We start from the raw sequence: 51692 nt of genomic DNA on the forward strand, positions 1-51692 counted from the left end.
TTGCAATATAATTTAGTTTTAATTTAGTAAGATATATTATTTTAATATGAAAAAACGTTATGTTGAATACGTTTTCTATTATAGTTTATAAAAGTGATAATTAGATAAATGTGATTTTAATTAGTTTTTAAGGGTTATTTATTTGTTTTTATCTAATTTTTCGAAATAAAAGAATATTCTCAGGGCGATAAATAGTAAAGTTCCATCCGATTGAAAAGGTACTGGGATACTAGCTTTTTTTAAAAGAGTAATTGGTGTTTAAAAAATGGAAAGATATGAAGGGCTTGGCTCATTAGCTAACGTGTGGCTCCTGAAATGGATATTATGAAAAACGATTTTCAATTCTCTATCTTATTATTGAGGTCAAAACGCTTCTTTCATGTGTTTCAATTAAATTACTAAATATTTAGTAAAATAAATCGTTTTCTTTTCTTGCTAGTCACGTTATAATAGATAAAAATGCTCGTAGGAGGTAGAAAATGACCAAGTTAACAGTCGCAATTTATGATAATGAGGGTGTGCCAAGAAAGCATCTTCAAGGAGAAGAGGAGATCGAGAAAGACCTGGTGGAATCTGCGGAAAATTTTGTGCATTTGTCCATGAGAAAATTTGAGTACCAAGAAGGGGATCAGATCGTTGTTGAAACGGAAGAGTCAGGGAGTTATTTATGGGTTAAATTAGATGAAACTTTAGAACCTTCGCTTGTGTATTTACCAGAAAATAAATGGACGTATGAAGTTTCGTTTCAGTCGAATCGTATCAAAGCTAGACCGGAGACTCGTTTTTCTGGAGGACGTCATTACATCAGTGTTCGCTGTGCTTCTGAGGATGAGGTCAAAATGTATCGTAATTTAGCGCTGAATCCGCATGATCAAAAAGAAGAATCTGGGGCTTATCCTCATGCAAGTGCGAATGTGGAAACGAGGAATGATGCAACTTTCTTTGCTTGCAACGCAATCGATGGTGTTTATGCCAATCACTCTCATGGCTCATATCCGTTTCAATCTTGGGGGATCAATCAGCAAGCTGATGCAGCTTTGACGATCGATTTTGGGCGAGATGTCCAGTTGGATAAAGTTGTTTTCACATGGCGTGCAGATTTTCCGCATGATAGTTACTGGACGAATGTAACGATCGAGTTTGACGATGGTACAAGTGAAACATTTGCAACAGAGAAAACTGCTCATCCACAACATTTTTCATTTGCTCAGAAAAAGACCAGAACTGTACGTTTTTGTAAGTTGATCCAAGCAGAAGATCCATCACCGTTTCCGGCACTAACGCAAATTGAATTTTGGGGTAAGAATGATCAGCCAATGAAGGGATAGATAATGAAAAAGCGCTTTTTGATGCAATTATTAGAAGCAAAAAAAGAATATCTTGTGAATCCAACAGTACCTAATTTGCCAGTTTCGGGCTATAGGGATTTCTTACGGACTGGTGAGCGATTGTCTTTTGAGACTGCCTACTTTGCCAGACGTAAACAAGTAAGTGTCTTGACATTGTCCTTATTACAACAAAAAGAAGTAGAAGTTATTGAAAAATTGGAACAAGTCCTATGGGAAATCTGTAACGAATATAGTTGGAGTTTACCCGCTCATTTACCGATCGAGGGCGATCACTTTCGTTTAGATGCCGCCACATGGATCGATTTATTTGCTGCCGAGACGGGGCAAATGCTAGCAGAAATCGTCTGTCTTTTTTCGACAGAATTGTCTGAAACGTTGACTTTTCGAATCAGGACAGAAGTTGCTCAACGTTTATTTGTTCCTTTGATAAAAGAGACATGGTCGTTTGAATCATTGGAAAACAATTGGAGTGCGGTAATCGGTGGTTCGATCGGAATGGCGGCATTGGATTTATTAGAAAGAAATGCTGAGTTACAAAAAGAAATATTAGTGAAGGTTGATCGCTGTATCCAATCTTATCTACGCAGCTTTGGAAATGATGGTGCCTGTGAAGAAGGTATCAGTTACTGGGCTTATGGGTTTGGTTATTATTGCTATTTTGCGGAAAAATATCAACAAGTTTACGAGGATGACCGCTATTTATCAGATGACAAAGTAAAAAGAATCGCGGCTTTTCCTTTTTACGTGATGATCGATGAAAAAGAGGGAGTACCGTTTTCTGATTATCATCCAGCAGAGCTGCCTAGTGGACTATTGAGCTTCTGTCATGAAAGGTTTCGTGTCGAAATTCCAGAAATCAAAGCGATGAATGAGTTGGATTTTGATCATTGCTATCGCTTTGCTCCTTTATTACGTAATTTACTTTGGACAAAGCAGTACAATGGAGATAGTTCAAAAGAAATCTTTCATTTTTTTGATGATGTGGCATGGGGTGTTCTTCAATCTGCAAAAGAAAATTTGGTTTTTGCAGCCAAAGGAGGACGCAATGATGAAAGTCATAATCATCTTGATATCGGTCATTTCATTTTCGGTACAAAAGAAACGTTGTTTTTAACAGATCTTGGAGCGGGTGAGTATACAAAAGATTATTTTGACGAAAAAAAGCGCTATCGTTTTTTAGTTAACAATGCACTTGGACATAGTGTGCCGATCATTGCTGATGCTTACCAGCTTTCGGGTACCGTGTCAGCGGAAAATACGAGTTTTCAACGAACAAGAACTGGCGGTATTTTTAAGACCGAATTAACTCATATTTATCCTCGACAGGCAAGATTGCTTCAGATGGAACGAACGTTAGAAGTAGATCGTACCAAACGACAATTAATGCTAAAGGATGTTTTCGTATCTGACAAAGAAAATCAGGAGGTAGTTGAAAATTTTATAACAATTCATCCAGTTGAAGTTAGAGAAGGAACGGTGTGCATTGTAGGGGAAAAGGAAAAGTGTGAGATGCTTTTTTCAAGACCTGTTCAGTTGATCAGACAGACATATTTCAATCATTACGGTCAAGAAGTAGAAGCTACGTTGATTCAAGCAACTTATCAGTTGGAGCGAGCAGGAACGATCCAAATCGAGTGCACGATTACAAGTAAATGACAACAACCCTATACGGAGGACGTCTAACGAGAAATAAAAAGGCATTCCAGAAGTAGCTTCGTAAGAAATAAGCCAGAAAACCCTATATTCAAACTTGGGGTTTTCTGGCTTATTCTCGGGGATGATCACTGTTCAACGTCTGGTTTCAACAGGACGTGTCGTTGAGCCCCTGACGACTAATTCTGTATCTAAAAGGATGCGTTTTGCGATGCCCGGTGTGTGGATGCGCTCATGTAAGAGATTGATCCCTGTTTCGCCCATTTCTTCTGTATAAGCTCTCACTGTAGAAAGGGGAGGCGTGATATAGCGAGAAATAGATAAATCATTGATGCCCATCACACTGATTTGTTCGGGAACTTGAATGTCGTGCGCATTCAATGTATGGATGATGCCGATAGCAAAAGCATCGTTTGCGGCTAAGATGGCAGTTGGTAAATCGCCTTGCCAATGTGCCAAGGCTTTTTCAGTTAATGCTTCACTTGTTTTAACGTCAAGTGAACTGTTTTCTTTTACAAAAAAATAGTTTTCATCAAACAAATGATGATGTTTCATCATGTCGATATACGTATTTGTTGTTGGTGTTTTGTAGGTTCGAAAACCATAGAGATTATCACTTTCTTCTGCACCGATATAAGCAATCTTTTTATGGCCTAAATCGAGCAGATGATGAAGGGCGACTTCCGTAGCTTGACCGAAGTCAGTATTGACACAATCATAATCGTGAAAAGGAAAATTTGATCCAACGACACAGAGATTCGGCGCAGTGGTATTTAATTCATCGATTTTTTCCTGTGTAAATTTACCGATTGCTAAAACGCCATCGACTGCTTGTAGTTGATGTTGTTCGTTTTGAGAGAAGTTTGTTACATGATAACCAAGTTCGACTGCGCGTTTTTCCGCAGCTAAGCGAATGGACATGTAATAAATATCTTCTAATTCCTCGTCACTCGTGCGCCAAGTGATCAAACCAATGACACCATTTTTTTTCGAAAGCTCAGTCGCTGGATTTAAGTTGCCACTTTTTCTGGCTTTCTTTTTATATTTGGTGTAATTTAGCTTTTCTGCAATTTCGAAAACTTTTCGTTTGGTTTCTTCTGTTGCTGAGAGTGTGTCGTCATAATTCAATACGCGTGAAACAGTAGAGATCGATACGCCTGCTTCCTTTGCGATATCGGTGATCGTCGCCATAAGCTACCTCCGGATAATAGACTTTATTAATTATAGTATAGGTAATTTCAGTAAAAAGGCAAGTAAAAATATTTATTTTTTACCAAAAAAATGTTGACTTTTTACTAATTTTAGGTAAAATTTAGTAAAAGAAAACGATTTCAATAAGGAGGATAGGACAATCAAACGATTTCTCTTTGGGGTACCATTCATTCTTATCATGAGTTTCTGTACGGGATGTCAAGCAAATAATCGACAACAAGAGATCGCTTTTGAGGATCAAGTCAAAGAAGAAATACAACAAAAAGCACATGTTTTTACTGAAAAAGAATATCAATCAGGAGAAGTTCCCTTACATGTTTGGGTGAAAATCGAAGGAAAAATCATTCAAGCGGATAGGGGAAATGAAATAGAAAAAGGGGATCGCTTTATTCTTCGCAGTGGTTCGAGTGATTATCAAATATTTAATGAGCAAACAGCTAAAATCGATGTGGGCGATGAAGTCATCGTTTACGGCGAATATTATGGATTTATCAAAGGAATTTTAATTGAGAGGAAGGAAACAAATGCAACAATTTCGTACAAAACAACAATGGCAAGAAAATTTCCGCCAGCTAATGACACCTTTACGTCCTTACTACAAAAATGAACCAGGTAAATTAAAACTAGGAACACATGGGACGGTTTATTCAGAGGCAACAAGGGAGGTTGAAGCTTTTTTACGACCGTTATGGGGCTTTGGACCTTACTTGGTCGATGAAGACGATGATGAATTGCTATCAGATTATTTGAAAGGGCTCATCGCAGGAACTGATCCACAAAGTGATGATTACTGGGGAGCCGTAACCGATTACGATCAATTGATTGTTGAGATGGCTTCTATAAGTACAACCTTGCTTTTGAATCCTGAAAAAATCTGGGGGCGGCTGTCTTCACTGGAACAGACGAATCTTGCGGAGTGGTTATTCTCAGTAAATGCGCGTCGAATCCCCAAAAATAATTGGTATTTCTTCCGTATTTTAGTGAATATCGCTTTAAAAAAATGTGGAAAACCATATTCACAGCAACAAATCGAGCAAGATTTTGATGTGATCGAACAGTTTTATAGTGGCAATGGGTGGTATTTTGATGGAGCTGAGACACAACATGATTACTATATCTCCTTTGCGATCCATTATTATAGTCTAGTATATGCCCATTTTATGGCTGATGAAGATCCAGTTCGCACAAAATGGATAAAGGAACGGGCGGTTCTTTTTGCTCAAACATTCAAATACTGGTTTGATGCGAGTGGGGAAGCATTACCTTTTGGTCGTAGTTTGACCTATCGCTTTGCCCAAGTCAGCTTTTTTAGTGCATTAGTTTTTGCCGATGTCGAAGCATTACCTTGGGGTGAAATCAAAGGATTGATCAGTCGCCATTTAGAAAACTGGATGACTAAAGAGACTTTCTCGACGGATGGCCTACTGACAGTTGGTTATCATTATCAAAATCTAGTCTTTGGGGAAGGCTATAATGGACCGGGTTCTCCTTACTGGGCAATGAAAAGTTTCATTCTTTTAGCTGTTCCAGACGAACACCCTTATTGGCAAGCAGAAATCCAGCCATTACAAATCGAAGAAAAGACATTGGCATTACCGGAAAGTAAAAATTTTTACCAATATAATCAGTCATTGACACATCTGCAAGCTTTTCCAGCTGGTCAGTTTGTGAATCAGCAAAGCTTTCCTCATGCAAAATATAGCAAGTTCGTCTATTCAACACGATTTGGTTTTAGCGTACCGAAGTCTGATTATTGGTATTACGAAGGTGCGTATGACAGTACGCTGGCTTTAGCAAAAGATGGGCATTATTTCCGTCCCAAGGGATTAGATACAGCTTTCTCTGTTCTACCTGATCGTATCATCCATGAATGGTCACCGTGGGAAGATGTCAAGATTCGTTCCACGATCGTGCCACTGGAAAACTGTCACGTCAGAGTACATGAAATTGAAACAAAAGATATGATTCAAGCATATGATGGCGGCTTTAGTGTTCCTTTCGAACAAAGCTTGCCCAAAGCAACTGAGCAAAGTATTGAAGCAAAAACGAGTATAGGAACATCAACCGTCAAAGGAATGATCGGCTATGAAAACGCAGATATTGTGCGAACGGAACCAAACACGAATCTCTTTTTCCCACGTACGATGTTGCCTTTTGTTTCAGCTGAGTTAGCACCAGGAAACCACTTGCTTGTGTCACTCATTTCAGGAACTTTACCTGATGAAACAGTGAACCAGCCAGTCATTGAACAAAAAGGACAAAAATTATTGATCCAACAAAAGAATCAAACGATCGAATTAACGATTAGATAATGGAGGTAGGAATGACACAATTTGAATGGTTGACACATGACATTGATTTTGTCGTTGATAAAATCAAAAAAAATCTGACACTTTTTCAAGAGACCGTACCACCTGCTGCGAGCGTAGACCTTGTCTATGCTCCAGAGGAAAATACGGATTGGACAGCTAGTTTCTGGATAGGGATGCTCTTTTTGGTCAAAGAACTGACGAACGATCCAGCAGTCGATCCAACGATTGAAAAGCAACTCGCCTCTTTTCGCCGACGTCTTGAAAAAGATATTGCGCTTGAAACACATGATATCGGCTTTTTATATACGCTCTCTGCGATCGCTGATTATCAAGTGAATCAACGGGAATCCTCAAAAGAATTAGCGGTCAAAGCCGCCGATCGTTTGATGGAGCGCTATGATCCAAAAACACAGATCATCCAAGCGTGGGGGGATTTGAATGATGAACAACAACGCGGCCGTATGATCATTGATTGCTTGATGAACTTGCCACTGCTATATTTTGCTTCAGCGATGACTGGAGAGGGCAAATATAAAGAAGCTGCATATACACACGCCAAACAAACCCAGCGTTACATCGTTCGTGATAATTTTACAACATATCATACGTATTATTTCAATCCTAAAACTGGCGAAGCAATCGGCGGCAAAACGCAACAAGGCTTTGCAGACGATTCTTGCTGGGCACGTGGCCAAGCATGGGGGATTTATGGATTTACCTTGAGTTACAATCATACTGGCGATCATACTTTTTTAGAAACAGCGAAAAAACTCGCGGACTATTTCATTGATTGCTTACCGGAAGACAAGATCTGTTACTGGGATCTGGTGTTTCATGATGGCAGCGGAGAAGAAAGAGATACTTCTGCTGCGGCAATCGCCGTTTGCGGCTTATTGGAACTCGCAAAGCAACTACCTTTGACTGATCCGAAAAAAGATGAATATCAAGCTGTTGCTGTGGCAATTATGAAAACGTTATCAAAAGGGTATACAAGTGTGGATTCGCCACAATCGAATGGCTTGTTACTCGAAGGGGTGTATGACAAAAAATCAAATAAAGGAGTGAAAGAGTGCATGATCTGGGGCGATTACTATTATGTAGAAGCCTTGGTACGACTTACAACAGCTTGGTACAGTTACTGGTAAAAACGACGATTAAATGAAACGGAGGGATTTGGAACATGAAGTTTTTGAAAAAAAGTGTTATTGCTGCGTTACTTGTTAGTGGAGGGCTTTGGTTAGGTGCATGCGGAAATGAAAATCAAGCACAAGACCAATCAGAAGGAACAGTGTTGACAGTCAGTACGTGGAATTATGAAACGACACCAGAATTTGACAAACTTTTTCGAGCATTTGAAAAAGAAAATCCTGGAGTAACAGTGAAACCCGTGGATATTGCTTCAGATGATTATGATACAAAATTGACGACGATGTTAGCAAGTGGCGATACGACAGACGTATTGACGATGAAAAATCTATTGTCTTATTCAAATTACGCATTAAGAGATCAATTGGTTGATTTGTCTACGCACATCAAAGATTTAGATACAGCCCCTGCCATGGAAAGCTACGAGATGTATAACATTGATGGAAAAACGTATGCGCAACCTTATCGTACAGACTTTTGGGTGCTTTACTATAATAAAAAATTATTCGATGAGGCAGGGATACCTTATCCAGATAATTTGACTTGGGAAGAATACGAAGACTTGGCGAAACAACTTTCAAAACCGGAAGAGCAAGTATACGGTGCATACCAACACACGTGGCGCTCGACTGTTCAAGCAATTGCAGCTGCGCAAAATAATAAAAATCTAGTCGAGCCAGATTATGATTTTTTAGATGAGTACTATGACCGTGTATTGCGGATGCAAGAAGAGCAAGCTCAAATGGATTTTGGTACAGCTAAGTCAACGAATGTGACCTATCAATCACAATTTGAAAACTCCAAGGCTGCCATGATGTACATGGGCACGTGGTACATGGGTGCTTTGTTGACAAATATTGATGCTGGTTCAACAGATGTGGAGTGGGGCATCACTCAAATGCCGCAAAATGAAAAAGGACAGGAAATCCAAACATTTGGTTCTCCCACAGCCTTTGCGATCAATAAAAACTCAAAACAACAAGAACTAGCGCAAAAGTTCCTTGATTTTTGCTCGGGAGAAGCGGGTGCTAAAGTGTTAGCAGAAGTAGGTGTCGTCCCTTCTTATCGAACAGATGCGATCAATGAATTGTACTTCAGCCGTCAAGGAATGCCAAATGATGAGATTTCACAAAAAGCATTTGAGCCAGATTATATTGCTATCGAGTTTCCAGTCGATACGAACGGCCCAGCGATTGACAGGATCTTACAGGAAGAGCATGAACTGATTTTGGTAGGCGACGAATCACCAACATCAGCGATTGATAATATGGAAAAACGAGTGAAACAAGAAAGCGAATAAAAAGGTCTGTGACGATGTGTTGTAAGTGAACAAGATTCACATCAAATAATCGAGGGTAAACGTTGATTTTCCCTTAATCGATTGCCAACTATATGCTGAAGGTGGGCATACTGCACCTTCAGTGTATAGCTGATATAAATGCCTGTCATTGCCTTTAATGAAAGGGGGAGCGTCAAAAGAACCAGTTGGTTTTTTTGATATCTAGCTATGGAAGTAACAAAGTCAGCTTCACATAAATTAAAACGTAAAAATACGTTGATTGCTTGGTCATTTATTGCGCCAAACTTTATTGGATTTTTGATTTTTACTTTAGTACCAGTTGTTTTTTCATTAGTGTTAGCCTTTATGAAATGGGATTCCTTTAGTACACCAGAATTTGTTGGTCTGCAAAATTTCACTCGAATGTTATCGGACGATACGTTTTGGATCTCGCTAAAAAATACTTTTCTGTACACGATTGGCGTTGTTCCGTTGACCTTGGTTTGTTCGTTGGGTTTAGCCATTTTACTGAATCAGAAAATAAGAGGAGTCAAGTTTTTTCGGACGGCGTTTTTCTTCCCCTATGTCACCTCATTAGTGGCAATTGCAGTGGTGTGGAGTATGTTGTTTCATCCTACGATGGGACCAATCAACCAGTTTTTACGTGTATTCATTGAAAATCCTCCAGGCTGGTTGTCTAGTTCAGATTGGGCATTGACAGCGATCATTATCGTTAGTGTCTGGCGAGGAATGGGCTATTATATGATTTTGTACTTAGCTGGATTACAAGGGATCTCGAAAGAATTATATGAAGCAGCAGCGATGGATGGTGCAAACAAGTGGAAGCAATTCCGACACATCACCGTACCTGCATTGCGCCCCACAACATTTTTTGTCACGATCATGTTGGTTATCAACTGCTTCAAGATTTTTGACCTTGTCCAAGTGATGACCGATGGAGGACCAGGTCGTGCAACAAATGTGTTAGTTTACCAAGTCTATAGTGAAGCATTCGTAAAATTCAATTTCGGTTACGCTTCAGCAATTGCTATGGTCTTGTTTGTGATCGTATTGGTGATTACGGTGATCCAGTTCAAATGGAATCAGATTCAAGAGAAAGTCTAAGGGAGGCGAACAGATGAACAATCAGTCAGACAAAAAATCATTTCAGAAAATACTCGTGTTTGTGTTGCTTGTATTTTTTTCAGTGCTCACGTTGATTCCTTTTATCTGGATGATCTCTGCATCATTCAAAGCGAACAATGATGTCTTTTCGGTTCCGATCCAATGGATACCTAAGACATGGCATCCAGAAAATTATTCAGTCATTTGGACACGCATTCCGTTACTGACTTTTTTCAAAAATACAGCGATTTTAAGTATTGTGATCACATTGATCCAACTCTTTACATCAAGTTTTGCTGCCTATGGCTTTTCGAAAATGCACTTTAAAGGAAGAAACCTCCTTTTTCTTGCATATATCGGTACGATCGCTGTTCCCTGGCAATCTTACATGATTCCACAATTTATCATGATGAGACAATTAGGGTTGTCAGATACGTTGCTTTCTTTGATATTGTTACAAGCATTTAGTGCATTTGGCGTATTTTTATTGAAACAATACTATAGTAGTATTCCCGATTCTCTTTGTGAAAGTGCAAGGATCGATGGGCTGACCGAGTGGGGCATTTATCGCCGGATCATCTTACCTTTGACTAAACCAGCTTTAGCTAGCTTGACGATCATCACTTTTGTCAATACATGGAATGACTATATGGGACCATTTATTTATCTGTCATCAACAGAAAATAAAACGATCCAATTAGGATTGAAAATGTTTGTTGGGTTGTTCGATACAGAATATGCTCTGATCATGGCGGCATCCGTTTTGTCTGTTTTACCAGTCGCAATCGTCTTTTTAGTCATGCAAAAATATTTTGTTGAAGGTATTGCTTCTTCTGGCGTCAAAGGATAGAAAGGAAAAGCTATGTTTAAAAAACAAACGTTTGAAACGAATGTTTATATGAAGCTGTTTCGTTTAGCTTATAGTTTTCTTGCGGGCAATCTATGTATTTTTCTTGTGAATCTTCCCTTTTTTCTGGTCGTAGTGACAACTGCGATCGATAGTAGAAATAGTCTCTTTTTGTTAGGGAGTATACTTTTTTTCTTACCTGCGATCTTAACAACTTTAGCTTGTTTCGCTAATGATATCCAAGGAAATGACGTACCAGTCAAAACGTTTTTCCAACTGTATCGCGGACTCTGGAAAAAAAGTATGTACTTAGGTGGTCCAGGATATCTTGTGATCGTGATTTCTTATGTCGATATCCTTTTTTTCATCCATCAACCAATGGGGAAATGGGTCATTCCTTTCTTTTTCTTATTGATCATTTTGGCGATTAGCCTGATCCTCAATAACTTTTATCTCCAAGTAAAGAATCCGAAGATCTCCATACGAAAAATCTACCATGTATCACTATATTATGTATTGAAAAAATGGTACATCAGTCTATTGAACGCTGTTTTGTTGGTTCTTTTGCTAATCGTGATGGTCGTTAAACCACAGTTTGGCTTCTTGCTCACACCAAATTTATTTTTAGGTTTGGTTTATCTTAACTGCAAGCAGACATATCGAGAGCTAAATCAATAGTTATTGAAGAAAAAAATTGAAAAGAGAAGTAGCTCCCCAAAGTTCGATCAAAATCTGACTTTGGGGGGCTATTGATTTATCCGTGGTTTGAAGAAAAACGGAAAAGGCCAATCGATATTAGCATCGAAAGTTTTTTCCGACTACTAGCCATAGGATAAGTGGCATCAGTAGTAGTCCGCTTCCAATCATTATCCAATCGATTGAAACTATATCAGATAATGGTCCCAGTACCAACATCGTAGCTGGAGAAGCACTACTGATCGCCATCGTGACTAGACTCATGATTCGGCCCATATGTTCGTTATCCGTTTTTGCTTGAAAGAACGAAACCATTGCAGTACGTGAAATGGGTACAACAAAACCAATTGCTATCATCATGGCGAAATACAGCCAGAAATTTGATGCCACACCTAACAAAATAAAAGGGATGACCAACAATGAATAGCCTAATGCAATCGTATGGATTTTATTTTTAAAGCCTCCCCATGTACTCATCACTGACCCGCCTACCAACATTCCTGAAGCAAACCCAATTTCTACTGCCGATAGTTGCCATATTCCATCATGAAAATTACGAGTGATTTGTAATGGCGCTAAATTGGCAGCAGGTGTCGAAAACACACTTCCCATAAAACCAGCAACGATCAATGCAGTCAGGATTTTGTGCGTACGAAGGTAACTGATACCAGTCTTTATTTCTGCTAAAACTTGTATTTTATTTGTTTTTGCAGATTTCAACGGTGGAACTTTTACTCGGAAAAACAGGATAGTCACACCAATAACCGCAGTCAAAAAGTCGATCAGTAGTATCGCATCTAAAGGCAAAATAGTAAGCAAACTTGCTGCCAATGCAGGACTTGCAAGCATCATCATAGCTTGGATCGTCTGATCGATTCCATTGATCCGTACCAAGTGCTTTTCTTGGGTGATTTGTGGAATGATCGAAGAGACAGCAGGCGTTTGAAATCCTTGGCCGACAGAGCGAATGAATATCAACCCCAATAATAAAAGAAGATTTTTCTCCATCGCGTTGTTCACAACGAACAGGATCGCCATGAATAAAGAAGCCAGTGCGACGCAACTATCAGATAAAATGGCGATTATTTTTCGATCGTAATGATCAGCAAGCGCTCCCGCAAAAGGCATGACTAAAACCATCGGCAAGATACCAATCGCGCTCATCAAACCAACCACCATTCCTGATCGTGTTGATAATGTGACATGCCAAATAATAGCATACTGTACCAACATCGTTCCGACCATTGAAATGGCCTGCGAAGTTAGTAAGTATGCTATGTTCTTTTTCCAATTCTTTTCATCATACATCATTTTTGACATTTCTATTCTCTCCTTTTGGATATAAATTAGGTTTCTAACAATTTATATGCCCAAAAGGGTTTTTCGGAGAATGTGTCCTAATTGCTGAGACGAATTTATCATATTTGAAAAAATTTGTAAAGAATAAATAGGAGGGAAGTACTCATGTAAACGGTTATGATACTAAAAAGATCTTTTATTAGAAATGTAATAAATAACAATACAAAAATGATAGGATGAGCTATGTAATAAATTGATCTAAGATGTAGTAGTGAAATTGAAACTTTGAACATAAAGATGGATCAATCGCATTGATTTTGGATTTGCAAAAAACGAGCAACTATTAAATAACGATTTATTTTGATAAGGAAGTAGCTGATAAAATGTTTAGAGGATGTTTCTCAGTTTTTCGTATTTTGATGGTCTTTGACGTATTTATTGAATAGAGAAGCGAAACTTTTGCTTTTGAAAGGAAAAGAGGGAGAGATGAGAAAACGAACGAACAAACAAACAAGTTCTAATAGCTATGGCTGTGATTATCAGTCTAGTAATGATTCTCATTGTAATGAAAGTATTTATAAATAAAAGTGAGGAAAGAAGAGAGCAAGAATTGTTAGTAGTTGAGAAACAATCAGTGCAAGCTCTGAAAAATACATTTGCGGATATTGCAGAGATAAAATTTGAACGTTCTGTTAAAAATGATATGACGGGTTCTTATGGGTTGTTTGTAACAATGAAAAATACCAAAGGTCAATCTGTTTATTTTTCATATGGCTTTTGGAAAGAAAATGATGATATTGGGGATTATGGATTAGAAAATGAAGAGGTTCAAAAAGTAGGGATAACTACTGAAAAAATAAAAGTGATTTATACAAATGGAAAGGAGGAAATACTTTGAGCATTACAGATGAACAATATAAAATTTTTAGTGATAGAGTTTATTGGATAGATCCGAATGATAAAAAGAAATATGATTCAACATATAAAGAAGGTTCTATAAAAGTTGTTGAAGGTTATAAATTCAAAATCCTAAAATCAAAGAAAACTCTAAAACAGAGGGTATGTAAGTAATAGCAGTCACGCCACTTGATAAAACAGTCGGTCTTGTGCATTGATAATACTTTGAAAGGGACAGGATATATGAAAGAACGAACGAGTAAGCAATTGCTAATAGTTTTAGCAGTAATGATCAGTTTGGTAATGATCGTAATCGGTGGGAAAGCATACATGGATAAGAGAGAAGAAAGAAAAGCGCAAGAATTGTTAGCGGTAGAGAAACAATCGGTTCAAGCTTTGAAGAACACTTTTGCGGATATTGCAGAAGTGAAAATTGAACAATTTGATAAAAATGAGATGACAGGATTTTATAGGGCAATGGTTACAATGACTAATACTAAAGGAGAGTCAGTCTATTTTGATTATGGTTTTATCGCACAAACCAATGAACTAGGCGCTTATGGAATAGAAGATATAGATATACAAAAAGAAGGAATAACGACAAGGAAAATAAAAGCAATTTATAGTAATGGTCAGGAAGAAGATGTTTGATCATGATGAAATAGGCAGATTGGTGTATTGGCGATAGTCTAAGAAAAGAGGACATATGAAAAAACGAACGAGTAAGCAGATGCTAATAGGTTTAGCAGTAATGATCAGTTTGGTAATGATCGTAATCGGCGGGAAAGTATACATGGATAAGAGAGAAGAAAGAAAAGCCCAAGAATTATTAATGGCAGAAAAAGAATCGGTCCAAGCTTTGAAAAATACATTTGCAGATATTGCAGAAGTGAAAATTGAACAAACAGGATATGACAATATGACAGGTTCGTATGGCATGCTCGTCACTATGAGAAACACAAAAGGACAGGCTGTTTATTTTTCGTATGACTTTTCAAAGAATAGTAGAGAAATTGATACATACGGAATTGAAGATAGAAGTATACAAGTTGAAGGAATTACTAAGAATAAAGTAAAAGTGATTTATTCCAATAGTAAGGAGGAGTATGTATGATAGTTACTGATAAGAACTATAATAAAATAAGTAATCAATATACCGACTAGATCCTAAAAACAAAAAATATGACCCTACTTTAAAAGAAGGAGCAATACGGAAATTTGGCGGAACTAGATTTAAAATACTAAAACTCAAAGAAAACTCGAAAACAGATGGCATGCAAGCTATGGCAGTCGCTCCGCTAGATGAAAAAGGGAATGTTGATACTTCCCAAGTAGTGATTTCTTATGCAGGAACAAATAAATCAGATTGTAAGGATCTAGAAACAGACTTATGAACGATTAGTGAATTTTTTTGATAAAATAGTGGTTCTAGTGTATTGATAATAGTTTAAAAGAGAGATGGATGATGAAAAAACGAATGAATAAACAATTGTTAATAGGTATCGCAGTAATGCTCAGTTTGGTAATAATCGGAATCGGAGGGAAAGTATATATGGATAAGAGAGAAGAAAGAAAAGCACAGGAATTGTTAATGGCAGAAAAAGAATCGGTCCAAGCTTTAAAAAAAATATTTGCGAATATTTTAGAGGTAAAAATTGAGCGTTCAGGGTACTTCAGCATGACAGGTTCTTATGACATGTTTGTTACTATGACAAATACCAAACAACAATCAGTGTATTTTTCATACGGTTTTGGAAAACATAGCCGTGAGATTCTTGATTACGGAATAGAGGATAGAAGTATACAAACGAAAGGAATTACGAAAAACAAAATAAAAGTGATTTATTCAAATGGTGAGGAGGATTATGTATGACAATTACGGATAAAAATTATAATAGTATAAGTAATAGGGTTTATCGAATAGATCCTAACCACCCTGAATATAATGCTGATTTAAAAGAAGGATCATTTCGCAATTTCGGTGGAGCTGAATTCAAAATACTAAAACTCAAAGAAAACTCGAAAACAGATGGCATGCAAGCTATGGCGTTAGCTCCGCTGGATGAAAAAGGTAACGTTGATACTTCCCAAGTAGTGATTTCTTATGCAGGAACAAATAAGTCAGATTTTAAGGATATAGAAACAGACTTACGAACGATTATTGGTCTTTTCGATGGCTCAGATAATCGAGTGGTTTCTTTAGTAACCAGACAAGCACGTTTTTTGGGTCAATTGACGTCTGCTACTGAGTTTGCGAAAGAGGTAAAGAATGAGTATAAAGATGCTGAAATTTCTACAACAGGTCATTCATTAGGACAGTATCTAGCCTTGTATGTCGCAGCTGAAAACCAATGGAAAAATGTTGGGTTCAATGGGCCAGATCCTTACGAACTATTATCTCCAGAAGCAAAAAAATGGGTAAAGGAAAATCCAGGGATGTTGACGAATTATCGGAACCGGGGTGATTTCATTGGTAATCTAATGGGAGATGGGACAGAGGCAGAAATAAAAGTAAGCATGGAAATGAGGTTAATAAATCCGTTTGATTATCATGGTTTAGATGTTTGGAGATTTGATAAACAAGGAAATCTGATCATTCCAGAGAACGACTATAATACGAAAGCAAGTATACAACAGGAAAAAAATAAAGCAATGAATGATTTCTCAAGTCATTTGGGTACGTTGAAAAAATGGCGTGAAAAGTTTACTGCGAGTGGAGGAAGTTTATCAGCGAATGAGCGAATTTATTTGAATCATAGTCAAACAAAGGCCGTTGTAGAGACGATGGGACGAAAGATTAAAAATGCAATGGAGGAAGTTATACGAATCAATCAGAGCAGTATTGAGCGAATCGAAATGAATTGGGCAGAAGAAGTACGGAGAGCGGAACATGCTGCACCTTCTTTGGATGCTTGGGAAGTTAAAGAAACATTGGCATCTGTAGGAGTGACATGGGAAACACACGTAATGACGCCAAAGGAAAAATGTCAACAACGAATCCAAAAAGCAAGACGAAAAGGTGAACGTTATGATGAATTGGCAAAAGAGATCAAAAATAAAATCAATGATTTAGTCGCACGAGACCAAGAATTAGCCAATCAACTAAAGGGGTGAGAAAAGAAAATGACGATTGAAGAGTTGCAAGCGGATTATCAGAGAAAACGAATCAAACTAGAAGAAGAGGAAGACTTGTTGCGTTATTTCAACCGAAAAGGAGAAGAAGTGGTTGAACAATCTGAGCAACTGTTAAGGCGAAGTCTGAATGGTTTAGCCCTTGATAACGAACCGTTGATGAGAGCAAGGAAACAATATCAGATTGCAGAAGAGCGGTATAAGTCAGCATTAAATTCAGAACGACGTCTGTTACATCAACGATTTGATGATTTAGAACGAGAGTACCAAGCAGCTTATCGAAAATTAAGCCAGTGATAAGAAAGTAATAACTACATAAAACCATCTCAACATGTCGTTGAATTGGAACAATAGCACGTATCTTCTGATTGAGGAGAAATTATACTAAAAGTCAAACCTGCTTTCCTCGATAAAAGTGGATGAGAAAAAGTGAACTAGTGACATTCGAATTTGGCCTGTTTTACGATTTTTTCATATGAAGCAGCCTACAAAAAGTATCACTCAAGGGAGCAAACTAAGAAAGATTGAGGAACGTTTTCGTCGGTTATAGCGTAAGGTCTCTCAAAAATAAGAGACAAGGAGGGGAACTAGTTTGTCAAAATATATAACCTCTATAAATTAGATGTAAGATAACTTTATCTTGAAAAACTACTTATAGATTTTTGGCAACGGGAAGTCATGGTTGATTTGGAAGATTTGTTAAATGAGTTAAGAAAAACTTTAGAGAAATGGAATGTTCAAACCGTGGGAATTGCCATGCAGGAAAAATTGACGGCAGAAAAGAAAGAAACGGATAAAACTCATAAGAAAGCGGTAGAAGAAGCAGAAAAAGCGTTCTCGAGCAGTCGTGGTCAGTTGGAGGATTCTGTCAAAGGAGGGTTCGCAAAAAGAGTAATAGAAGTATTCGATGAGCAAGAAAAGGAATTAAAAGTATTCGAATGAGCCAATCTGTTTTATCCTGAGGATGGAGAAACATTGGCGGGGAGTCTTGGTTAATCGATGTTTCTTATTAGGATTGATTTACTTGAACTAAAAGAAGATATAGCGACATTTTGATCAATAAATAGATTTTAAAAGCGAAAAACAGAACTTGAGAAAACGATTTGTTTTCCCAAGTTCTTTTTTCGATTCTGGGTAACGTAGTTGATTTCAAAACTTTGAAATAAAACGCAAAGGGTTAGTCTAAAGTATCTAGCCATTGCTTGGCGTGTGTCAACTCATCCATGGTCAATTGATGCCCTTGATCTGTGGTTTGTGTTGTTACTTTAGCGCCTCGTGAATCAAATTCGTTAACTAATTGACTAAATGAAGTGTTCGAAACGATCGGATCTCCATTGCCGTAAGATAACCAGACAGAAGTATCAGGTAGTTCTGTTTTCTCAGGATACTTGTCTAAAGACATCGGATGGAAGAAAAGTCCTTTGTTTAATTCTGTTTGTTGAGCCAACATGATGTGAGCGGCAATATTTGCGCCATTTGAAAATCCGACAACGATCCAATCTGTTAATGGAATCTCATGGGAGTGACTGATTGTTTTGATTTCATTTAACAGATTTGAGGATTCTTCAGCTAAACTGTCATAATCGAATTGATTCAATCCGTTTCTTTTAAAAAAACGATTCATCCCTTGCTCGTTGATATTCCCTCTAAAGGATAAAAGTGTACTTTCAGGTGCAAGAAACTCTGCAATTTCTAAAAGCGAGTGTTCATCTCCACCAGTCCCATGAAGTAAGATCAATTTTTTTTGTGTTGTTTTTCCTTGTCTGTAAAGATACTTCAAATGTTTCACTCCTGTCATTGATCTACCCGTTTTTGGTTGGCGTCTCGAGTGTCAAATGGACGAACATAAGCTTCGATTTCTTTTCTTTTTCCTTCTAGTAATGGGGGCAAAGCAAGGATCTCTCCAGCTGTTTCAGCAGGCTCATCGCCAAAGAATCCAGGACCATCTGTGGCTAGTTCGAATAAGACGTGAGTAGAAGCTAAGAAATATTCAGATTCAAAGTAAAAACGATCAACAAATCCAGAACTAGGTAAAGAGGTTTGGTTGATTTTATTGATCCAAAACTGTAGTGCTTCATGATCAGCTACACGTAAAGCGAGATGATGGACATTCCCATAACCTTCGATTGCTTTTGGTAGATCGGTACGATGTTCGACGATGATACTAGCACCGTTTCCGCCAGCACCCACTTCAAATAAATAAAAGTCATCTGCACGATCGATTTCTTTAAAACCGAGTAAAGCAAGTAATACCGTTCGAATGGGCTCAAGATCACTTACACGAACGATGACTGGACCGAGTCCAGTGATTGCCATGTCTATCGGGATACTACTGTTTTTCCAAGGAACTCCCGCAGGAACGCCAGTATTTTTTTCATCTGAGATCAATTGATACGCTTGTTCGTCGAAATCTTCAAATTCAAGATATTTCTTGCCAAAACGTTCTTTGATCGCAGAATGAGTGATTTGGAATTTTTCAAATCGGTCCAACCAATAGTCTAACGCTGTATCGGAAGGTACACGAAACGACGTACGAGCGATCGTATCCGTTCCTTTCGTTCCTTTTGGCTGGTTTGGGAAATCAAAAAAGGTCATATCTGTCCCAGCAGAGCCATGTTCGTCAGTGAAATACAAGTGGTAAGTCTCAATATCATCTTGATTGACTGTCTTTTTGATCAAGCGCATTCCTAGAATGTCTGTAAAGAAACGGTAGATCTTTGGTGCACTAGATGTCATTGCTGTGACATGGTGGACGCCTCGAATTGTTGTATCCATAATTCATCCTCTTTTCTTTAAACTTACAAAAAGTAAGTAAATGTTGTTAAGGTCAGTATAGGATGTTACGAGAGATATTGCAATAAATATGTCCTGCTACTTGAAAGAGAGGGGGTTTGTTTGTTTGATTTTAAAATGAGAAGACGAATAAGCTGGCTTAATAAAAAAAGCAACGGTCACGATAGTTGATGAAGTACGCCCCCTAAGTTAGACCACAAGATCTAACTTAGGGGGCGCACTTCATGAATGTGGCCGTTGCTTTTTTGAAGTGAATACTGGATTCCTCACTTCAGCTACTGATTTGCTCGTACATCTAACAGTGAATAATTGCGGACGTCGAAGCGATTGCGACTTGAGGAATACTCGATCGGTTGACCGTCTTTTAGGTAGACGACTTGTTGGACCTCAAGTACTGGGTCTGTTTCGGCGCAATTTAAATACTGTTGATCAAATGCGGAACTTTTGTCTGCTGAGATTGCACGATAAGCACCAGCAAAATGGACATTGAGTTCTTTGTGCAAATAATCATAGATGGATGACAAAAGATGTTCTTTCTTTAATCCTGGAACAAGTTGGACTGGCATAAAAGTGTGTTCTAAAATATACGGTTCATCGTCTAAGATACGCAAGCGATGAATGTTATAAACTGGCTGTTCTGCATCGATCATCAAACGTTCTTGGATAAAAGCATTAGGGAACTCGACGTCAAATTGAATGATCTGACTTGTTAGGGAGCGTTGGCGTCGTTTCATTTGTAAACTTAATCCTTCGTATTCATTCGCAGGAGAAGTATCTTTGTTTAAATAAGGATGGCTTAAAATCTTAGTTCCTGATCCTCGTTGCGAGTAAACGAGTCCTTCCATGGCTAGAATGTTGATGGCTTTTTTGATCGTCATTCGACTAGCATTGAATTCTTCGACTAGATCCACTTGATTTGGTAAAAAACTATTTGGTGGATAAGTTTTTGAACGAATTCGATCTCTTAAGATATTTGCGATTTCTTCATATTTTGGCACGTTTTTCACCTCACTTTGAGTATAACGAAAGATCATAGCCCCGACAACCAATAAAAGCATGAGAAGTGTGGATGACCGTGTACATGAATTGATTTTATAAATTTGTAAAGGGAAGAGCAAAGATCGTTAATCTACGTGATCAAGAAAAACGCTGATTTTTTTATATAGTAGGTTTTGATCATGGATGGGACAAATGAACCTATAAATGATTAAACGATTATCTAAAAAATGCTAAAGAAAAAAGTAATTGCTACCTCAATTTCCCACTTTTAAACAAGCTTTATTAAGAGTTGAATTTCAAAAAAAAACAAATGTAACAATACTCAGAAAAATCGCTATGTATGGATATTTATCGCATAAAATGTCATTTTAAAGTATTTTTAGTCAAAAGTATAAAGATTCAAAAAAAAGAAAAAATTCTAAAAATTATGTTTACATAAGAAAAAGATTAATATATAATGAGCTTTAATATTTTCAAGCAAACAATTTGACAGATTATCATTTAAGATAATCTCTGTTGTTTATTGGGGTATTGGCAAAAAGATAGCGCGTGGATTTTAGTTAAATTAGAATACGATTAAAAATATTCCGGTATCGTTATCTTTTAAATGAAAAATAGGTTAGAGAAAATAAACTGTGAAATGGAGGATACGTATGAAAAATCGTAAAACAAGAGGATTCTTATTGCTGTTAACAGGTGCATTGTTTTTAGGTGCATGTGGAACTGGTGATGGAGACAGCGCATCAGGCTCAAGTAGTCCTGATCCCAATGTCTTAGTAGTGGCTACTGGTGCAGATCCGGTGACATTAGATATTCATCAAACAAACGATCAGGCGACAAGTAGAGTGGCAAGACAAATCTATGAGACGTTGATCAAGCAAACGAACGATTTAGAGTTGGTACCTGGATTAGCTACAGATTGGGAAGAAGTGGAAGAAAATATTTATGAGTTCATCTTACGGGAAGATGTTGTTTTCCATAATGGTGAACCATTAACGGCTTCTGATGTTGCTTATACGTTACACCGCGCAACTGAATCTCCTTCGATCAGTCATATTATCGGTTCGGTTGATCCTGAGACGATCGAAGTAATCGACGATCATACGATTCGTATCGGTACCCATGATTCTTTTGGTCCTTTCTTAACTCACCTTGCTCATCCAGCTGTCGGTATTTTAAGTGAAGTTGCTGTAGAAGAAGCTGGTGAAGATTATGGGATCAACAGTGTTGTAGGTACTGGACCATTTGAGTTTACTGAATGGGTGACGGGGAGCCAACTGACGTTAGAACGCTTTTCTGATCATTGGGACGATGTTGATGGAGTGGAACGAATTGAGTTTCGCACGATCACAGATTCAAGTGTTCGTTTGATTGAATTGGAATCAGGAACCGTTGATATTGCTTATGATATTTCTCCTTCAGATAATAGTACCGTTGAGGAAAATGATGATTTGACTTTATTGAATACTGAAAACTTAGGAACAGAATATCTAGGTTTCAATTTACAAAATGACACGCCCCTTCAAGAGGTTGGCGTTCGTGAAGCAATCGCACATGCAATTGATGTTGAATCGATCATTGAGACGGTGCATATGGGGATTGGGACGCCGATGAGTGGTCCGATCAATGAACTAGTTTTTGGATTCAATGGCGATTTAGAAGCGACACCATATGATATGGACCTTGCGAAAGAACTATTAGCAGATGCAGGCTATCCAGATGGTGGGTTCTCTCTCTCTTTATATGTCGGCGATAACAACCAAGAAAGAATTCGAGTTTCTCAAATTGTTTCAGAAGCTTTAGCAGAACTAGGAATTACGGTTGAAGTTCATCAGATGGAATGGGGCGCATTTCTTGATGCGACGGCTCTTGGAGAAGCGGATATGTTTTTATTAGGATGGACGACAATCACAACAGATGCCGATTATGGACTGCACCCGTTGTTCCACTCTAGTAATTTTGGTGAATCAGGAAATCGCTCTTTCTACCATAATGAAGAGGTAGATGAATTATTAGAAGCTGCACGTTACACATCTGAACAAGGCGAACGTGAAGTGTATTATCATACAGTACAAGAGATCATCAATTCAGATGTTCCTTGGGTATATTTACAAACAAGGGAAAACGTGTCTGGTGTTCGTAATTGGGTCCAAGGATTTGAACACCATCCAACAGGAAGTTACTTCCTAAATGTTGTGTCAAAAAATTAAAGGTATGTTTAGAGGAGGAGCGGTGGCATTAGTCATCTTTTACCTCTGAAATCGAATAAACAGTGTTACAGAAGTAGTGCATGCAGAAATAAGTGCGAAAACCCAAAATCGGCAGAATCATTTTCGGGTTTTTGCGCTTATTTTCTAAAGATAAACCCTTCTGTAACTACCTCTTTAAGGAGATGATAAGATGTTCCAATACATTGTAAAAAGAATACTATGGTTGTTCCCGGTGTTGTTGGGGGTCACTTTTATTGTATTCACGATTATGTACTTATCACCTGGCGATCCAGTAACGATGGTTTTAGGTGAAGGAGCAACGCAAGAACAATATGAGGCAATGAGGCGCCAAATGGGACTCGATCGTCACTTTATCGAACAATTTTTCCGCTATATCAGGAATGTGTTCATCGATTTTGATCTCGGTAGATCGTATGTTTCAGGACGAGTGGTGCTTGACGAAATTCTTACTCGTCTACCGAATACGCTCAAACTATCGACGTGGAGTATTTTAATTGCTTCGTTGATCGGGATTCCGATGGGGGTCGTATCGGCGACTCGACCGTATTCAAAAATCGACAACGTCGTTATGTTCATTTCATTATTAGGCGTCTCAATGCCAACATTTTGGCAAGCCTTGTTATTGATCATTTTATTTACATCAACACTTGGCTGGTTGCCTGCAACGGGTTTTAGTAATTGGCAACAAATGATCATGCCTGTGTTTGCATTAGCCTCTTCTTCCATTGGAAGCATTGCCCGTATTACTCGGTCAAGTATGATGGATGTTTTAGATCAAGATTATATTCGAACAGCAAAAGCTAAGGGAGTCGGCGACTCGACGGTGACGTTTCATCATGCGTTGAGAAATGCATTGATCCCTGTCGTGACGATCATTGGGCTGCAATTTGGCGCTTTGTTAGGAGGCGCAGTTCTAACAGAGACTGTTTTCAGTATCAATGGGATCGGTACCTTGATGGTCAATGCGATCAGAACAAGAGATACGATGATCGTTCAAGGTGGGGTCCTGTTTATCGCATTTATTTTCACGTTGGTCAATCTATGTGTAGACATTCTTTATGCCTATATAGACCCACGAATAAAAACCTCATATGACTAAAGGAGGAAATTATGTTTCTTAGAAAAAATAATTTAGCAAAAACAGAATCGATTGCCGGCAAGTCTGAAGGATCTAGACAAGAGATTTGGCAAGCGTTGAAATCCAATCGACGTGCTATGTTCGGCTTATTTTTTATCTGTTTATTGATCTTTGTTGCGATTTTCGCTGATTTTATTGCACCTTATGGAATGAGAGAGCAGGATCTTAGTAATGCTTTGCAGTCTCCCAATCGTACGCATTGGTTAGGGACAGATGATTTAGGTCGTGATGTTTTGAGCCGACTGATTTATGGTACACGTGTCTCATTGACAGTTGGGGGTTGCTCGGTCTTGTTGGCTTTGTTTTTTGGCGGGATCTTAGGCGTACTATCTGGCTACTTTAGAGGTTGGATCGATACATTGATCATGCGGTTTTGTGATATCTTGTTGTCGATTCCCTCCATCTTATTAGCGATTGCGATCGTTTCTTCCTTTGGTTCAAGTTTAATGAATATGATTATTGCGATTGGTTTAGCGAATATCCCCATATTTGCTCGGATCATTCGAGCCAGTGTAATGTCTGTCAAAGAAAAGCAGTTTATTGAAGCAGGAACCGCGTTAGGTGCAAATGCCAATTTATTGATTTTCAAGCATATTCTGCCAAATGTGATGTCACCAGTGATTGTTCAAGCTTCAATGGGAGTTGCAACGGCGATCTTATCAGCGGTCGGCTTAGGCTTTATTGGTTTAGGGATGGAAGCTTCTGTAGCGGAGTGGGGAACGATGTTGAATTTTGGCCGTAGTTATATTCGTACGCATTCTTATTTAACGATCTATCCAGGAATGGCGATTGTTTTGACAATCTTATCCTTTAATTTGATCGGAGATGGTATTCGTGATGCCATTGATCCGAAAATGAGAGAGAGGTGATTGGCTATGGAAACTATTTTGCGCATCAAAAATCTAGAAAAACATTTTCCTATCAAGAAAAAAAATCCTTTTAGTATTGGGAAAGATTATGTAAAAGCCAACAAGGATATTTCAGTAGATATCCTAAAAGGCGAGACACTAGGGATTGTTGGTGAAAGTGGCTGTGGCAAGTCAACATTTGGTCGTACCATCATCCAATTACAACGACAAACGAGCGGCTCTACTCTTTATTACGGAGAAACCTTAGAGGACTTTACACCTTTATATATGAAAAAAATCTATCAAGAACTTCCACAAAAAATGAAGTCTTTTGAGAAAGCAAGAAGTGTGATAGCTGAACTTGAAAATAAGCGTAGTAGAAATAGCTCAGAAGCGGATCATGTAACGGAGCAATTACGTCTAAAAAAGGCTGTTTTTGAAAATGACTATGGCAATATGTTACGACTTGTAGGAGGATTGATTTTACACGAAGATCTAAAAAAAGTGAGTAAGACATTATTGGCTCACTATCAAGTGGCATCGAGTATTGCTAAAAGTAAAAGAAGTCTTACTTTCAACCAACAGAAACAATTAATGGGGGCATCTGTCGATCAGAAAGAAATTGACCGGATCGAAGAAACGCTTCAACAGCAACAAGAAGAGTTAGCGGTTATCAACCAAACAGTTTCACAACTGAGAAAAGAAGTAATGGGCAATAAAGATTTTGAGTACTTTGAGCAACAGTTAGACTCAGGGATTGACCTTGCTAATTTAACTTCGAAGGAATCGCAAGCATTACGCAAGGATTTACAAATCATTTTTCAAGATCCATATTCCTCGTTGGACCCACGCTTGACTGTCGGGGAGATCATCGGAGAAGGACTATTGATCCATCAGTTTTTCAAAAATAAAAAAGATCCAAAGTATGAGGCGTATATCATTGATATTATGGAAAAATGTGGGCTGAAGAAAGAATTTATTGATCGATATCCACACCAATTTTCCGGTGGGCAACGTCAAAGGATCGGCATTGCAAGAGCACTCGCTCTTAAACCGAAATTTATTGTTTGTGATGAGGCAGTCTCTGCATTAGATGTTTCTATTCAGTCGCAAATCATCAACTTGCTTCAAGAGTTACGTGAGGAACTTAACCTGACCTATTTATTTATTACGCATGACCTCGGTGTCGTGAGATTTATTTCCGATCGTATCGCAGTCATGTATTTTGGACATATCGTAGAAATAGCACCAGCAAGCATGATCTTCAAAAATCCTGTCCATCCTTATACAAGACAATTGCTAAATGCGATCCCGACACTTGATGAGGATCAGCAGCAGTGGGATCTTCAAGAAACCTACCCTGAGTTTGCCTTTTACTATTCAAAAGAGCAAGATACAGATCCCGATTGGGTCGAAGTAGAACCAGATCATTTTGTAAAATGCACATTAAACTAATGACAGAAAAGAGACAATCGATACCATTCGAAGTAGAAATAATCTGTGTGGCTGAAATCTTATAAGAAACTGGGTGGCATTGTCACAACAGATTAAGAAGGAGGTTTGGATGAAGTTACTCGAGGTAAATAATCTACACACCTATTTTGATACAAAACGTGGAACAGTCAAAGCGGTCAAAGGTGTTACTTTTTCTCTTGAAAAAGGAAAAACGCTGGGCATCGTTGGCGAAAGTGGGAGTGGGAAAAGTCAAACTGCGATGTCGATCTTGCAACTCTTTCAGCGCAATCAATACATTGCTGAAGGGGAGATCCGCTTTGAAGGTAAAAATATTCGGGATTTTTCAAAGAAAGAGCTTCTACAGATTCGCGGAAATGAGATTTCGATGATTTTCCAAGAGCCAATGACGAGTTTGAATCCGGTTTTCACAATCAAAGCACAGTTGATCGAAGCGTTGAGGTTACATCAGGATCTAAGTAAAAAAGCAGCTTTAATGAGAGCGTATGAGTTGTTAGAAGCAGTCAAGATCACCGATGTCAATCGGGTGGCAAAGCAATATCCGCATCAGCTTTCAGGTGGGATGAGCCAGCGAGTGATGATTGCGATGGCGTTAGCTTGTAATCCGAAACTATTGATTGCTGATGAGCCGACGACTGCTTTAGATGTCATCATCCAAGCGGATATATTAAAGTTGATGGATGAGTTGAAAAATAAGCTAGGAACGAGTATTTTATTCATTACGCATGACCTTGGTGTCATCAGTAAAATGGCAGATGATGTGATCGTCATGCATGGCGGAAAAATCGTAGAAAGTGCATCAATCGAAGACATTTTCAAAAATGCACATCATCCATATACACGTCGCTTATTAGCAGCGTTTTTAAGAACGGATATCCAACAAAAACAATCTGAACCAATTGATTTTTATAATAAAGAAAATAAACGATTTGATTTCACAAATTTCAAAGCAACTGAATCTGTTGATCCTGATTGGGTAAAAGTCGGCGAAAACCATTATGTCGCAGCAAGTTTGAAAGAAATCGTACCCGATTGGGAGGACAGTCGAATGTACAAGCAAGAGAAATAAGGATTTAGATACTATTTAATTAATAAAAAAGCCTCCACGAAAATGCAATGAGCAAATTTCGTGGAGGCCTTTTTGATTGTCATTAAAAAAATGTTTGTTTCGACTTCAAAAATTAGCTTCTGATCTCGTCAAATCAGACAACATCCATATCAGGTTGTTTATCTAAGATCATCAAGAACGGATACCAGATGACAGCGACGATCACAAAATCGATGACTTGTAGCAAGCCGCCTAACCATGAGTTTGTAGCTAACACACCGCTCGCAATGATCGGTACTGTCCATGGAACGGAGACACCAGTTGGAGCGGGTACGATTCCTGCTGCCATCACTAGGTAGTTGAAAGTTGTTACGACTAATGGTGCGACAACCCAAGGAATCAAGATCGTTGCATTCAATACGATCGGCAAACCGAAAATGGCTGGTTCATTGACGTTGAAAATTCCTGGAGCAAGAGCTAAACGACCAACATCACGGTATTGTTTTTTCTTCAAAACAAATGCCATCAATAGAACGACTGCTAAAGTCATCCCTGATCCACCGATTCCTACAGTGAATGTTTCCATAAATGGTTTCGTGATGATATGAGGCAATTCTTGACCATTTTGGTAAGCTTCTAAGTTATCAAGCATCAACGTGTTCCAAATAGGGTCCATTACAGAGTTGACGATGATTTGACCATGAAGACCAAAGAACCATAGGAATTGTACAAAGAACAAAGCAATCAAAGTAGCAGGTAAACTACTTCCTAAACCAGTCAATGGTTTCTGGATGACTTCATAAACGACATCATGTAAGTTTGCATGGAAAACGCCAGTCATAACTGCATTGATGATCAAGAAAACAGTCAAAGTCACAACCGCTGGGATCAATGCAGCAAATGATTTTGTTACAGCTGGTGGGACACTTGCGGGCATTTTGATCTGCCAACCACGTTTTGTGATGCGGCAGTAGATTTCACCTGCGATGAAAGCAGCGATCATACCGATGAACATTCCTTTTGCGCCTAAGCGATCAAGAGTCAACACACCAGATACTTCTTCGCCACCGACAGTTGTCATGACGAAAGGCGTTAAGATCAAGAAGCTGGCAAATGAGACAGCGCCTCCAAAAATACCTTCAACATCATATGATTTAGATAAATAATAGCCAATACCAAAAGTAACAAAGACTGACATGATACTCATTGTTGCATTTTGCCCATTTCCAAATAAGCTTGATAGCGTTCCTTTAGTTGCATCACTAAAGAATGGTAAGTTATTGAAAACGACAACAATCGATCCGAACATTGTTAAAGGGAAAGATAACATAAATGCATCCCGTAACACTGTCAAGTAACGATTTTGCCCTAGAAGGTTCGCTAAAGGCATGATTTTCTGAGCTAGTTTATCCATAAAACCGTTCATTTTATTCACCTCTATTATAATTTGCAATCGATTACAAAATGAGTATAACTTCAAACTGGATAAATGTCTAGTCATTTATTTAAAAAGTATTGATTTATTTTTATGGTTTGGTATGATTACGTTATCAAAAGAAAATTAAGTGAGGGACAAAACATGACAAAATATGTATTTCCAGAAAATTTTTGGTGGGGTTCAGCTGCTAGCGGCCCGCAGACAGAAGGACGTGTTACAGGAGATGGCAAAGGAGAAAACATTTGGGATCATTGGTACGACTTGGAACCTGAGAAGTTTTTCAATCAAGTAGGACCAAGCAAGACTTCTCAAGTGTATACGAAATATAAAGAAGATGTTGCATTGATGAAAGCGACTGGTCATAATACGTTCCGCACATCGATCCAGTGGAGCCGTTTGCTTCCTAATGGTACAGGAGAAGTAAATGAACAAGCAGTGACTTTCTATCGCACGTACTTTGAAGAACTGATTGCACAAGGTATTGAACCATTCGTCAATCTTTTCCATTTTGATATGCCGATGCCTTTACAAGAAAAGGGTGGTTGGTTAGCAAGAGAAACTGTCGAAGCTTATGCTGAGTATGCCAAAACATGTTTTGAATTGTTCGGAGATCTTGTGAAGAAATGGTTTACGCATAATGAACCAATCGTACCTGTAGAAGGTGGCTACCTTTATCAATTCCATTATCCTAATCATGTGGACTTCAAAGAAGCAGTTCAAGTAGGGTTCCATGAAAACTTGGCAAGTGCAAAGGCGATACAAATCTACCATGAAACAGGACAAGATGGAGAGATCGGTATTATCCTGAACTTGACACCAAGTTACCCACGTGATGAAAATAACGCTGAAGATGTGAAAGCTGCGGCAATTGCGGATGCCTTTTTCAATCGTTCATTCCTTGATCCAGCTGTTAAAGGTGAGTTCCCACAAGAGTTGATCGATATCGTTAAAGAATTGGATATCATGCCTGTCATGGAAGAAGGAGATTTGACGATCATCCAAGAAAATAAAGTGGATCTTTTAGGGATCAATTATTATCAGCCACGACGTATCAAAGCGAAAGAAACGCCAATCGACAAAGATCGCGCACCATTACCAGATGATTATTTTGACAACTATGATATGCCGAATAAAAAAATGAATCCTTATCGCGGTTGGGAAATCTATGAAAAAGGTATCTATGATATCTTGACAAATACGCGAGAAAATTACGGCAATATCAAATGTTTCATCTCTGAAAACGGCATGGGTGTTGAAGGAGAAGAGCGTTATGTTAATGAACAAGGAATGATTGAAGATGATTATCGCATCGAGTTTGTGACAGATCATTTAAAATATGTGCATCAAGCGATTCAAGAAGGCACAAATTGTTTAGGGTACCATATGTGGACTTGTATGGATAACTGGTCTTGGACAAATGCTTATAAAAACCGTTATGGCTTTATCGCGGTCGATCTAGATCAAGATGGTAAGCGGACGATCAAAAAATCTGGTCATTGGTTCAAAGAAGTAGCGGATAATAATGGCTTTGACGCGTGATCGATCATTAAATAAATAAGAAACATCACTGAATAAATACGATAAATTGTTTGAAATAAGGCGGAAAATCCCAAAATAAGATTTTCCGCCTTATTTTTTATGTACTCGTTCACTCTTATTATGCAATATCCTTAAGAATTGTCCTTCGGTTCTAATCGTGCTACACTAAAAGTAAAGAAGGAGGCGGTTCCAATGGTAGATACGTATAAAAATATTTTAGTAGCAATCGACGGTTCAGAAAAATCAGAAAAAGCATTTATTGAGGCAATTGCCACAGCAAAACGCAATCAAGCGAAATTGCATATTTTGTATGTGAATGAGGTGTCAGGAAACTATTTTGGTGATTTTGCTTTTGTCACAACAAGTTTACAAGAAGAATTAGATGAAGTGGCAGATAAACAAATGAAGGAACACCAAAATTTAGCGATCGAAAAAGGATTGACCGATATTAAAACGTATGTATTATACGGTTATCCAAAAACATTGATCGCAAACTTCAACGAGTCAGAAGAGCCGATCGATTTGATCGTCATGGGCGCGACTGGTTTGAACGCTGTCGAACGTGCATTAGTAGGTTCAACCACTTCTTATGTGGTCAACCATGCGCCATGTAATGTGTTAGTTGTAAAATAAGTGATGTTGAAGCGAGGACTTCTACATGATCCTTGTAGGAGCAAGCTTTCCCATACGATTTATCTATTTAAGGGATGTCGCGTGACCCAACGCACATCCCTTTTTTTGTTTTCCAACAGAAAATGCGTTAGGATAAAAAAGACAAACGTATTTCAAATAGGAGATGGATAAAATGGAACAACAATATGTCCAAGTAATGACGATTGCTGGATCAGATAGCGATGGAAGTGCAGGCATGCAAGCCGATCTGCATACGTTTTTTACCAGAAAGGTCTATGGAGTATCTGTTTTGACTGCTTGTGTAGCTGGGAATTCTTATGGGATCGGTGCGAGTGTCCCTTTACCAACGGATTTTATCGACAAAGAGTTTGAACTGATCGCAGAGGATTATCAGGTCAAAGCAGCAAAGACCGGGATGTTGGCGGATGCTGCATTGATCAATACAGTGGTCAAAAATGTTCAGAAGTATGATTTTGGTCCTTTAGTCGTTGATCCAGTGATAATGACGAAGCATGGCAACCAGTTATTAGAAGAAGAAGCATTGAGTACGTTGAAAATAGCACTTTTACCACTGGCGGAAGTAGTGACACCTAATTTCTATGAAGCGGAGAAACTGACGGGTCTCAAATTGAATACAGAAGAAGATTATGCCAAAGCAGCTCAAATTCTCCAAAAGATGGGACCTAAAAATGTTTTGATCAAAGGCCATCATGCGAGCGATACAAACCAACAAACAGTCAAGGATTATGTTCGTTTGGCTTCAGGAAAAACATTTTGGTTGGAAGCTCCGTTTTACGCAACCGATCGCATCAATGGCACGGGTGACTCTTTGTCTGCCTGTATTGCTGCTGAATTAGCAAAAGGTGAAACTGTTGAAGCAGCGATTCGTACGGCGAAACAATATGTCAATCAAGCAATCAAAGAAGAAATTTTTGTCGGACATAAATATGGCCCGATCAATCATTGGGCGGTTGAAGCAATCGAATAAAATGAAAGTATGATGCGACAAAACAAGCTGGACTGCTCAAAAATAGTTTGAGTAGTCCAGCTTGTTTTTGCCGTATCAAAGATTACAAAATCGGTGAGAAAAGCCTTGAAATCTGTTGCTTGAACAATAACCAATTCGACATTTCTTTGACTGTTTCAGTGGTCATCGGGATACTTGCTTTTTCATCAAGTACGAATTGATCAGCTAATTGTTGTAGGAAAGCTGGATCATAGATGATCGCACTACTTTCAAAATTCAAGCGGTAGCTGCGGATATCTTGGTTGGCTGAGCCGACCATGCAGATTTCGTCGTCCATGATCAGTGTTTTTGCATGTAAAAAACCATTCTCATAAACCAAGATCTGGATATTTTCTTTGATCAGTTGACGCGCATAGTACTGAGTCGCGCGATAGATGAATGGATGATCTGGCTTGTTTGGGATCATGATTTTTACTTCTACACCTGAAGCCGCCGCGATTTTTAACGCAGCAATCACACTTTCGTCAGGAACTAAATAAGGTGTTTGGATCCAGACCCGTTTTTTTGCTGAACTGATCAGCTTGATAAATGATAACTTGATTTGTTCACGCTCATTGTTCGGTCCACTAGAAACCAGTTGGATCGATGTCTGGTATAGTTGATCCTGATCTTTTTTGTCGACTTTGTAAAAATAATCTAAATGATAACCGACTTTTTTTTGATCTGGAACAGAGACGTTCCAATCCATTAAAAAGCGTAGTTGTAGTAAAGAGGCTGCGGCACCATAGATACGAATATGTGTATCACGCCAGTAGCCGAATTTTTTTGTATGATTGACGTATTGATTGGCAATATTGAAGCCACCGGTGTAGCCGATCTTGCCGTCAACCACAATGATTTTTCGGTGATCATGGTAATTCAAACGAAAGCGTAAAAGTGCGCGTTGCGAAGTGATGAACGTGTGGACATGCCCACCATTTTCGACCAACTTCTTGAAATCTTTTGTTTTTGTGCCATGTGAACCAAACGCATCGTAAAGTAAGCGAACTTCCACGCCTTCTGCGGCTTTCTTTTCTAATAGTGTCAAGATCTGCTGTCCGATATTGTCAGTCACGAAAGCATAATATTCAATGTGAATGGAATGCTTAGCTGCTTCAATATCTTTTAGCACAGCAGTTAATTTTTCTTGACCGTCTGTCAGCAGTGTGACTGCATTTTTTCGAGTGAGGGGCATTTGATTCAAGGATGAGAAGAAATCAACGAAATGCTGATGTTCTTCATTTTGGATGATGGGGTCATAATGTTCTAAGGTATCTCCCTTGAAGTCTTGGAAATTTTCCAGTTCTGTTAGATCACTCTGACGAAGGTGGAATTTTTTCTTGTCAGTCAATCCGCGACCAAAGAAAAGATAGAGAACGAAGCCAAAACCAGGTAAAGCGAACAAAACGAGCAACCATGCCCAGATCGCAGCGACATCTCGAGGCTTGATCAAGATAGTTACAAGTGCAATAAGTGCGTTCAGTACATATAAAAAAGTAATAATGCTTCCTACCACGAGTGAAACCTCCTTTATTTAATAACATCAGTATAGCATGAGAAAGGGGAGAAGCCTATTATCAAGAAAATATAGATGGAAATTTTTTGAAAATATCAGGCACGATAAGCGAAAGTTGTTGCATTTTAAAAATGAATCATGTAGTATAAAAATACAGTTGAATATCTCCTTAGGGGAGTAACCGACAACATTTGTTGTGATAATATCAACAGTAAGTTAACCAAATGGTTTTCTGGTATTGTATGAAATGGTGAGACCTAAGACAAATCCGCATTTGTCTTAGGTCTCTTTTTTTTCAGGCGATAGCGGAAACACTAACTAAAATGGGGGATGAAAGTTGGAAAACAAGGAACACACTCAATCAACGGTCTACAAAGAATCGATCGACACGTTGATGCAACAAACGCAAAGCTCACCTGACGGGTTGAGTAGTACGCAAGCAAAAGAAAAATTAGAAAGAGATGGCTTGAACCAACTGAAGGAAGCACCTAAGAAGCCAACCTGGAAGCTGTTTTTGGAAACATTCAAAGATGCTATGGTCATCGTGTTACTCGTGGTTGCATTGATTCAAATGGTAATGGGCGACTACATCGAATTTTTCGTTATCTTTGCCGTGTTGATGTTGAACTCAGTGATCAGTGTGATCCAAACGAAAAAAGCAGAAGGTTCACTTGAAGCATTGAAAAACCTGTCTGCACCGGATGCAAAAGTGATCCGTGACGGAAAAGAAATGACGATTCCGGCGAATGAATTAGTAGTTGGCGATATCGTTTTACTTGATGCTGGTGACTATGTGCCGGCGGATGGACGTCTATTAGAAGCTGGTTCATTGAAAGTCGATGAAGGTATGTTGACTGGTGAATCGACATCAGCAGAAAAAGAAGTCGTAGAAATCACTCAGACTGTGCCGATCGGTGATCGCTCGAACATGGTGTTTAGTGGAACGATCATTACTTACGGTCGTGGGAAATTTTTAGTTACGGCAACAGGAAACAATACCGAAATCGGTGAAGTTGCTGGTTTGTTAGAATCAACAACGGAACAAGTTACACCATTACAGCGTGGTTTAGATAAATTCAGTAAGAAGTTAAGTTTAGCCATTTTAGGCTTATCATTGGTGATCTTAGGTATCCAGTTATTCCGTATCTACATGGGTGGCGGAACTGGAGATATGACAGCGGATATCGTTAGTGCGATCATGTTTGCTGTAGCGGTTGCGGTAGCAGCGATCCCAGAAGCATTGCAATCGATCGTAACGATCGTGTTGTCATTAGGAACAAATAAAATGGCGAAGCGACATGCGATCATCCGTAAATTACCAGCGGTGGAAACATTAGGTTCAACGAGTATCATTTGTACAGATAAAACAGGAACATTGACACAAAACAAAATGACAGTTGTTGACTATTACTTAGCGAATGGAGCAACGGGTGATTTTTCAAATGATCCGAAAAACTGGTCGGTCGATGAACGTCGTTTGATTGAAATCAGTGTGTTAGCAAATGATGCATCAATCAGTGAAGATGGTTCAAAATTAGGGGATCCAACAGAAGTTGCTTTTATTGACTTCAGTGAAAAATTGAATCAACCTTACCGTGAGATCCGTCAAAGCAATCCTAGACAAGCAGAATTACCGTTTGACTCCGATCGAAAATTGATGTCAACTGCCCATGAAATCGATCAAGACAAATTCTTATTTGTCAAAGGTGGACCAGATATCGTCTTTGGTCGCAGTACGAAGGCATTAGTAAATGGCGAAGTCGTGCCAATGACAGATGAATTGATGAAAAAATTCCAAGAACAAAACGAAGCATTTTCAAAACGTGCATTGCGTGTTTTAGCCTTTGCTTATCGTCCAATCAATAGCTTGGACTTATCATTTGATGATGAAGATGATTTGATCTTAGTGGGGATCATGGCAATGATCGATCCGCCAAGAGACGAAGTCACTCAAGCGGTCAAAGAAGCGAAAAGTGCTGGGATCAAAACGATCATGATCACTGGAGACCACAAAACGACTGCGGTAGCCATTGCAAAAGAAATCGGTATTTTTGCTGAAGGTGACCAAGCATTGACTGGTACAGAATTAGATGATCTTACAGAAGACCAATTAAATGAAGTGTTAGAAAAAGTAACGGTTTATGCACGTGTATCACCGGAAAATAAAATCCGTATCGTGCGTGCTTGGCAAACAAAAGGCCATATCTCTGCAATGACTGGTGACGGAGTAAACGATGCGCCAGCCTTGAAACAAGCAGATATTGGTATTGCCATGGGTACAGGTACTGACGTAGCGAAAGATGCTGCGGCAATGGTTCTGACAGATGATAACTTTGCATCGATCGTTAGCGCGGTAGAAGTAGGACGTAATGTTTTTGATAATATCAAAAAAGCCATCTCTTACTTGTTCTCAGGAAACTTAGGTGCGATCATCGCAATCATCTTTGCTTTAGTTGCGGATTGGTCAAATCCATTTACAGCGTTACAATTGTTGTTCATCAACTTAGTCAATGACTCGTTGCCAGCAATTGCCCTAGGAACAGAAAAAGCAGAACCTGCGACAATGAAACGTCCGCCAAGAGATCCAAATTCAGGTATCTTTACGGATAAAACATTGATCTCTGTGACTTATCGTGGGATCTTGATCGGTATTGCGGTTATTTTTGCTCAATGGTTAGGGATGCAACATTCACCTGAATTCGGTGTAGCAATGTCATTTTCTACCTTGATTTGGTGTCGTACATTGCAAACATTCCCTGCACGTTCAAACACGCAAACAGCGATCCAAGCTGGTTTCTTCTCAAACCGCAGTGTGTTGTTAGCGGTGGCTGTATGTAGCGCACTATACTGCATTGCCATGATTCCAGGATTAAAAGAAGTCTTCTCGATCCCAGCAGCATTTGGATTGACTGAAGTATTCACTTGTATCGGAATCGCGCTTGTAACGATCGTATTGATGGAAATCACTAAGATGATTTTGGTACGTGTGCAAGGAAATAAATAATCACGGACGAGAGGGATTTTTCTCGATAACGTGTAGCCGAGACTAAAACAATCGTTTCAGCTTCTATAATCAAAAAGAAATCCACGGAGATCATTCGATTTTCGTGGATTTTGGTTTATACTTATACTTGAAATGTTTCTTTTTTGCACCAAAGACATTTATTCCGAAAAGTGAAAACGAAAGGAGTAAAAACCTCCAATGAATAAAGAAGATTGGAATGAGTTTGCACAAGACTATTATGATTCGCAGAAAGAATCCAATACGATGATCGTACAGGATCTTGCTGCTTATTTACGAGATGAAGAGTTATTGCCAGCGAAATCCTTCGTAGATGTAGCGGGTGGCGCAGGGCGCTATCTTTCATTGGCAAAAGAAATAGAGCAATATGAGTTGATTGATTTTTCAGAGGAAATGCTTTCTTATGCAAAGCATGAAGCAAGACAAATGAGTATCACAAACTGTCAGTTCATTCTTCAAGAATTTACGGAATTTTTACATGAAAATAAGACGTATGAGCTTGTTTTTTCAGCAGCAAATCCTGCGTTGGTGTCCTGTGAGCAATTGGAAAAATTACGTAGAAAAGCGACGAAAGCATGTTTGATCTTACGAGTAGTTTTATCAGAAGATGATGTGTTCGTGCCGCTTGAAAGGGATTTTGATATCGAGGAATCTGATCCTAACAGTTCACCGGTTGTAATGGACCGATTTGAAGAGTATTTGTCCAAAAAGCATATTCCGTATAAGAGGAAAGAATTTACTTATGTTTCCCAAGAAGAAATAAATCTTTCATTTTTACGCGCTTATTACGCAGAAATCCAAGATGATCCACGCTTTCAATCGTATCTTCAAGAACTATTTCAATCTGATGAAACAATTCTAAGTACAAATAAACTGACCTATCGATTATTGACTATCTATTAGTCAATGATCAAGGTCAGTTTTTTTATATTAGTTATTTCTCTTTATAGAAACGAATATCATTCTCAACTTTATAGATCGAATAAGGTAGGTCTGAATGATATTCAGCTGATTCACCGTGTCCAGGTAATGTTTGGTTAAAGATTTCTTCATATTGATCAACCGTTAATGCTTCACGGTTATCTAACATTGCTTGATTCTCTTCTTTGAATAAGAAGTTTTGATAGTCTGCTTCTAGATAGCCAGAGAAAAATTCACTCACAGCACCAGAGCCATAGCTGAATAAGCCAATGCGGTCACCGGCTTTTAATGCTTGGGAGTTTTCTAGTAAAGAAATCAAGCCTAAATAAAGTGAACCAGTGTATAGATTACCTATCCGACGACTATAGGTGATGCCTTCTTCATAACGGGACATCAAACGTGTTTGTGTTGCTTCATCTGTTTCTTCGATCACACTTTGTAACGCTTTTTTCCCCATTTTTGTATAAGGGATATGGAACGTAAGCGCATCAAAATCAGCAAGTGTTCGACCGGTTGTTTCTTTATATCTATTCCAAACTTTTTGGAAAGATTCAATATAGGTAGAGTTGGATAAAGGGCCATCAACTACCGGATATTGGCTATAGCTTGGACGCCAGAAATCATAGATATCTTCGGTCAAAAAGACACTATGGTCTTCAAGGGATAAAATTCGAGGGTTTTGTGTGATCATCATCGCGACCGCACCAACACCTTGAGTCACTTCACCAGCACTTGCTAGACCGTAGCGAGCGATATCGCTGGCAATCACTAAAACTTTACGATCTGGATGATTTTTTACATATTCTTTTGCCATATGCAAAGCTGCTGTTCCCCCGTAGCAAGCTTCTTTTACTTCGAATGAACGAGCAAAAGGTTGGACCTTTAACAAATGATGGATAATTACAGCACTTGCTTTTGACTGGTCGATACCTGACTCGGTACCTACAATGACCATATCGATTTTCTCACGATCTTCTTCTGTGACGATTTTGCTGGCTGCGTTTGCTCCTAGCGTGACGATGTCTTCAAAAACCTGATTGACAGCCATTTGATCTTGACCGATCCCAATATGGTATTTGGCAGGATCATCTCCACGTCTGTTTGCTAATTCAGTCATATCTAAAAATAAATTAGGAATAAAAAAGGAAAGACGATCAATCCCTATTTTCATTTCAACACCTCTTTACTCATGATAAAAAACTTACTTTATTAAAGTATCACAAAATCCTAAAAAGAAATACAAAAAAGCTAATTTTTAAGGATTTGTAAAAAAATATAGCGCTTTTTTTAAAAGGTGTATGTTATATTTGTATTTCCGGTAAAGAATGGTATATTTTTGTAGGAGACAATCGATAGTTAGCATAGTGAGCAACTGTCCATTTTTTCCTGTTATATAGGAAGTGTCTTTTCATTTTTTACGAAAATATTAATATTTTTTCTATCCATTTGATATAGATAAACATTTTTTGAAGGACGTCTCGTCGGTTACAGCGTGACGTTTTTCGTAAATCTGAGAGAAATAAGGAGGAAATCCGTTTGCTCAAAAGATTGTAACACCTATAAATCATCAGTACATTTTAAGATACATTTAGACGATTTATAGTTTTGGCAACGGGTGGCTTAACTTGAAGGAAGTCGTTATTATAGATGCTGCACGAACACCAATTGGAAAGTATCGTGGCAGTTTAAGCAGTTATTCTGCTGTTGAGTTGGGAACAATGATCACCACAGAGATTCTTGAAAGAACGGGAGTCAAAAAAGAAGCAATCGATCAAGTCATTTTTGGTAATGTGCTTCAAGCAGGAAACGGTCAAAATGTTGCAAGACAGATTGCGATCAATAGCGGGATTCCTGTGAGCGTGCCAGCAATGACAATCAATGAAGTTTGCGGATCAGGTATGAAATCTGTGATTCTTGCACGGCAACAGATCCAATTAGGCGAAGCGGATCTCGTAATAGCCGGTGGCGTTGAAAGTATGACTAGAGCGCCAATGTTACAAGTGGCAGATCTAGAAAATGAGAAGACTGAAGAAATCTCAAGCATGGTGAATGATGGGTTGACTGATGCATTCTCCAATACACATATGGGATTGACTGCAGAAAATGTGGCACAACAATTTTCTGTGACAAGAAATGAGCAAGATCAATATGCACTCAACTCGCAATTAAAAGCGGCAAAAGCGAGTGAAGCAGGGATTTTCAAGGAAGAGATCGTTCCAATCTCAAAAAATGAAGAAGTATTTGCGACGGATGAAGCCGTACGAGGCAATAGTACGTTAGAGAAATTAAGTACGTTACGGACCGTTTTTGCAGAGGACGGTACGGTTACTGCCGGCAATGCTTCTCCTTTGAACGATGGAGGCTCTGTCTTGATTTTAGCCTCTAAAGATTATGCAATTGCGTATGGGTTACCGTATTTAGCTACGATCAAAGGAGTGGCTGAAGTCGGTATCGATCCAAGTATCATGGGCGTTGCACCAATCAAAGCAATCAATACGTTGTTGGAAAAATCAGAACTTTCTATTGATGAAATCGATCTATTTGAAATCAACGAAGCGTTTGCGGCGTCATCGATCGTTGTGAATCGTGAATTGAATATCCCAGCAGATAAAGTCAATATTTATGGTGGCGCGATCGCCTTAGGTCACCCGATCGGCGCTAGTGGTGCGCGTATCTTGACAACGTTAAGCTATGCGTTGAGAAGAACACAACAACGCTATGGCGTTGCCTCTTTATGTATTGGTGGGGGTCTTGGATTAGCGGTTCTTTTAGAAGCCAATCTGCAAGAAGCTGGTGACGATCAAAAAAAAAAGTTTTATGAGCTGACACCGGAACAACGTAGACAGCGTTTAGTTCAAGAAAAAGTGATCTCGCAAGAAGACGCGACACATTTGAAAGAATCTGTGTTAGCAGAAGACATCGCCAATCATTTGATCGAAAATCAAATCAGTCAAGTAGAGATCCCATTAGGTGTCGCATTGAATTTCCAGTTGAATGGACAGAAAAAATGGATACCAATGGCAACAGAAGAGCCTTCTGTGATTGCGGCAGCGAGCAATGGCGCAAAGATGTGTGGCGATATCAGCGTCCAAATCCCGCAACGCTTGATGCGTGGGCAAATCGTTATGACCGGACGTTGTGATTATCGAAAAATCACTGAAGTCATTGAAGAAAGAAAAGCAGAACTATTCAGTTGTGCAAACGAAAGTTACCCTTCGATCGTCAAGCGTGGCGGAGGTGTGCGTGAAATCTCTACTCGTGAATTTATGGGAAGTGAACATGCCTATCTTTCATTGGATTTTTTAGTTGACGTCAAAGATGCGATGGGTGCCAATATCATCAATTCGATTTTGGAAGGTGTTGCCCTTCGACTGAAAGAATGGTTTCCGGAAGAAGAAATCTTGTTTAGTATCTTGAGCAATCTAGCGACAGAATCTTTAGCGATCGCCACTTGTACGATTCCTTTTGAGCGGTTAGCAAAGAACAAAGAAACGGGTCAGTTGATTGCTGAAAAGATTCGTCAAGCAAGCGAATATGCTAAGTTAGATCCGTATCGGGCAACGACCCATAATAAGGGAATCATGAATGGTATCGAAGCGGTCATTTTGGCAACAGGAAATGATACACGGGCAGCTGCAGCGGCAATCCATGCGTATGCTGCCAGAAATGGGCATTACCAAGGATTGACCGACTGGCAGATCAAAGAGGATCATTTAGTAGGAAAATTGACTGTTCCTTTGGCTGTGGCAACTGTCGGAGGGGCGTCTAGAGTCTTGCCTAAAGCGAAAGCTTCTTTAGACATGTTAGCGATCGATTCTGCACAAGAATTGGCGCAAGTGATCGCAGCAGTCGGGTTAGCGCAAAATCTTGCTGCATTACGTGCTCTTGTCAGTGACGGCATCCAAAAGGGACATATGTCGTTACAAGCCAGAGCATTGGCGATCACAGTTGGTGCAAAAGGGGAAGAGATCGAACAAGTAGCAGCAAAACTGAGAGAATCAGGCAACATCAATCAACAAAACGCTTTAGCTGCCTTAGAAGCTCTTCGTACGGATAAAAAGTAGCGGTCAGTTCACGCAAGGTGGACAGCAAGGCAATGATTGCAAATAATTATCATTATTATAACGGCTCACCTTGGATGAACAAAAACATCAACGAATACTTGGCATCAAATGTTTATCATCTGAATTTAAGGTTTTTCATAAACAAACATAACATCTTTTTTGTTTTATCATCTTTGGTGGAGTTTCAATAGTTCTGATTAAACGTAACAGTCCTTGTTATTACAAGGATTTTGTTACGTTTTTTTGTATATTTCAACCAGAAATTATAGAACAGTTATTATTAAATTTTAAAAATAATTTATATTTAATTAAAAAAAGCTAAAGTTTCATATGGTTATTCGAGCTTTTCTTGTGAATGAATAATCAAACAGGTATACTTTTTTTCAAATAGAATAACTTGTTAGGCGAGACTCCTAAACAAACATAGGCTATTGCGCAGAAACGTCGAAAGACGCCAATGTGTAAAACAGGAATTGTCGGATTAAGGCTCTTCATAAGATAGCTAAGAGAAATCTTTACGTTGTTTAGTGTCAAAACTCACACGATGAGACTGAAAAGCCAATCGTATTTTTCGTTTGGCTTTTTTTATTCAAGATGGGTAAGTGACGTATCTCCGCTGTAACACAAAGGAGAAATATAGGATGGGTGTAAAAGATATTAAAAAATTAGACTTATATTTACTCGTACCATATCTGCTGATCAGTGTGATCGGTCTGCTGATGATCTATAGTGCGAGTACGTTTCGTCTGATGTCATTCGATCAAAGTACGAAACAGCTTTTAGTTCGACAATTGGTATTCGTAGGACTGAGTTGGGGAATGATTTTTTTCATTTATCGAATCAGACCTGCATTCATACTCGATCATCGAATCGTAAAAATAATGATGGGGATCGGTATCGTCGGATTGATGTTGACGAAAGTACCAGGAATCGGTGTCAATATCAGTGGGGCGCAACGGTGGATCTCCATTGCTGGCTTTCAATTCCAACCCGCAGAAATCGTGAATGTCGGTATGATCTTTTATTTAGCTCATTATTTTAGAACATCGAAGCAATCATTGAATGAACTGAAAAAACCATTTTTGATCATCTCTTTATGTACTCTGCTGATTTTATTCCAACCAAAGGTAACTGGTGCAATTTTATTGATTTTATTAGCAGCAATCATGATCACCACGGTGCAATTACCAGTTCGTTATATCTTAGTGTTTTTTGCAGGATTACTCAGTCTTTTTTTGGTTCTCGGAGGAATCATCTACTTGCTAGGAAGCAATGATTTATTACCAAGCCTTTTTGCACACACATATGATCGTTTGACGATTGCATTTAATCCCTTTTTAGATCCATATGGCAAAGGATTCCAGATGAGCCAATCTTATTATGCCATGTATAACGGTGGACTTTTTGGGTTAGGGCTAGGGAATAGTATTACCAAAAAAGGATATTTACCAGTAGCGGAAACGGATTTTATTTTTTCGATTATTTTGGAAGAGTTAGGGCTGATTGTTGGCCTACTGATTTTGGCATTGCTATTTTCAATCATCTTGCGCTTATTTGTTTTAAGCGCCAACGAGCCAAACCAACAAATCGGCTTGATCTATTTGGGAACAGGAATGCTGCTATTGTTACAGACGAGCATCAATATTGCGAGTATCAGTGGCATGATCCCAATGACCGGTATCCCATTACCTTTTATCAGTTATGGGGGATCAAGTTATTTGATTTTATCACTGCTATTAGGAGTGTGCCTGAAACTGTCTTCACGAGGTGCCAGAAATGAAATTTAAATTCAATGAATTCAACTACGCACTATTTTTACCGATTTTTCTTTTTTATCTATTGAGTGTTGCCGTACAATATGGTGCAGCAGTATATGATCAAGTTCCAGTCAGAAGTGTTGTGTTCAAACAAATTGTCTTTTGTCTGATGTCCTTAGCGTTGTTATTGATCATGCAGCGCGTGAAAACAGTTGTTTTTTTAAAATATTCTCCGTATTTTTATGCTTTTTCTCTAGTAGTGATGGCACTTTTGCATCGCTTTTATGACCCGGTGATGTTTCAAATCACAGGAACAAAACGTTGGCTAAGAATCGGTGGTTTCTCCTTTCAGCCTTCCGAGCTAGTAAAGTTGACGTTTATTCTAGTCGTGGTTTATGTGACGTTGATCTATGAACAAAATGTCAAGCACCGGACTGTCAAAACAGATCTGTTTTATGTCGGCAAGATTTTACTCGTTAGTGTGCCGACCTTCTTATTGATGTACATGCAAAAAGATTTTGGAACAAGTTTAGTCTTTGTCATTTGCTTGGGGGCATTATTCATGATCGCTGGGGTCCATTGGAAGATCATGACGACAATGACTGCTGTTCTAGTGATTCTCGGGGCCATTTTGATTGCATTAGTATTTACTGAATACGGCAACCAGATTTTATATCGTCTGAATTTTAAGACTTATCAGTTAGATCGGGTACGGGCATGGGTCGATCCATTTGCATATAGTCAATCAATTGGCTATCAGCAATCACAAAGTTTGCTTTCGATTGGGGCAGGCGGATTTAGTGGACGAGCTTCATCGATCAATCCAGTATACGTACCGGTTCGTGAATCAGATATGATCTTTACGGTAGTTGCTGAGTCATTTGGTTTTTTAGGAAGTGTTTCAGTACTCTTTTTATATTTTTATCTTTTTTATCAAATCATTTATAGCGCAATCGAAACAAACAATAAAGGAAACGTATATCTCGCAGTCGTCTTTGTTTTCGGGTTGCTATTCCAAGTGTTTGAAAACATAGGAGCGGCGATTGGTTTACTTCCACTAACAGGGATTCCTTTACCATTTTTAAGTCAGGGAGGAACTTCCCTTTTGGTCATTGGTTGTGGACTGGGTATTATTTTAGGGTTTAAAAAGTATGATTGAGAAGTAGAAGGGAAGTTATTATGAAACAGATACCAAAAGGAACATTGGTGGTAGCACTTGTATCATTCGTCTTATTGGCGACTTTATCCACACTAGTTATCACAGAAAATACAGCATTCAACCAACTCGATTTAGCGATTTATCAGCGAGATCATTTAATAGAAATCCCTGGATTAACCACTTTTTTCAGCAATTTTGCAAAGCTTGCAACGATTTTACCTACTTTATTTTTCACTGGCTTGCTTGCGATAGTTAGTTGGAGGAAGCAGTACCATAAACTGGCGGTTTGGTCAGTTTCTATGGTTTTAACAGTGAGTTTTGTCGGTTATGTTCTGAAACAAGCGATTCATCGGACGCGACCGGATGTGGAACAATTGGTTTCTAGATCGTCTTACTCCTTTCCAAGTGGTCATTCGATTTTGTCGATGACATTATTCTTAGTTTTTTTGATCACGATGTACATTATTTATCGAGAACAAAAGGTAAGTAAATTCGTTTGGGTAGCTGCTCTTTATCCAGTATTGATCGCTTGTTCTAGGATCTATTTGCGCGTACATTATCCAAGTGATATCTTCGCAGGTTTCCTGCTCAGTTTTTTAGTCGTTTTCTTATGCTATAGTTTATTTTTCTCTTTTATCACTAAAAAAACGGTCAGAAAAAAACATCAGCAAAAACGAGTGTTCAGTAGAAAGCAAAAAGGGTTGTTAGCCTTCATGTTGGTTCTTTTTTTCTTGGTAGCCTCTGGCGTCGCCTATGGTGTTCGCTTTTATTATGATGCAAAACAGACGGTGACCTCGATGCAACAGCCATTGAAAAGAGAAACCGTCCAACGTGAAAAAGATACGCCAGTTAGTATTTTAGTTTTAGGTATCGCCAATAATTCCATCCGAAAAACGGATTATCGGGCGAATACGATCATGTTAGTCACTTTGAATAATCAAAAGAAAACAACAACGATCACGAGTATTCCTAGAGACTCGTTTGTTGAGCTTGCAGATATGGACGGGAAGATCGACAAAATCAATCACGCCCATTCATATGGCGGGATCGATAAGATGGTGGATACCGTTGAACGTTACCTCGAAGTACCGATCCATCACTATGTGTCCTTGAATATGGATGGATTAGAAGCCTTGATCGATGCTGTGGGAGGAATCACTGTCAATAATGCGTTTGAATTTACAGCAGAAGATATCCATTATCCGGAAGGTGAGTTGGAATTAAATGGTTGGGAAGGCTTGCAATATGCGAGAATGCGGGCAGAAGATCCAGAGTCGGACTACGGTCGACAAAAAAGGCAAAGAGAAGTGGTCAATATTCTCGTCAATGAGTTTCTATCCGTTAAAAGTCTGTTCAACTATCGTCAACTGTTAGAAGTAGTAGGTGAAAATGGTACGACAGATATGTCCTTAGATCAAATGATCGAAATGATGAATGACTATCATACCGCGTTATCAAATATCACCAATCATCAGTTACAAGGGGAGCAGTATATTGGCGATGGAATCTTAGGAGAAGCAGGGATCTACTATGAAAAGATTCCAGAAGAGGAACGGATGAGAGTGATGCAACTGCTTCATGAACAATTAGAAATAAATGGCCAGAGCCTCTCTTATCAAGAGTAACTCTTGATCAAACCTGTGAAAGAAAAAAAGCAACGGAAATGACCGATTTTTGTCATTTCCGTTGCTTTTTAATTAGAAATCTATTTGTTCACGTTTATCTTTCGTTGATCGGTGTAGCAGCAAATTGTTCGATCAGTGGAACGAGTGTCAATTTCACTTTGTATTTGCGTTCCAACGCTTTTTCGATCGTAAACTCATTGACTGCGGACATAGAGATCTCCGCTAGTTTACGTGTGTCATCTTTGACTGTTTCGTTGATCACGACAGCATCTGCTGTTTTTTCAGCAGAGAATTTTGGATATTCTGCTACTTGTTTGGCAAAGTCATCAAAAGTCAACGCATCTGTCGAAGCGTTTTCGTCACTTGCTTGTCCATCCGTTTTTACTTCTTCACTGACTGGTTGAGAAGCTGTCTCTACTTTATCGACTTCTTTTGATGGTGCTTCTTTTACTGGCGCTTCGTTAGTAACTGGTGTTGCTACGGGTTGAGCAGTTGGTTGATCTTTTTTCATCCGTTGATCATTCCAGTAAGAAACGATCTCAATCAACAAGTTATCACGGAAACGTTCAAAAATCGTTGATTCACCTGAACGAATACGTTTCAAGACAGCTGTAAAATTATCGTCGATCGGGACATTGATACGTGTGTCTTCATTTGCTTGTCCAGCTAAGCCAATTGTTAGGACATGACGGTTTTTGGGATCAAGCATAACTTGCAATGGTAACCCATAACGACGTAAACTTTCTTCTTCCAATGAGCGGAATAATTGTGTGCGAATTCCATCTAAAGAAGGACGGAATTGTTTTAATAATTTCTGTTTTTGTTTTTTCTTCATAAATACTCTCCTTCATTCATACCCTTTCGATTATAAGAAAAAAATGAGCAAATGAAAAGGTTTATCAAGAAAAAACTTTTATTCCTCCTATAGAAAAGAAAAAAGAACCGGGATTTAATGAAAAATCCCAGTTCCAAACGGAGCTGTAAAAAGCATGTTGACTGATTTGACAGCCCGCTAATAGAGTTATTTTTTGGGCAGTAAGACAAAGGTGACTAATTCAGGTGAATAGATGACCTCGTGTCCTTGCCATTGCATCGTCATCAATGAATGATCCAAGCGCTTTTTTATTTCCGCAAGTTTTTCATCTCTTGACCAGTTTCTAGCTGGAAAATGCTGGATTTTTTCTGGTCGGATCAAAAAGATAAAATCTGGATCAAATGTTTGGGTCACAGTTTTTGGTAAACGATTTAAGCGGTCCACGGGGTTCATAAAATATCACTATCCTTTATCTTTAGAATTGTGCAGTATCTGGATCTTTTGCTTTACCAACGACGCCATCTAATTGGTCGATCGTTTTCATTTCTTCTTCTGTCAGTTCAAAATCAAATAATTCAGTATTTTCTTTGATTCTGCTTGGTGTAACAGATTTAGGTAATGGCAAGAAGCCATGTTGTAATGACCAACGCAGTGCTACTTGGGCAATGCTCTTGTTGTGAGTTTCAGCGATTTCTTTCATTTCTGGAACATCGAAGATTTTACCCGTTCCAAGAGGGCTGTAAGCTTCAAGAACGATGTCATGTTTTTGCGCATACTCAACAACAGGTGGTTGTAATTCACCAGGTGCAAGAAAGACTTGATTGACCATCGGCATGATTTTTGCTGTTTTAGCTAATTCATCCATGTGATGAGGTAAGAAGTTGCTGACACCGATTGCTTTGATTTTACCGGCTTCATATAATTCCTCAAACGCACGCCATGTTTCGGCATTAGCTTCTTGCCAATTCTCACGGAATGAGACTGGATTAGGCCAATGGATCAAGAATAGATCCACGTAGTCTGTTTGTAATTTTGTTAAAGAGTCTTCAAATGAGGACATCACTAAATCATAGCTGTGGTTTGAATTCCAAAGCTTAGTTGTCAAGAAAATCTCTTCGCGGGGAATGCCACTTTCTTTGATAGCTTGTCCAACACTTTCTTCATTTTTGTAACCTTGAGCGGTATCAATGTGACGATAACCCGCAGCTAAAGCTTCTTTTACTGAGGAAACAGCAACGTCTCCATCAGGGGTTTGCCAAGTACCGAAACCGACAACAGGGATTTCATAGCCGTTTGATAAACGATAAGTAGATGTTAATGAATTCATACTTTCAGCTCCTTTGATTTTAGTACACTTTAAGTGTAGCTTATTTTCAAAAAAAAGAAATGTATTTTGTTTGTTATATAATTTTTTTTTGCTCGAGCTATTTTGTCTCTGGCATTTTTGGTTGAATTTCCGTAAACTAGAGCAGAAAGGAATGAAACGATGGATATCTATTTAAAAAAAGCAATTTTGCATATTATTGATCGAGAAACAGGTTCCCCTGTATTTTCACAACAAGAATTGGATCTTACGAAAGAGTTTGTCCGTGATTTCCTACAAAAGAAAATCCAAAAAATCTCTTCTGCACAAACGAAAACAGGGCAACTAACGGAAGAAAGTCCTTTTTCACAAAACTTGAAACAGTGCCAAGAAAATTTTATTGAAGAAAGCGAACGCTTGGTGCAGCGGTGGTTTGACATTTATGCGGAAAGTGAAGAAGCCCCTAGTGCGGATGTCTTCGTTGTTTTGTATGAAGTGGATACAGTGATGTATTTAGCTTTATTGAAAGTCAATTATCGGGATGCGTATACTCATTTTGTAGAAGCAGATGAAGCAGGCATAGACAATCGTTTGATTTTGAATCGAGCGATTCTTGGGTCGAAATCGCAGAAAGCAGACGAAGCATTGGCAGTCAATTTATCCGATTTGACTTATGAATTGATTGAAAAGCGCTATGAATTTTCTGGTAAAAAAGAATGGTACTTCTCTGGTAAAGTGATCGAGAGCGTGCCAGCGCCTTCTTTAGAAGATAATGTCAAAGTGATCAAAAAAGTCGCAAAGCAACTTGGCAAAAAATTTGAAGCGGAAGAGTTCGATATCATGGCTGACTTAAAAGAGGCGGTGTATGATACGATCGAAGAAAAAGGGCGACTGGATCATGAACTGATTGCAGAAAAAGTCTTCAAAGAAAATATCACCGCTAAGTTGGCATTCCAAGAAGAAGTCCAAGAGCAAGGATTTATCCCAGAAGCACCACCAGTCAGAGAAGTGCAAGAAATTTCAGAGAAAAAATTTGGTAAACAAAAATTCCGTTTATCTAACGGCATTGAATTGATCGTGCCAGTCGATGTTTATCGTAATCCGGATCTGATTGAATTTGTCAATAATCCTGACGGCACGATCTCAGTGATGATCAAAAACGTTGATGAAGTACTGAATCGTTTATAAAGCTAGCTAGCAGTACAGAACAAAGTGGCTAGGTCCAAGAAAAAAGCCAACACCCACGAAATCTTCAGAATTTTGTGGGTGTTGGCTTTTTTTGTAAGTGAGTGATTGGTAGGCCACCATTTTTTGTTTTAGTGGCGAGTTTTCAATCATTGATCTAATTGATCTAAGGCTTTCTCAGGGACGTCAGGCGCTTTTACTTCTTCCCAACTGATCACGCCTTTACGTGGATTGACGAGTAGTTTTAAATAGGCATCCATCTTCAAAGGTCGTTCTCGTGCTTCTCGTAAAGTGATTGCTTTTTCTTCCCCTTGTGCGTTATATGCACTTTGATCATAGACATATACTGATATGTCCATGCCATCATCCGCTGAATCGACTTCTTTTTCTCCGTTTGTTGTGATTTTTGTATAATAGGTTTCGCCACCATAAAAATAATCATAGGCGATAAAGCTTCCTCCTAAGAAAATTCCTAGTACAACGAATACCCCGATTAGTTTTTTCATCATTTTTTCCACCTCAGATACTAGTTATCAGTTTACTTGGTTGCTCTCTTAATTATGAAGCATCTGACAAATGGGTCAAGTCAAATCATGAATTTTTAAGTGTTTCTTGGCTTCTTCTTCCTGTACTGGAAGAAGAGGTGACAAGTTAGCAACCAGCTAGCTAATTGATGTTCAATCTCTTTAGAGCCGTGTTTTGTGAAAAGTAACGGCTTTTATAGACGAATGATAACACAGAATAAAAGAAAAGGACAATAAGCATTGTTTGCTTTTTTAGCACTTATTTTTGGGGTCTGAATCCTTGGATCGCTTTAGTGTTTTCAGGTCTTTGATTGCTCGAGACAACTTGGTTGACTTTGACCAAGTTTGACGTATAATAGGTTTTGTTCATAACTTACAAAAAGTAAGCTCGACTGGCTTTCGAGTTCGATCGGAAAAAGGTTGTGATGGACGATGAGCTGAAATCATTTGAAAAGTTAGCTTAAACTGATTGATTTGGCGTACCTTACTATTGAGGTGAGAATAATGAGTATATATTCAGTCGGTAAATTCTCCAATCAATCTAAGGATATGCTAAAAAATTTTAATATACGGAGAAAAAAAGAGAATATAACCTCCATGCGTTTTTCGCAAGATGTGAAGTGTAATGATTTGAATGGACATAGAGCGAATATTACCCAAGGAAAGAAGGTGATAAGGGCTAAGAAAATTAGGCTACGTCCGACGAAAGATCAAGAACAACAATTGAGGCAATCAGCTGGTACTGCTCGATGGGTGTTTAATTGGGTGTTGAATATGCAAGAAATGAACCATCGATTTGGTGGGAAATTACTTACTAACAATGCCTTACGAAAGCATGTTACTCAAATGAAAAAGCGCTCAAAGTATGCTTGGTTATCCCAAGTATCAAATAATGTGGCGAAACAGGCAGTCAAAGACGCTTGTGATGCCTACCAAAAATGGTTCAATGGTCTTAGTGGAAAAAGTCGTCTAAAAGTCGATAAGCCACGTTTTAAGTCCAGAAAGAAGACAAAACCTGCTTTTTATAATGACAATGTCAAATTGAAAGTAAAAGCGAAATCCGTTCTACTTGAAAAAATTGGTTGGATAAAAACTAGTGAACAATTGCCAATGAAGACGAAATATATCAATCCACGAATCTCTTACGATGGCAAGTATTGGTATCTTTCTGTTGGCATTGAAAAAAAATGTGACAAACAAAAACTAACTAATGAAGTGCTAGGTATTGATTTAGGAATCAAAAACTTAGCTGTTGTCTCAAATGGCAAAATCTACAAAAATATCAACAAGACAAAGAAAATAAGAAAGATTGAGAAGCGTTTACGTCGGTTACAGCGTAAAGTTTCTCGAAAATACGAGATGAATAAGGAGGGAAACCGATTTGTCAAAACATGTAACATCTATAAATTAGAAAAGAACATTCGGCACATACATCGAAAACTAGCAAATCTTCGTCAGAACCATATTCATCAAACAACGACTGAGATCGTGAAAACCAAACCATCGAAAATCGTTGTTGAAACATTGAATGTAAAGGGCATGATGAAGAACAAGCACTCAGCTAAATCAGTGGCACAACAAAAGTTCTATGAGTTCAAACGTCAACTTCAATACAAATGTGAAGAGTACGGCATTGAATTTGTCGAAGCAGATAGATTCTATCCAAGTTCTAAATTGTGTTACGAATGTGGGCATAGGAAAGTGAACTT

At 38.6% G+C, this 51692-nt stretch carries 45 protein-coding genes and 1 riboswitch; of the genes, 33 read left to right on the plus strand and 12 right to left on the minus strand.

Going from position 1 to position 51692, the window contains the following annotated elements:
- Positions 1 to 479: 479 nt before the first annotated feature.
- Together JZO83_RS07595 and JZO83_RS07600 are read left to right on the plus strand one after the other, a co-directional pair.
- Positions 480 to 1328, plus strand: coding sequence for a discoidin domain-containing protein (locus JZO83_RS07595; protein ID WP_206856386.1), 849 nt, complete (start codon positions 480 to 482; stop codon positions 1326 to 1328).
- A 3-nt stretch (positions 1329 to 1331) separates the two neighbouring features.
- Positions 1332 to 3005 (plus strand): heparinase II/III family protein, encoded by a 1674-nt coding sequence (locus tag JZO83_RS07600; protein WP_206856388.1) that lies wholly within the window; start codon positions 1332 to 1334, stop codon positions 3003 to 3005.
- Positions 3006 to 3137: 132 nt separating this feature from the next.
- Here JZO83_RS07600 and JZO83_RS07605 read toward each other — a convergent pair whose 3' ends face one another.
- On the minus strand, positions 3138 to 4193 hold the full coding sequence (locus tag JZO83_RS07605; RefSeq protein ID WP_206856390.1) for a LacI family DNA-binding transcriptional regulator: 1056 nt from the start codon (positions 4191 to 4193) through the stop codon (positions 3138 to 3140).
- Between the two features lie 199 nt (positions 4194 to 4392).
- Here JZO83_RS07605 and JZO83_RS07610 point away from each other — a divergent pair, with 199 nt between their 5' ends.
- From JZO83_RS07610 to JZO83_RS07640, 7 genes are all read left to right on the plus strand, one after another.
- Positions 4393 to 4821: a hypothetical protein gene (locus JZO83_RS07610; RefSeq protein ID WP_206856392.1), complete on the plus strand. Its 429-nt coding sequence runs from the start codon at positions 4393 to 4395 to the stop codon at positions 4819 to 4821.
- A complete protein-coding gene (locus tag JZO83_RS07615; RefSeq protein ID WP_206856394.1) occupies positions 4739 to 6526 on the plus strand; it encodes a DUF2264 domain-containing protein in 1788 nt (595 codons plus the stop codon). The genes JZO83_RS07610 and JZO83_RS07615 overlap by 83 nt, the downstream gene beginning before the upstream one ends.
- 11 nt (positions 6527 to 6537) lie before the next feature.
- Positions 6538 to 7671: a glycoside hydrolase family 88 protein gene (locus JZO83_RS07620; RefSeq protein ID WP_206856396.1), complete on the plus strand. Its 1134-nt coding sequence runs from the start codon at positions 6538 to 6540 to the stop codon at positions 7669 to 7671.
- A 35-nt stretch (positions 7672 to 7706) separates the two neighbouring features.
- Positions 7707 to 8972, plus strand: coding sequence for a sugar ABC transporter substrate-binding protein (locus JZO83_RS07625; RefSeq protein WP_206856397.1), 1266 nt, complete (start codon positions 7707 to 7709; stop codon positions 8970 to 8972).
- A gap of 207 nt (positions 8973 to 9179) precedes the next feature.
- Entirely contained in the window at positions 9180 to 10076 is an 897-nt protein-coding gene (locus JZO83_RS07630; protein ID WP_206856399.1) for a sugar ABC transporter permease, read from the plus strand.
- Positions 10077 to 10089: 13 nt separating this feature from the next.
- Positions 10090 to 10926 (plus strand): carbohydrate ABC transporter permease, encoded by an 837-nt coding sequence (locus JZO83_RS07635; protein ID WP_206856400.1) that lies wholly within the window; start codon positions 10090 to 10092, stop codon positions 10924 to 10926.
- Positions 10927 to 10938: 12 nt separating this feature from the next.
- Positions 10939 to 11601, plus strand: a complete 663-nt coding sequence (locus tag JZO83_RS07640; protein ID WP_206856402.1) for a DUF624 domain-containing protein — start codon at positions 10939 to 10941, stop codon at positions 11599 to 11601.
- Positions 11602 to 11718: 117 nt separating this feature from the next.
- Here JZO83_RS07640 and JZO83_RS07645 read toward each other — a convergent pair whose 3' ends face one another.
- Entirely contained in the window at positions 11719 to 12939 is a 1221-nt protein-coding gene (locus JZO83_RS07645) for an MFS transporter (protein WP_206856404.1), read from the minus strand.
- Between the two features lie 505 nt (positions 12940 to 13444).
- On the opposite strand from JZO83_RS07645, the gene JZO83_RS07650 reads away from it, so the two are divergent.
- The 8 genes from JZO83_RS07650 (at position 13445) to JZO83_RS07685 (ending at position 17889) form a co-directional block, all read left to right on the plus strand.
- Positions 13445 to 13816, plus strand: coding sequence for a hypothetical protein (locus tag JZO83_RS07650; RefSeq protein WP_206856406.1), 372 nt, complete (start codon positions 13445 to 13447; stop codon positions 13814 to 13816).
- Positions 13813 to 13989: a hypothetical protein gene (locus tag JZO83_RS07655; RefSeq protein WP_206856449.1), complete on the plus strand. Its 177-nt coding sequence runs from the start codon at positions 13813 to 13815 to the stop codon at positions 13987 to 13989. The genes JZO83_RS07650 and JZO83_RS07655 overlap by 4 nt, the downstream gene beginning before the upstream one ends.
- Positions 13990 to 14058: 69 nt before the next feature.
- On the plus strand, positions 14059 to 14466 hold the full coding sequence (locus JZO83_RS07660; RefSeq protein WP_206856407.1) for a hypothetical protein: 408 nt from the start codon (positions 14059 to 14061) through the stop codon (positions 14464 to 14466).
- A 55-nt stretch (positions 14467 to 14521) separates the two neighbouring features.
- Positions 14522 to 14929 (plus strand): hypothetical protein, encoded by a 408-nt coding sequence (locus tag JZO83_RS07665; RefSeq protein WP_206856410.1) that lies wholly within the window; start codon positions 14522 to 14524, stop codon positions 14927 to 14929.
- 351 nt (positions 14930 to 15280) lie between these two features.
- The gene (locus tag JZO83_RS07670; protein ID WP_206856413.1) at positions 15281 to 15688 is read left to right on the plus strand and encodes a hypothetical protein; all 408 of its coding nucleotides are present in this window, start codon (positions 15281 to 15283) and stop codon (positions 15686 to 15688) included.
- A complete protein-coding gene (locus JZO83_RS07675) occupies positions 15685 to 16929 on the plus strand; it encodes a lipase (protein WP_207115411.1) in 1245 nt (414 codons plus the stop codon). Before JZO83_RS07670 ends, JZO83_RS07675 begins: the two co-directional genes overlap by 4 nt.
- A 9-nt stretch (positions 16930 to 16938) precedes the next feature.
- Positions 16939 to 17244, plus strand: coding sequence for a hypothetical protein (locus JZO83_RS07680; protein ID WP_206856417.1), 306 nt, complete (start codon positions 16939 to 16941; stop codon positions 17242 to 17244).
- 381 nt (positions 17245 to 17625) lie between these two features.
- A complete protein-coding gene (locus tag JZO83_RS07685; RefSeq protein ID WP_206856420.1) occupies positions 17626 to 17889 on the plus strand; it encodes a hypothetical protein in 264 nt (87 codons plus the stop codon).
- 235 nt (positions 17890 to 18124) lie between these two features.
- Here JZO83_RS07685 and JZO83_RS07690 read toward each other — a convergent pair whose 3' ends face one another.
- The 3 genes from JZO83_RS07690 to JZO83_RS07700 form a co-directional block, all read right to left on the minus strand.
- Positions 18125 to 18727, minus strand: coding sequence for an alpha/beta hydrolase (locus JZO83_RS07690; RefSeq protein WP_206856422.1), 603 nt, complete (start codon positions 18725 to 18727; stop codon positions 18125 to 18127).
- Between the two features lie 14 nt (positions 18728 to 18741).
- Positions 18742 to 19722, minus strand: a complete 981-nt coding sequence (locus JZO83_RS07695; RefSeq protein ID WP_206856427.1) for a ring-cleaving dioxygenase — start codon at positions 19720 to 19722, stop codon at positions 18742 to 18744.
- Positions 19723 to 20015: 293 nt separating this feature from the next.
- A complete protein-coding gene (locus tag JZO83_RS07700; RefSeq protein WP_206856428.1) occupies positions 20016 to 20738 on the minus strand; it encodes a GntR family transcriptional regulator in 723 nt (240 codons plus the stop codon).
- Between the two features lie 654 nt (positions 20739 to 21392).
- On the opposite strand from JZO83_RS07700, the gene JZO83_RS07705 reads away from it, so the two are divergent.
- The 5 genes from JZO83_RS07705 (at position 21393) to JZO83_RS07725 (ending at position 27498) form a co-directional block, all read left to right on the plus strand.
- Positions 21393 to 22949 (plus strand): ABC transporter substrate-binding protein, encoded by a 1557-nt coding sequence (locus JZO83_RS07705; RefSeq protein WP_206856430.1) that lies wholly within the window; start codon positions 21393 to 21395, stop codon positions 22947 to 22949.
- A 190-nt stretch (positions 22950 to 23139) separates the two neighbouring features.
- Positions 23140 to 24069 (plus strand): ABC transporter permease, encoded by a 930-nt coding sequence (locus JZO83_RS07710; RefSeq protein ID WP_206856431.1) that lies wholly within the window; start codon positions 23140 to 23142, stop codon positions 24067 to 24069.
- Between the two features lie 11 nt (positions 24070 to 24080).
- Complete coding sequence (locus tag JZO83_RS07715; protein ID WP_206856432.1) at positions 24081 to 24977, plus strand: ABC transporter permease; 897 nt, start codon at positions 24081 to 24083, stop codon at positions 24975 to 24977.
- 6 nt (positions 24978 to 24983) lie between these two features.
- Positions 24984 to 26411 carry an ATP-binding cassette domain-containing protein gene (locus JZO83_RS07720; RefSeq protein WP_206856436.1) on the plus strand — a complete coding sequence of 476 codons (1428 nt, stop codon included), beginning with the start codon at positions 24984 to 24986 and terminating at the stop codon, positions 26409 to 26411.
- Positions 26412 to 26520: 109 nt separating this feature from the next.
- Positions 26521 to 27498 carry an ABC transporter ATP-binding protein gene (locus JZO83_RS07725; RefSeq protein WP_206856440.1) on the plus strand — a complete coding sequence of 326 codons (978 nt, stop codon included), beginning with the start codon at positions 26521 to 26523 and terminating at the stop codon, positions 27496 to 27498.
- 133 nt (positions 27499 to 27631) lie between these two features.
- Here JZO83_RS07725 and celB read toward each other — a convergent pair whose 3' ends face one another.
- Complete coding sequence (gene celB, locus JZO83_RS07730; protein WP_019723475.1) at positions 27632 to 28903, minus strand: PTS cellobiose transporter subunit IIC; 1272 nt, start codon at positions 28901 to 28903, stop codon at positions 27632 to 27634.
- A 153-nt stretch (positions 28904 to 29056) separates the two neighbouring features.
- Between celB and JZO83_RS07735 the strand changes: the two genes are divergently transcribed.
- The 3 genes from JZO83_RS07735 (at position 29057) to thiD (ending at position 32075) form a co-directional block, all read left to right on the plus strand.
- On the plus strand, positions 29057 to 30454 hold the full coding sequence (locus JZO83_RS07735; RefSeq protein ID WP_206856442.1) for a glycoside hydrolase family 1 protein: 1398 nt from the start codon (positions 29057 to 29059) through the stop codon (positions 30452 to 30454).
- 192 nt (positions 30455 to 30646) lie between these two features.
- A complete protein-coding gene (locus JZO83_RS07740; protein ID WP_206856444.1) occupies positions 30647 to 31087 on the plus strand; it encodes a universal stress protein in 441 nt (146 codons plus the stop codon).
- A gap of 172 nt (positions 31088 to 31259) precedes the next feature.
- Positions 31260 to 32075 carry a bifunctional hydroxymethylpyrimidine kinase/phosphomethylpyrimidine kinase gene (gene thiD / locus JZO83_RS07745; RefSeq protein ID WP_207115412.1) on the plus strand — a complete coding sequence of 272 codons (816 nt, stop codon included), beginning with the start codon at positions 31260 to 31262 and terminating at the stop codon, positions 32073 to 32075.
- An 82-nt stretch (positions 32076 to 32157) separates the two neighbouring features.
- Here the strand turns inward: thiD and cls are convergent, their stop codons facing one another.
- Positions 32158 to 33609 carry a cardiolipin synthase gene (cls, locus tag JZO83_RS07750; protein ID WP_206857695.1) on the minus strand — a complete coding sequence of 484 codons (1452 nt, stop codon included), beginning with the start codon at positions 33607 to 33609 and terminating at the stop codon, positions 32158 to 32160.
- Positions 33610 to 33946: 337 nt separating this feature from the next.
- Here cls and JZO83_RS07755 point away from each other — a divergent pair, with 337 nt between their 5' ends.
- The gene (locus JZO83_RS07755) at positions 33947 to 36613 is read left to right on the plus strand and encodes a cation-translocating P-type ATPase (protein WP_206857693.1); all 2667 of its coding nucleotides are present in this window, start codon (positions 33947 to 33949) and stop codon (positions 36611 to 36613) included.
- Positions 36614 to 36811: 198 nt separating this feature from the next.
- Entirely contained in the window at positions 36812 to 37534 is a 723-nt protein-coding gene (locus JZO83_RS07760) for a class I SAM-dependent methyltransferase (RefSeq protein ID WP_206857691.1), read from the plus strand.
- A 31-nt stretch (positions 37535 to 37565) separates the two neighbouring features.
- Here the strand turns inward: JZO83_RS07760 and JZO83_RS07765 are convergent, their stop codons facing one another.
- Positions 37566 to 38723 carry a hydroxymethylglutaryl-CoA synthase gene (locus tag JZO83_RS07765; RefSeq protein ID WP_207115413.1) on the minus strand — a complete coding sequence of 386 codons (1158 nt, stop codon included), beginning with the start codon at positions 38721 to 38723 and terminating at the stop codon, positions 37566 to 37568.
- Positions 38724 to 39177: 454 nt separating this feature from the next.
- Between JZO83_RS07765 and JZO83_RS07770 the strand changes: the two genes are divergently transcribed.
- The 4 genes from JZO83_RS07770 (at position 39178) to JZO83_RS07785 (ending at position 46157) form a co-directional block, all read left to right on the plus strand.
- Positions 39178 to 41616 (plus strand): hydroxymethylglutaryl-CoA reductase, degradative, encoded by a 2439-nt coding sequence (locus JZO83_RS07770; protein ID WP_207115414.1) that lies wholly within the window; start codon positions 39178 to 39180, stop codon positions 41614 to 41616.
- A 389-nt stretch (positions 41617 to 42005) separates the two neighbouring features.
- A riboswitch (M-box (ykoK) riboswitch) is annotated at positions 42006 to 42173 on the plus strand.
- Between the two features lie 84 nt (positions 42174 to 42257).
- Complete coding sequence (locus tag JZO83_RS07775; protein WP_206858819.1) at positions 42258 to 43403, plus strand: FtsW/RodA/SpoVE family cell cycle protein; 1146 nt, start codon at positions 42258 to 42260, stop codon at positions 43401 to 43403.
- The gene (locus tag JZO83_RS07780; RefSeq protein WP_206858821.1) at positions 43393 to 44532 is read left to right on the plus strand and encodes an FtsW/RodA/SpoVE family cell cycle protein; all 1140 of its coding nucleotides are present in this window, start codon (positions 43393 to 43395) and stop codon (positions 44530 to 44532) included. The genes JZO83_RS07775 and JZO83_RS07780 overlap by 11 nt, the downstream gene beginning before the upstream one ends.
- Positions 44533 to 44552: 20 nt before the next feature.
- Positions 44553 to 46157 (plus strand): phosphatase PAP2/LCP family protein, encoded by a 1605-nt coding sequence (locus JZO83_RS07785; protein WP_207115415.1) that lies wholly within the window; start codon positions 44553 to 44555, stop codon positions 46155 to 46157.
- 94 nt (positions 46158 to 46251) lie between these two features.
- Here the strand turns inward: JZO83_RS07785 and JZO83_RS07790 are convergent, their stop codons facing one another.
- From JZO83_RS07790 to JZO83_RS07800, 3 genes are all read right to left on the minus strand, one after another.
- Positions 46252 to 46992 carry a hypothetical protein gene (locus JZO83_RS07790; RefSeq protein WP_206858823.1) on the minus strand — a complete coding sequence of 247 codons (741 nt, stop codon included), beginning with the start codon at positions 46990 to 46992 and terminating at the stop codon, positions 46252 to 46254.
- Positions 46993 to 47178: 186 nt separating this feature from the next.
- Positions 47179 to 47424: a hypothetical protein gene (locus tag JZO83_RS07795; RefSeq protein WP_206858824.1), complete on the minus strand. Its 246-nt coding sequence runs from the start codon at positions 47422 to 47424 to the stop codon at positions 47179 to 47181.
- Positions 47425 to 47446: 22 nt separating this feature from the next.
- Positions 47447 to 48298, minus strand: a complete 852-nt coding sequence (locus JZO83_RS07800) for an aldo/keto reductase (protein ID WP_206858825.1) — start codon at positions 48296 to 48298, stop codon at positions 47447 to 47449.
- Between the two features lie 159 nt (positions 48299 to 48457).
- Between JZO83_RS07800 and JZO83_RS07805 the strand changes: the two genes are divergently transcribed.
- The gene (locus JZO83_RS07805; protein WP_206858826.1) at positions 48458 to 49462 is read left to right on the plus strand and encodes a nucleoid-associated protein; all 1005 of its coding nucleotides are present in this window, start codon (positions 48458 to 48460) and stop codon (positions 49460 to 49462) included.
- Between the two features lie 146 nt (positions 49463 to 49608).
- On the opposite strand, the gene JZO83_RS07810 is transcribed toward JZO83_RS07805, so the two are convergent.
- A complete protein-coding gene (locus tag JZO83_RS07810; protein WP_207115416.1) occupies positions 49609 to 49965 on the minus strand; it encodes a YxeA family protein in 357 nt (118 codons plus the stop codon).
- Positions 49966 to 50580: 615 nt separating this feature from the next.
- Between JZO83_RS07810 and JZO83_RS07815 the strand changes: the two genes are divergently transcribed.
- Positions 50581 to 51692, plus strand: a 1112-nt coding sequence (locus JZO83_RS07815) for a transposase (RefSeq protein ID WP_242542510.1), incomplete at its 3' end; no start/stop codon positions are given.

The sequence above is a fragment of the Enterococcus sp. DIV1298c genome (assembly GCF_017316315.1).
GTDB classification, from domain to species: Bacteria; Bacillota; Bacilli; order Lactobacillales; family Enterococcaceae; genus Enterococcus_B; species Enterococcus_B mangumiae.

Excerpts from the sequence above, each read along its gene's own strand:
- JZO83_RS07595 (WP_206856386.1), top strand. The coding sequence starts at position 480 with ATGACCAAGTTAACAGTCGCAATTTATGATAATGAGGGTGTGCCAAGA.
- JZO83_RS07600 (WP_206856388.1), top strand. The coding sequence starts at position 1,332 with ATGAAAAAGCGCTTTTTGATGCAATTATTAGAAGCAAAAAAAGAATAT.
- JZO83_RS07605 (WP_206856390.1), bottom strand. The coding sequence starts at position 4,193 with ATGGCGACGATCACCGATATCGCAAAGGAAGCAGGCGTATCGATCTCT.
- JZO83_RS07610 (WP_206856392.1), top strand. The coding sequence starts at position 4,393 with ATGAGTTTCTGTACGGGATGTCAAGCAAATAATCGACAACAAGAGATC.
- JZO83_RS07615 (WP_206856394.1), top strand. The coding sequence starts at position 4,739 with ATGCAACAATTTCGTACAAAACAACAATGGCAAGAAAATTTCCGCCAG.
- JZO83_RS07620 (WP_206856396.1), top strand. The coding sequence starts at position 6,538 with ATGACACAATTTGAATGGTTGACACATGACATTGATTTTGTCGTTGAT.
- JZO83_RS07625 (WP_206856397.1), top strand. The coding sequence starts at position 7,707 with ATGAAGTTTTTGAAAAAAAGTGTTATTGCTGCGTTACTTGTTAGTGGA.
- JZO83_RS07630 (WP_206856399.1), top strand. The coding sequence starts at position 9,180 with ATGGAAGTAACAAAGTCAGCTTCACATAAATTAAAACGTAAAAATACG.
- JZO83_RS07635 (WP_206856400.1), top strand. The coding sequence starts at position 10,090 with ATGAACAATCAGTCAGACAAAAAATCATTTCAGAAAATACTCGTGTTT.
- JZO83_RS07640 (WP_206856402.1), top strand. The coding sequence starts at position 10,939 with ATGTTTAAAAAACAAACGTTTGAAACGAATGTTTATATGAAGCTGTTT.
- JZO83_RS07645 (WP_206856404.1), bottom strand. The coding sequence starts at position 12,939 with ATGTCAAAAATGATGTATGATGAAAAGAATTGGAAAAAGAACATAGCA.
- JZO83_RS07650 (WP_206856406.1), top strand. The coding sequence starts at position 13,445 with ATGGCTGTGATTATCAGTCTAGTAATGATTCTCATTGTAATGAAAGTA.
- JZO83_RS07660 (WP_206856407.1), top strand. The coding sequence starts at position 14,059 with ATGAAAGAACGAACGAGTAAGCAATTGCTAATAGTTTTAGCAGTAATG.
- JZO83_RS07665 (WP_206856410.1), top strand. The coding sequence starts at position 14,522 with ATGAAAAAACGAACGAGTAAGCAGATGCTAATAGGTTTAGCAGTAATG.
- JZO83_RS07670 (WP_206856413.1), top strand. The coding sequence starts at position 15,281 with ATGAAAAAACGAATGAATAAACAATTGTTAATAGGTATCGCAGTAATG.
- JZO83_RS07675 (WP_207115411.1), top strand. The coding sequence starts at position 15,685 with ATGACAATTACGGATAAAAATTATAATAGTATAAGTAATAGGGTTTAT.
- JZO83_RS07680 (WP_206856417.1), top strand. The coding sequence starts at position 16,939 with ATGACGATTGAAGAGTTGCAAGCGGATTATCAGAGAAAACGAATCAAA.
- JZO83_RS07685 (WP_206856420.1), top strand. The coding sequence starts at position 17,626 with ATGGTTGATTTGGAAGATTTGTTAAATGAGTTAAGAAAAACTTTAGAG.
- JZO83_RS07695 (WP_206856427.1), bottom strand. The coding sequence starts at position 19,722 with ATGGATACAACAATTCGAGGCGTCCACCATGTCACAGCAATGACATCT.
- JZO83_RS07705 (WP_206856430.1), top strand. The coding sequence starts at position 21,393 with ATGAAAAATCGTAAAACAAGAGGATTCTTATTGCTGTTAACAGGTGCA.
- JZO83_RS07710 (WP_206856431.1), top strand. The coding sequence starts at position 23,140 with ATGTTCCAATACATTGTAAAAAGAATACTATGGTTGTTCCCGGTGTTG.
- JZO83_RS07715 (WP_206856432.1), top strand. The coding sequence starts at position 24,081 with ATGTTTCTTAGAAAAAATAATTTAGCAAAAACAGAATCGATTGCCGGC.
- JZO83_RS07720 (WP_206856436.1), top strand. The coding sequence starts at position 24,984 with ATGGAAACTATTTTGCGCATCAAAAATCTAGAAAAACATTTTCCTATC.
- JZO83_RS07725 (WP_206856440.1), top strand. The coding sequence starts at position 26,521 with ATGAAGTTACTCGAGGTAAATAATCTACACACCTATTTTGATACAAAA.
- celB (WP_019723475.1), bottom strand. The coding sequence starts at position 28,903 with ATGAACGGTTTTATGGATAAACTAGCTCAGAAAATCATGCCTTTAGCG.
- JZO83_RS07735 (WP_206856442.1), top strand. The coding sequence starts at position 29,057 with ATGACAAAATATGTATTTCCAGAAAATTTTTGGTGGGGTTCAGCTGCT.
- JZO83_RS07740 (WP_206856444.1), top strand. The coding sequence starts at position 30,647 with ATGGTAGATACGTATAAAAATATTTTAGTAGCAATCGACGGTTCAGAA.
- thiD (WP_207115412.1), top strand. The coding sequence starts at position 31,260 with ATGGAACAACAATATGTCCAAGTAATGACGATTGCTGGATCAGATAGC.
- JZO83_RS07760 (WP_206857691.1), top strand. The coding sequence starts at position 36,812 with ATGAATAAAGAAGATTGGAATGAGTTTGCACAAGACTATTATGATTCG.
- JZO83_RS07765 (WP_207115413.1), bottom strand. The coding sequence starts at position 38,723 with ATGAAAATAGGGATTGATCGTCTTTCCTTTTTTATTCCTAATTTATTT.
- JZO83_RS07775 (WP_206858819.1), top strand. The coding sequence starts at position 42,258 with ATGGGTGTAAAAGATATTAAAAAATTAGACTTATATTTACTCGTACCA.
- JZO83_RS07780 (WP_206858821.1), top strand. The coding sequence starts at position 43,393 with ATGAAATTTAAATTCAATGAATTCAACTACGCACTATTTTTACCGATT.
- JZO83_RS07785 (WP_207115415.1), top strand. The coding sequence starts at position 44,553 with ATGAAACAGATACCAAAAGGAACATTGGTGGTAGCACTTGTATCATTC.
- JZO83_RS07790 (WP_206858823.1), bottom strand. The coding sequence starts at position 46,992 with ATGAAGAAAAAACAAAAACAGAAATTATTAAAACAATTCCGTCCTTCT.
- JZO83_RS07795 (WP_206858824.1), bottom strand. The coding sequence starts at position 47,424 with ATGAACCCCGTGGACCGCTTAAATCGTTTACCAAAAACTGTGACCCAA.
- JZO83_RS07800 (WP_206858825.1), bottom strand. The coding sequence starts at position 48,298 with ATGAATTCATTAACATCTACTTATCGTTTATCAAACGGCTATGAAATC.
- JZO83_RS07805 (WP_206858826.1), top strand. The coding sequence starts at position 48,458 with ATGGATATCTATTTAAAAAAAGCAATTTTGCATATTATTGATCGAGAA.
- JZO83_RS07810 (WP_207115416.1), bottom strand. The coding sequence starts at position 49,965 with ATGAAAAAACTAATCGGGGTATTCGTTGTACTAGGAATTTTCTTAGGA.